Source organism: Rhodococcus sp. OAS809 (assembly GCF_040546695.1).
Lineage (GTDB): Bacteria > Actinomycetota > Actinomycetes > Mycobacteriales > Mycobacteriaceae > Rhodococcus_F > Rhodococcus_F qingshengii.
Genome location: NZ_JBEPOI010000002.1, coordinates 5,190,146 through 5,247,816 on the forward strand (window position 1 = coordinate 5,190,146; position 57,671 = coordinate 5,247,816).

Below are 57,671 nucleotides of genomic sequence, written 5' to 3' on the forward strand. Positions count from 1 at the left end.
CTCGCCGGAGTGGGCGCAGCAGGCGGCGCCGCGCTACCTGAACTACCGGAAGGTTTCCATCTACAGCGGATCAAGTGAGGTGCAGCGCTCCATCATTGCCTCCTCGATTCTCGGATTGTGAGCATCTGACATGAATTTCGAACTCGACGACGAGCAGACGATGCTTCGCGACACGACGCGTGAATTGCTCAACCGCAGCTACGACGCGGAGAAGCGTAACGCCACCTCGGCCACTGACGAGGGATGGAATGCCTCGGTGTGGAAGCAGTTCGCCGAGCTCGGGCTGCTCGGCCTGCCATTCGCGGAGGCCGACGGCGGGATGGGCGCTGGGCCGGTCGAGACCATGGTCGTGATGACCGAACTGGGCCGCGCGCTTGCACCCGAGCCGTATCTGGGTGGTGTTCTGATCCCCGGCGGTTTGATCGCGGCTGTCGGTTCGGCAGATCAGCGGGCGCGGCTCCTGCCGGCGCTCAGCGACGGGACCACTCTGTCGGCCTTCGCGCATACGGAACCCGGCACGCGCTGGCCGGTCGCCACTGTCACGACCACTGCATCGCAGGAGGGATCGGGGTGGACGATCACCGGCGTCAAGAACCCGGTTCTGCAGGGCGACAGCGCGCACGTCGTGATCGTCAGCGCCACACTTCCAGGCGGCGGCACCGGGCTCTTCCTGGTGGATGCGGAGGGCTCAGGTGTCACACGGAGCACGTACGCCACCCACGACGGCCGTCGCGGTGCGCAGTTCACGTTCACCGATGCCGCGGCCGAACAGCTTGGTGAGGGCGGCGATGTCACGGAGGCGATCGTCGAAGCAGAGGTTCGGGCGCAGGCAGCTCTGTGCGCCGAGGCGATCGGGATCATGACCGAAGCTCTGCGACTGACGACGGAATACCTGAAGCAGCGCAAGCAGTTCGGTGTTCCGCTCGCGAAGTTCCAGACGCTGACTCATCGTGCGGCCGACATGTACGTGGCGCTCGAACTGGCGAGCAGCATGAGTCTGTACGCCACCATGGCCATCGCCGACGGAGTGATCGATCCGACCATCGCGTCGCGAGCGAAGCTGTCTGTCGGTCGCGCCGCGCATCAGATCGGTCAGGAAGCAATTCAGATGCACGGTGGTATCGGTATGACAGCCGAGTATCCGGTCGGGCACTACGTCTCGCGGCTGGTGGCCATCGAACACACTTTGGGCGCATCTGACGATCACCTCAGGGTGCTGGCCGCCGGCGTCTCGAACTATTCGATGGTGAACGTCACCGAGTAGATCGGTGGTGAAGATAACGGGAGGTCACGCGCAGGTCGCGTGGCCTCCCTTGTCTGTGCGGGGGCCGACCCGCGGTATTCGCGGTCAAGTAAAATTCCTGTGATCAGTCCGAGAAGAGAAAGGGATCGAAGTGACCGCGCATACCGAGCAGCTCGAGTTCCAAGCAGAAACACGTCAGCTGCTGGATCTGATGGTTCATTCAATCTATACGAACAAGGACAGCTTCCTTCGTGAGTTGATCTCCAACGCTTCGGACGCGCTGGACAAGCTCCGCCTCGAGTCTTACCAGGACAAAGACCTCAACGTCGACGTCTCCGATCTGCATATCGAGATCGACATCGACAAGGCAGCACGCACCCTGACCATCCGCGACAACGGCATCGGCATGTCGCGTGACGAGGTCGTCGACCTGATCGGCACGCTCGCCAAGTCCGGCACCGCCGAGGTCCGTCGCAAGCTCAAGGAAGCCAAGGATGCAGCGGCATCCGAAGAACTGATCGGTCAGTTCGGCATCGGCTTCTACTCCACGTTCATGGTCGCGGACAAGGTCACGCTGCTGACCCGCCGCGCCGGTGAAGATCACGCGACGCGCTGGGAATCGACCGGCGAAGGCACGTACACGCTCGAGCATGTGAACGAGGCACCGCAGGGTAGCTGCGTGACCCTGCACCTGATGCCCGAGGATTCCGAGAACGGCCTGCACGACTACACGTCGGAATGGAAGATCAAGGAACTGGTCAAGAAGTACTCCGACTTCATCGCGTGGCCCATCCGCATGGATGTCGCTCGTACGTCGACGCCGGCCGAGGGCGAGGAGCCCGAGGTCACCATCGAGACCGAGACGATCAACTCGATGAAGGCGCTGTGGACTCGCGCCAAGGACGAGGTGTCCGAGGACGAGTACAAGGAGTTCTACAAGCACGTCAGCCACGCCTGGGACGAGCCTCTCGAGGTCATCCCGATGAAGGCCGAAGGTACTTTCGAATACCAAGCGCTGCTGTTCATTCCGTCGACGGCGCCGTTCGATCTGTTCATGCGTGAGCGCAAGGCCGGGATCCACCTCTACGTCAAGCGCGTCTTCATCATGGACGACTGCGAAGAGTTGGTGCCCGATTACCTGCGCTTCGTCAAGGGCGTGGTCGACGCACAAGACCTCTCGCTCAACGTCTCTCGTGAAATTCTGCAGCAGGACCGGCAGATCGCTGCCATCCGTCGTCGTCTGACCAAGAAGGTCCTCTCGACCATCAAGGACATGAAGGCGAACGAGCCGGAGAAGTACTCGACTTTCTGGACCGAGTTCGGACGCGCGCTCAAGGAAGGCCTGATGGCCGATGCCGACAACCGCAAGACGCTGCTCGACATCTCGTCCTTCGCCTCGACCAACAGTGAAGAGGGCGTGACCACTCTCGCCGAGTACGTGGAGCGCATGAAGGACGGTCAGGAACAGATCTACTTCATGACCGGCGAATCTCGTCACCTCATCGAAAGCTCGCCGCACATGGAGGCTTTCAAGGCCAAGGGCCTCGAGGTTCTGGTACTTACCGATCCCGTGGACGAGATGTGGGTCGACGCAGTCTCGGACTTCGACGGCAAGACCTTCCAGTCGATCGCCAAGGGCGAGGTCGACCTCGACACCGAGGACGAGAAGAAGGCGGCCGAGGCCGAGCGCGAAGAGAAGGAAAAGGAATTCGGCGCGCTACTGACGTGGCTGACCGAAACCCTGTCCGAAGACATCAAGGAAACGCGTCTCTCGACGCGACTGACCACGTCGGCTGCCTGCATCGTCGGCGACGCGTTCAGCATGTCTCCGACGCTCGAGAAGATGTACAAGGCTTCGGGTCAGCCTGTTCCACACAGCAAGCGCATTCTCGAGCTCAACCCGGAGCATCCGCTTGTCTCGGGTCTGCGGGAGGCGCAGGCCGCCAATGACAATGCAGAGAACCTGACGGAGACGGCTCAGTTGCTCTACGGCATGGCGTTGCTTGCCGAGGGCGGTGAACTGAGCGATCCGGCGCACTTCACGCGCCTGCTGGCCGATCGTTTGGCTCGCACAGTCTGATCTCGTCTAGCTCGCTCGAACTCCCGGCACTCACCTTCATCGGTGGGTGCCGGGAGTTTTTTCTTGATCGTTTTCTAATGAGGACCGTTTCTGTCCGCAATAACTTCTAACGTAGTTCTCACAGGGCACGAACCCACGAGCGAAGGAAAACATCATGAACGCACCGATCACCACCGTCACCGGCGAGCGCGCGGATCTCCTCCAGAGCCTGCGTCGGCATCGTGAATTCCTTCTCTTCACCGTCAAGGACCTCACCGACGAGCAGGCCGCTTCGAGGCCGACCGTGAGTGAACTGTGCCTCGGCGGATTGATCAAGCATGTGGGTCAGGCGGAAAAGGGATGGGTCGACTTCATTCTGGAAGGGCCGGCCGGACTTGGTGGGGACTTCGACCCGACCCAGTGGTCGGAAGAGATGCAACAGGAACGGGCGAACGAATTCGCGATGGTCGAGGGTGAAACCTTGGCAGGCATCGTTTCCGAGTACGAGGGGATCGCGGCCAGGACCGACGAGTTGGTGGCCTCGCTGGACAGCCTCGACATCTCGCATCCACTGCCGTCGGCGCCGTGGTTCGAAGCGGGAGCTCGCTGGTCAGCGCGGCGCGCATTGCTGCACATCATCGCCGAGACGGCCCAGCATGCGGGCCACGCGGACATGCTTCGCGAAGCCATCGACGGTTCCAAGACGATGGGTTGATGGATGGATTGATCCACCGGGATGTTTACACATCACACAAATATGTAACACTAGTGTCTATGAGCACCGAAAAGTCTGCCTTGCAACCGCCGATGCAGTGGGACGCCTGGGGCGATCCGGCCAAGAAGCGTGAACTGTCGGACGCAGTCACATCATTGTTGACCGGATTTCTCGGTGTCTCCGCACCGACTCGATCGCGTCTCGCCATCGAAGACGTCCAGGTGGCTCCGTCCGCTATGACCCAGTCGCATGTCGAAGCGCTGGCTGGGCTGGTCGGGGCCGAGTACGTCAGTACCAAGGATTCCGATCGAATCCTTCGGGCCGGTGGCAAGAGCACCCCGGATCTGCTTCGCCGCCGTAGCGTCGAGCCGCAGGACGCACCGGACGCAGTCGTCACTCCAGGGACAGACGCAGAGGTCGAGCAGGTTCTCCGATACTGCTCTGCCAACCGGATCGCAGTGGTCCCGTTCGGTGGTGGCACCAGCGTCGTCGGCGGGCTCGATCCCATTCGTGACGGGTTCGACGCAGTTCTATCTCTCGATCTGCGCAGGTTCGATCAGCTTGTCGGGTTGGACGAGGAATCGGGCATTGCGACGTTCGGCGGCGGAACTACCGGCCCACGGGCCGAGGAGCTTCTGCGTGAGCACGGTTTCTCGGTCGGGCACTTCCCGCAGAGCTTCCTGTTCGCCACTCTGGGCGGGTTTGCCGCCACCCGGTCTTCGGGGCAGGCGTCGGCTGGATACGGGCGCTTCGAGGACATGGTTCAGGGCCTCACCGTTGTCACCCCGAGTGGAGTGATCGAGACCGGGCGTGCGCCGGCATCCGCTGCAGGCCCCGATCTGGGTGAGCTTTTTGTCGGCTCCGAGGGCACCTTCGGCGTCATCACGCACGTGCGTGTGCGGGTTCACCGTCTGCCCGAGACCACCGTGCGCGAAGGGTGGAGCTTCCCCGACTTCGCCACCGGCGCAGCTGCATTGCGTGAGCTGGTCCAGGAAGGATCGGCTCCGACCGTGCTGCGGTTGTCCGACGAGGCCGAGAGTGGCGTGAATTTGGCGACCACCGACAAGATCGGCGAGAACGCCTTCACCGGTGGTTGCCTCGGCATCACTACCTACGAGGGCACCGCTTCGCACACCGCTGAACGGATGGCGGAGGCCCGAGCAATTCTCACCGCTCACGGCGGCACATCGCTCGGCGAGGAGCCCGGAAACAGCTGGGAACACGGGCGATTCGATGCACCGTATCTGCGTGACGCTCTCCTCGATGTCGGTGCGCTGTGTGAAACCCTCGAGACGGCAACCACCTGGGGTAACCTCGCGAACCTGCGCTCCTCGGTCACCGAGGCGCTGACCAAGGCTCTCGTCGAGCAGGGGACTCAGCCGCTCGTGATGTGCCACATTTCGCACACCTACAAGACCGGTGCTTCGCTGTACTTCACCGTGGTCAGCGCGCAGACCGAGGATCCGATCGCTCAGTGGCACAAGGCGAAAACTGCCGCTGGCGATGCGATCATCGCCGCCGGTGGCACGATCACCCATCACCACGCTGTCGGCGCCGATCACCGCCCATGGATGAAGGACGAGATCGGTGAACTGGGCGCGAACATCCTTCGCGCAGTGAAGAATGCAGTGGACCCTGCCGGCATCCTCAATCCTGGAAAGCTGATTCCGTGACCGAAACCCGCAGTCAGATCGAGAAGGTTACCGTCCTGATCAATCCGATGGCGGGACATGGTCACGCGCCTGCGGCAGGACGCAAAGGTGTTGCGCGACTGCGCGCTCGGGGAGTTGCCGTCACCGAGATCATCGGAACCGACGCCGACGACGCCAAGAAGTTGGCGCGTCGTGCGATCGAGGACGGTACCGACGCACTCGTGGTTGTCGGCGGCGACGGTGCCATCAGTATCGGACTGCAGGCCGCCGCGTTGACCGAGACGCCCATCGGGCTCATTCCGGCAGGCACCGGCAACGATCACGCCCGTGAGTTCGGTATTCCCACAGGCGATCCCGAAGCAGCAGCCGATGTCATCGCAGACGGTGTCGTGCAGCAGTCCGACCTGGCGAAGATCACGCTGGCCGACGGTTCCGTCGTCTGGTCGGGAACGATCATCGCGAGCGGATTCGATTCGCTGGTCAGTGAACGGGCCAATCGGATGTCGTGGCCCAAGGGACCGATGCGCTACAACTTGGCGATGCTCGCCGAGTTGGCGAAGATGAAGCCGCTGCCGTACCGGATCGAACTCGACGACGAGGTCATCACGGTGGACGCGACGCTGGTCGCTGTTGGCAACGGGCGCTCGTACGGTGGCGGCATGCTCATCACGCCAGGAGCGTCGAAGTCTGATGGGTTGCTGGATCTGACCGTCGTCGGGCACGGTTCGAGGTTGCGTCTGGTGCGCCTGTTTCCGCGGGTGTACAAGGGAACTCACGTCTCCTTGGATGCGGTGCAGACGTACCGATCGAAGAAGGTTCGGTTGGTCTCCGAGGGCATCATCGCTTACGCGGACGGCGATCGGGTGGGGCCGTTGCCCATCACGATCGAGGCAGTTCCCATGGCGCTCAACATCTTGACGCACACTCGGATCTGAGTCGGTTCTGCCGGGCACTAGGTAGCGGTGGTGTCAGACTTCTCGGATGAACGAATCGACGAAGTCGGCGCACCGCCGCGCTGCGTGGACCTTGGAGAAATGGCAGCTAGCCATCGACATCCCGTTGACCGCTGCGGCCTGCCTGTTCTTGGTGGCGTACGCGTACCAAGTGCTGGCGCAACCGACGGGCCTTCCACATCGTCTGACCGAATGGACGATGTGGGCTGCGTGGGTCGTTTTTGCCGTCGACTACGCAGTTCGCCTGTGGTTGGCACCTGCCCGCGGTCGCTGGTTCGTCAGGCATCTCTTGGACTTGGCGATGGTGGTGTTGCCCATGCTGCGTCCGCTTCGCCTACTTCGGTTGGTCACACTGCTTGCGATAGTTCACCGCTCGAGCGGGCAAAGCTTGCGTGGACGGGTGGTTATTTACGCCACTGGTGCCACGGCCTTGCTGATCGGTGTCGCGGCGCTGGCCATGCTCGATGCCGAGCGTCACGCGCAGGGCGCTGCCATCACGTCGTACGGAACGGCATTGTGGTGGGCGATGGAGACGGTCACGACCGTCGGTTACGGAGACATGGCGCCCGTTACCACGACCGGGCGCATGATCGCCGGAGCATTGATGATCGGCGGAATTGCGTTGCTGGGCATCGTGACTGCCACACTCGCTTCCTGGTTGGTCGAGCGCGTGGCGGAAACAGGACGAGGCATCCCAGGCCGCGACGCGTAAGCAGGTGGCGGACCTGTCCGAGGAAGTCCGAGCCTTGGCCACCCGCACGCACCGAGTCGATCTCGCGTCCGTCGATACCGATTCGCTGCGTCGCGAACTGGCGTCGAGGGGAGTCGTGGCGCAGCATGCACCTTCGGACAATTGACCCGCAGTACAGCAAACAATAGAACGATGGTCTGATAATCTTGCGTGATGGTGGCGACCCACGGATTTCAGCGCGCGCGCAGGCCTGAGCAGATCGAAGCGCGTCGGTGCGCGATTCTCGATGCGGCCCGCGCGATGCTCGGGTCCAGGCCCGTCGCCGACATCAGCCTGCGTGAGCTCAGTGAGAGCGTCGGACTGGCGAAGTCCAACGTGCTTCGCTACTTCGACAGTCGCGAGGCCATCTTTCTCGAAGTGCTCGACGAGAACTGGGTAGCGTGGCTGGACGGGTTGTCCGAGTCGTTGACTCCGACCAGTGACGACTCACCGTTTGCCGCTGAAATTCATGTGGCATCCGCGGTTGCGGAATCGCTTGTCTCACAGCGGTTGCTGTGCGAGTTGATGAGCGTCATGGCTGGTGTCCTCGAAAGAAACATCTCCGTCGACTTCGCCCGTGACTTCAAGAAGCGGGCAACGGTCAACTCGGGAAGGTTTGCGTCGCTGATTCATTCGCAATTGCCTCACCTCTCGGAGGGCGACGCGGCTCAATTCGCCAAGGTAACCCTGGTGATTGTTGCAGGCTTGTGGCCGACTGCCGAGCCTGCCGAATCCATGGTCGTCGTACTGAACGAGATGCAGGCGCCCCCTGCTGCCGACATGTTCGCAACCGGCCTACGTGAAGGTCTGATCAATCAGCTCGTCGGGCTGTCGGCGCGAGCGGCAACCCGAACGAGCTGAGCCCGTTCAGGCGCTGTGCAGCGTCAGGACGGTGATCTCGCTCGGTGCGAACACGCGGAATGGTGGACCCCAGAACCCGGTTCCGCGGCTTGTGTACAACTGCGTGCGGTCGCCGTGACGGGTGAGCCCGTGCACCGACGGTTGATCGAGTTTGACCAGAAGGTTGAACGGCCAGATCTGTCCGCCGTGGGTATGACCGGCGAGCTGCAGATCCACTCCCGCGGAAGCGGACTGAGTTACCTGCTTCGGTTGATGGGCGAGCATCAGGATCGGCAAATCGGGGTCGGTGCCGGCAAGGGCCATATCGAAGTTCGCGCCGTGACCGTCGAGCTTTGATCCCAGAGCGGTGGCGTCGTCGACTCCGGCGATGACCAGGTTGTCGCCGCCCTTGGTGACGACGAGGTGCCGGTTGTGCAGGGCATCCCAGCCGATCGAGGTCATGTAGTCGAGCCACTCCTGAGCCTCGTGGAAGTACTCGTGATTCCCGGTGACGTAGACACGAGCGAGTCTGGCTTCCACCGACGCGAGTGGGGTGGCTTGGCCGAGGCGCTGCTCCACTGTTCCGTCGGCAATGTCGCCGACGTGGGCCACGATGTCGGCGTCGAGTTCGTTGACTGCCGCGATCACGCGCTCGGACCACTTCTCGCGATTGATCGGGCCGAAATGGGTGTCGGTAATTGCGACTACCCGAAGCTTGTCCATTCCCGCTCCGAGGCGAGGGATGGTGACGTCGACGTGCTTGATCCGTGGCAGTCTCATGGCTTCCCGATAGCCCCAGATCAGCAGAACGGCCGAGGTGATCAGTGCCGCAACGGCGACGATTCTCGATCGAAGCGGGTCATCCACGCCGCCGACGAGCAATCCGAGCCTCAGGACTTCACCGAGCAGGGTCCACACGAACACGACCCAGATGATTCCGAGGAGGGCGTCGCCGACCAGGCGAACTGGATCGCGGTCAGTGTGTCCGTGGCTGAGCATCATGGTGGCAGGCAGGGTGATCAGGAGGGCGGCAAATAGAACGGTGCCGAAAACTGCCACCGCTGTCGGCCAGTCCGGCCGGACGAACAAGCTCCACCACGGGTACACGAACAACAGAGCCAAGATCGACGCGACAATCGAGGATATGGCAACGATCCGCAACGGTCTGCGGCGCGGAACTCGAGCGACGTCGGTCGCCTGGGGTGTAGTCACCCCGTCCAGAGTAAAGGTCCACTGGTCTATTAACAAGGGGACGGTGGTCCGCTATCGGAATGTCGGTGTTCTCGGATAGGTTTCCGAACGTTGAAACTCGGCCAGTGATCAGGTGGGTGGCGCATGGAGAAGTACGACGTCAAGAAGGCATACAAGGATCTCTATTCCCCCGGGCGCCGCGATTTTGCCCTCGTGACCGTCCCGCGCTTCGGCTACTTCGCCGTCGACGGTCACGGTGATCCCAACACTGCCACCGAGTACTCCGAGGCGCTCGAAGCGCTGTATTCGGTGTCCTACGCGACCAAATTCGCGAGCAAGAAGGAACTGGATCGCGACTTCGTCGTGGGCCCGCTGGAAGGGTTGTGGCGGGCAGATGACCCCGAGGTGTTCGTGACGCGGGACAAGTCGTCGTGGGATTGGACGATGATGATCTCGCAACCGGAGTGGATCACGGAGACGGAACTGTCTGCGTCGATTGACGCAGTCCGGGCCAAGGCAGTGCGGGCCAAGAAGGAGATTGCCGCTCTCGACAAGGTCAGGTTTCTCGAGTTGGAGGAAGGTCTGTCCGTCCAGATTCTTCACGTCGGCTCGTACGACGACGAAGCTCCCACCCTGGACCGGCTGCACAACACGTTCATCCCGTCGAACGGCCTGAGCTTCAACGGCGATCATCACGAGATCTACCTCAGCGACGCTCGCCGGACGCCGCCCGAGAAACTGAAGACGGTTCTGCGTCAGCCTGTTTCGAGGTAGCGATTACGGCTCGAGGCCGCGCAACTTCTCGAGGTCGCGTCGCTCGCGTTTGGTCGGTCTGCCGGCGCCACGATCACGTCGCGGAATGGACGCGATCAGTTCGGGAGGCGGTGGGGGTGGTGAATTATCCTGCAGGCAATCGGCGGCCAGTACGGCGCTGACTCGTTTCGTGATCGGCTTGACCACGACGACAATGCGTTCGATGCCGGATACACGCACCCGCACCTCGTCGCCGGCTTTCACCTGCTGAGCCGCCTTTGCCGACGTTCCGTTGACCCGAACGTGTCCCGATCGGCAGGCTGTCGCCGCCTGCGAGCGTGTTTTGAACAGCCGAACCGCCCACGTCCAGCTGTCCACGCGGACACTGATCGCGTCGGAGGGGAGTTGGGCTGGCACGCACTCCAGCCTACCGACGAGTGCTCACAGACCCTGCGCGCGGATGCCCGAGTAGGCGCGCGGTGCATACCGCAGTCGTAACGGCAGCAGATGCCAGAACCGATCTGTCAATGTCAGGAAGCGGGCGAACCAGAAGTACATTCGTTCGTCGCGCGGCGTCCATTCCCATCCGAGAGTTTCGCGCGCCTTCTCCGGCATCAGTGCCTTGCCGATCCAGTTCGCCACGGCCATCGTGGGGCGTGAGGTCAGACGCCACAGCCACGTCGGAACCTTCGGAGCCGGTGCGATGTCGTGCTCGGCGATGCGCGTCGACCATTTTGTGGTGTGGGTGTTGATCAGGTGGTTGTCGAGCATGTCTTCCCAGTACGTGCGGAAGCTGGCGTAGTCGTCGAAAGCCGGTCGGTCGGTGAGTCCGTAACAGCGCCACCAGGTTACGGCCTCACGGACAAGCTGGTCCTTCTGCTCCGCCGTGAACTTCTTGTACGCGAATCGCTCGTTGAAATCGAGTATCACCTCGAAGAACGTGACGTGTGTCCACCAGAAAGTGTCAGGAGCGAGGGCGTGGTAACGCCCGCCGGTTTCGTCGATTCCTTTGAGATCGGTGTGGAAGTTGCGAACGAGCGTGCCTGTGCCCTCTTCGGTCCGGTCGTACACGACGCCGTAGATGGGCGGCAGTGAGCGGAACAGGCGGTCGAGCGGGTTGTCGAAAAAATTCGAATGATCCTGCAGCGCTCCACTTACCGCGGGATGCATGTTCTGCAGCGTGCCTGCGCGTCCGAGATACAGCAGACCGCGAACGTCGCCGAAGTGTGTCCACGTCAGGGAACCGGGGCCGATCGGATCGGCTCGTAGTTCCCGGGGCTCTGGTCGCGCCTGGGGCTTAGGTCGACGAGTATCGGTGTCCGGATCGCTGCTCATCTGGTTGACCCTCCGCCTGCGCTCATGTGACAACGGTTGTTGTCAAATGATGACTTTTGCTGCGCCGCGCGAATTTGTCAATGGATTCGGCTAGATCTGCCCGAAAACAACTCCGGCCCCTCACCTGCAACAGGTGAGGGGCCGGAAGAGTGAAGCGGTCGGACTCAGGCGTATTCGTAGAACCCGCGACCGGTCTTCTTGCCGAGACGACCGGCGTCGACCATGCGGCGAAGCAGCGCCGGCGGAGCGTAGTGCGGTTCTGCGAATTCCGCGTACAGGGACTCTGCCGCTGCGAGGGCAATGTCGAGACCGACGGTGTCGAGCAGCGTCAGCGGACCCATCGGGTAGCCGCAGCCGCCCTTCATGGCCTCGTCGATGTCTTCTGCTGTGGCGTAGCCGGATTCGAGCATCCGAACTGCCTGGCACAGGTAAGGGATGAGCAGAGCGTTGACGATGAAGCCCGAGCGGTCGCCCGCGCGAACCGTCTTCTTACGCAAGGTGTTCTTGGCGTAGTCGGTGACGGCGAGAACGGTCTCTTCGGACGTCGTCAGGCTGACCACGATCTCCACGAGCGGCATGACCGGCACGGGGTTGAAGAAGTGAACGCCGACAACCTGGCCGGGGCGCGAGGTGGCCTTGGCGATCTTGATGACGGGGATCGACGACGTGTTGGTCGCCAGAATGCCTGCAGGCTTGACGATCTTGTCGAGCTTGCCGAAGATCTCGTACTTGAGAGCTTCGATCTCGGGAGCAGCTTCGATCACCAGATCGCGATCGGCGAACTCTTCCATGTCCAAGGTGACGCGGACGCGTGCGATCGCGGCGTCGGCTTCTTCCTGGGTGATCTTGCCCTTGGCGACGCCGCGGTTGATCGACTTGGCGATCCGTTCGCGGGCAGCGGCGGCAAATTCTTCTTTGGTTTCGAGCACCAATACCGAGCTACCGGCTTTTGCACATACCTCGGCGATGCCGGCACCCATGGTGCCGCCGCCGATTACGCCTACAAGTTCCACGATTCTCCTCAAAAATTAGGGGCAAGCCCCTGTGCGCCGTTCCGGTAGTCAGAACTACCAGAAAGGCGCACAGGGGCGCGAAGTGCCTTACTTCAACAGCGCACGCGACATCACGACGCGCTGAATCTGGTTTGTGCCTTCGTAGATCTGCGTGATCTTGGCGTCGCGCATCATGCGCTCGACCGGGAAGTCGGTGGTGTAGCCGGCGCCACCGAACAGCTGCACGGCGTCGGTGGTGACCTCCATGGCAACGTCCGAAGCGAAGCACTTCGCCGCAGCGGAGATGAAACCGAGGTTCTTCTCGCCGCGCTCGGCGCGAGCAGCGGAGGTGTAGACCATCAGACGTGCGGCTTCGACCTTCATCGCCATGTCCGCGAGCATGAACTGAACAGCCTGGAAGTCGCTGATGGACTTGCCGAACTGCTTGCGGTCCTTGGTGTACGCCAGCGCCGCGTCGAGTGCGCCCTGGGCCAGGCCGACAGCCTGAGCACCGATGGTGGGACGCGTGTGGTCGAGGGTCTCGAGTGCCGTCTTGAAGCCGGTGCCCGGTTCGCCGATGATGCGGTCGCCGGGGATGCGGCAGTTCTCGAAGTACAGCTCAGCGGTGGGGGAGCCCTTGATGCCGAGCTTCTTTTCCTTCGGTCCGACGACAAAGCCCTCGTCGTCCTTGTGGACCATGAAGGAGGAGATGCCGTTTGCGCCCTTGTCGGGATCGGTGACAGCCATGACGGTGTACCAGGTGGACTTGCCGCCGTTGGTGATCCAGCACTTGGAGCCGTTGAGGATCCAGTCGTCGCCGTCAGCCTTTGCGCGGGTACGCATCGAAGCGGCGTCGGATCCGGCTTCACGCTCGGACAGTGCGTACGACGCCATTCCGCCGTTGACGAGGTCCGGGAGCACCTTGGACTTGAGCTCTTCGGAACCCTTGAGGATCAGGCCCATGGTGCCGAGCTTGTTCACAGCGGGGATCAGCGAGGAGGAGCCACAGACGCGGGCGACTTCCTCGATGACGATGCAGGTGGCGACGGAATCGGCGCCCTGGCCGTCGTAAGCCTCGGGAACGTGGATGGCGTTGAAGCCCGACGCGTTGAGAGCAGTGAGCGCTTCCTCGGGGAAACGTGCGTTCTCGTCGACGTCCTTGGCGTACGGCGCGATTTCCTTCTCGGAGAGTCCGCGGATAGCAGCCCGCAGTTCGTCGTGCTCTTCGTTCAGTGCGAAGAGATTGAAATCCGGGTTTCCTGCCATGGGAACGCTCCTTGGTGAAGGTGGCTTGAAGGCGGTCGGTGCGGCTCCGGCGTTACCAGCGAGATTCGCGGACAGACCGGTGCCCATGACCCCAGTCAAACACGGCACTGAGTGCCAGGTCAAGGGATGGGTGTGTGAAGTTTCGGTGCACGAGCAGTGTCAGCCGAGTTGTTCGTGGATTTTTCTGCTGATCTCATCAGCGGACGTGCCCGGGGGAAAGGCTACTACCAGCACGGACTTCGATTCTGGCGTGCTGGTCTTGGACCCGGGTGCCACGCCGTACGTCCGCCGAACGTCGAGCAATGCCTGACTTAGTGCATCAGCTGTGGCGTCCTCGTCGCCTTTGATCATGCTTCGCAAGAGGTAGTTGTGGCACGCGGTGACAGCTGCGGCAAAACCGACAACCTCGAGGACAGGTTCGCGGGGCACAGCGCTGCGCAGGTAGTCGACGAAGAGGCGCTCGTAGCGGAATCCGGTGACGAGTTCGCGGTCGCGAAGAGCCGGAACATGCTGTACGACGCGGTATCGCCGCATCGACAGGTCTCGGTTCCTGCGGAAGAAATCGAACACCAGTCCCGCGGCCTCGCACACGGACGCCCAGGGGTCGGCGGAATCGGACGCGAGGAACTCTGCGACGTGTTCGAGGAGGGACTCGTGATCGGCGAAGATCACGTCTTCCTTGGAGCGGAACTGCCGGAAGAACGTCCGACGCGACACACCGGCGGCAGCGGCGATCTGCTCGACGGTGGTGGCTTCGTACCCGTTCTCCGAGAACAACCGGATCGCTTGAGACGCGACGTGTACCCGAAACTGTGCGGGGTCAGTTCCGGGTACATCGGAGCGCTCGGTCATGGATGCAAGTATCCAGGTTTCGTCGGCGTCAGTTGTCGGCGCGTAGCTGGAACTTGAGAACTTTGCCGGTGGGGGTGCGAGGAAGGTCGAGCGGGAAGACGATGTCGCGGGGAACCTTGTACCCGGCCAGCAAAGTGCGGGTGTGCTCGACGATGTCTTCGGCGGATGCCTGTAATCCCTTGCCCAGCACCACGAATGCCTTCGGGCGCTCGCCCCACTTCTCGTCCGGAACGCCGACGACTGCCACGTCGATCACCGCGGGGTGACTCATGATCGCCTGCTCGACCTCGACGGTGGAGATGTTCTCGCCGCCTGAGATGATGATGTCCTTCGCGCGGTCCTTGAGCTGGATGTATCCGTCGGGATGCATGACGCCGAGGTCGCCGGAATGGAACCAACCACCGGCAAATGCTTCGGCTGTCGCGGCCTCGTCGCGGTAGTACCCGAGCATCACGTTGTTGCCGCGGAGCACGATCTCACCCATGGTCTGGCCGTCGGCGGGGACGTCGTTCATCTCGGCATCGACAACGCGAGCATTTTCGGCCTGCACCATGCCGACTCCCTGACGAGAGAGAAGTGCGGCGCGCTCGGACTGCGGCTTGTCGTCCCAGGCTTCCTGGTATTCGCAGATCGTGTAGGGGCCGTATACCTCGGTGAGGCCGTAGACGTGAACGACGGTGACACCGATGTCTTCGAGTTTTCCGATGATCGTCGGTGACGGGGGAGCGCCGGCGGTGGTGATGCGCAAGGCGTCGACCTTGTGGGCCTGGTCTGCGTCGGCGATGGTGGAGCAGACGGTAGGAGCGCCGCACAGATGTGTCACGCCCAGATTGTCGATGGCGTCCCAGATCGCATCGGCGCGGACCGCGCGCAGGCAGATGTGTGTGCCCGCGGCCTGAGTGACGGCCCACGGCGTGCACCACCCGTTGCAGTGGAACATCGGCAGTGTCCACAGATACTTCGTCGCTCCGTCGAAGCCGTTGTGGAATGTCTCGCCGAGCGAGTTCAGGTACGCCCCGCGGTGGGAGTACATGACGCCCTTGGGTTTTCCGGTGGTACCCGAGGTGTAGTTGATGGCGATGCACTGCTGCTCGTCGTCGACGCCCCAGTGCAGTGGCTGATCGGAGAGAGCTTCGCCTTCGGCAATCAGATCGGCGTACTGCCCGGTGACGATTCCGGTGGGAACGTCCGGATAGGGGACGGTGGAGTCCGGGATCTCGACGATCTCACGCAGGCTCCCCACGTTTGCCTTGGACGAGGTGACCGAACCGACGAATTCGGAGTCCACGAACAGGATCGTGGTTCCCGAGTGATCGAGAATGTATTCGAGTTCGGGACCGGCGAGGCGTGAGTTCAGGGCGATCAGGACCCCGCCGGCGAGGGGGACGGCAAAATGCGCGAACAGCATCTCGGGTACGTTCGGCGCCAGGTATGCAACGCGGTCACCGGGCTGAATGCGTTCACGCAGGACGCGGGCCAGAGCCGCGACCTCGTCACCGAACTCTCGGTACGAGTAGGTCCGGTCGCCGTGAACGACGGCGGTGCGCTCGGGGAACACCGCGGCGCTGCGCTCGAGAAAGCGCAGCGGACTGAGCGGGGTGTTGTTGGCTGCGACAGCTGTCGGGACAGACACGGTTCCTCCGAAGGCGACGTGGCACGGTTGGTGTCACGATAAGTGTGATCGGCACTACAAATGGCCTGGATGCACGCTATTGCCCAGCCAAAGGTGCCGCTACCCTCTGAATTGGGTACGTGGAGGTGAGAGTGAGCAGGGTACTGAGACCGAGCGACGACGACGCGTTGCGCGCCGAACTGCGTCGGCTGCACCCCAAAACCGAGTTGCCGGTTCTGTTCGGCGGCTGCGTCAGCGACCGGTCGCTGACCATCACCGGTCACGTCGGCACGCGCAGCAACATCCTGCGAAACCTGCGGATCGACGCCGAATGCGGACTCGGCGGTCGGGCGATCGCAGAACAACGACCGGGCGCGGTCCAGGACTACGCGAACTCGTCGCACATCACTCACGACTACGACTACGAAGTGGGCACCGAAGCGATCGAATCCTTGATGGCAGTCCCGATCGTCGTTCGCGGGGTTACTCGCGGAGCGATCTACGGAGGACTGCGTGCCAACCTGCCGATCGGCGACGTGATCGCAGAGACGATGATGCGATCGTCGTACGCGTTGGCCCGAGAATTCGAGATTCGCGACGAAGTGGATCGTCGGGTGGCGATGCTCGATACCGCTGCGGTGGAACATGGTTCGAACCGCGATGCCCAGATATCCGAAGGGTTGACCGAGAGCGTCCTGGCGCTCGGCGAGATCGCGGCGAACCTCGAGGACATGGCTCTCAGCGCGCAGGTCCTCGCGGTCGAGGCAAAGTTGCGGTCGTTGGCGTCGCCGAAACCTTCCGCGAACACTCCAGTCGCGAACACCGTTGTCCTGTCGCCACGCGAGCGGGAGGTGATGGGGTACGTCGCTCTCGGACTGCGCAATGCCGAGATCGCCGAGAGGTTGTCCCTGAGCGTCGAAACGATCAAGACGTACATGAGGAATCTGATGGGAAAACTCGACGTCCGCAGTCGTCACGAAGCGGTCGTGGAAGCGCGGCGGCAAGGTTTGATTCTGTGAGGGCTTGATTCTCTGATCGGTCCCGCCAAGCGGAATTTCGGAACTGCGTCGCCACTCCGGTTGATATGACGGACCTCACTATCGGCAGAGTTCGACACGAGTGATGAGGGCATCGATGCAGGATTTGTTCGACAACAACGACATGACCGGCCTGGCCGAAGCGATCAAGAGCGGCGACGTCTCCGCCAAGGAAGTCCTCGAGTTCAGTCTGGACAGGCTCGACGAGCGCAACCCGGCAGTCAACGCGGTGATCAGTGAGCGCCGAGAGGAAGCGCGCAACGAGGTATCAGGCGGCCTGCCGGATGGTCCACTGCAGGGCGTCCCGTTCGTGATCAAAGACCTCGGCATGGACGTCGCAGGATTGCCGAGCACCAATGGATCTCGATTGTTCGCCGACGCTGTGGCAGAAAAAGATTCGACGCTCGTCGAGCGCTACCGCCAGGCTGGTCTGGTTGTCATCGGCAAGACGAACACCCCGGAGTTCGGCAAGAACGCGAGTACCGAACCTGCGCTGTTCGGACCCACCCGTAACCCTTACGCCCTTGATCGTTCGCCCGGCGGATCTTCGGGTGGCACGGCTGTAGCTGTTGCCGTCGGGATCGTGCCAGGCGGGCATGCCAGCGACGGTGGTGGATCGATCCGTATTCCCGCATCGGCCTGCGGCCTGGTAGGCCTCAAGCCGAGCCGAGGACGTACTCCGACGGCACCGGCGCGCACGCTCTTCTCGTCGCCGATGAGTGTTCATCACGCGCTCACCCGAAGTGTCCGCGACACTGCGCTGCTTCTCGATCTGTCCGCCGGGCCGACAGTGGGCGATCCTTACGTGATCCTGGCGCCGAAGCGGCCGTACATCGAGGAAGTGGGTGCCGATCCCGGACGGTTGCGGATCGGTCTGAGTAACGCTCTTCCTGACGGCACACCGGTGGACCCGGAGTGCTCGGCCGTCGCGACCGGTGTTGCCGGCCTGCTCGAAGAACTCGGTCACGATGTCACCGAGAGTGCCCCGAACTTTCCGCTCGATGCGCTCACTGCCGGGCTGTCGGTGTTGATGGGCATTCCGATGACGATCGAGGTCGACGAACGACTCGACGCCCTGAACCGCGCGATCCGCGACGACGACCTCGAGCCGATGGCGCGGATGATCTACGACCGCGCGAAGTCCGAAAGTGCGACGAACGTCGTCAAGGCGCTGCAGGAACTCGAGCGGGCCGCCCAGGTGATCGGTGCGTTCTTTGTCGATCACGACCTGTTGCTGACTCCGACGATGGCTCGGCCGGCAGCTCCGCTCGGTCTGCTCGATACGGCGAATCCTATGTCGATCTGGGAGCATTCGGCCGGGTACAGCGGCTTGACCAGTCCGTTCAACAGTTCAGGTCAGCCGGCGATTTCCTTGCCGATGGGTCATGACTCGGCCGGCGTTCCGATCGGCGTGCAGTTGGTCGGCGCGTTCGGCCGTGAAGATCTGCTGATTCAGGTTGCGTCGCAGCTCGAAACAGCCCGTCCGTGGTCCATTGCGCCGGTGTGGCCGCCGGTCCCGGCGTAGCGCGCGGTCGTCCGAGCCGGGGAGGACGTCAGGCGATGATGCGAATCGGCCACTGGCCGTTCACATCTGCCACGTCCCTCCCTTGGCTGAGAAGGTACTCGGCGAAATCGCGTTGCCGCTCTGCGTGCCAATCGGCTTGATCGACCATGAGATCGAGCCCCAGGATGTCGGGGAACCGCACGGCCAACTCGCGGGCCAACGCTGCCGCAGCTTTGGCATCGGCCTCGGCTTCGTGCGCCGACTCCAATGAAATTCCGTAGTGCTCGCACACGGCCGCAAGCGTTCGCTTGCCCTTGCGGAACGTATCCATCGCCCGATCGATCACGTACGGATCGATCACCAACCCCGGAACGAATGCAGGCTTGCCGATGCGCAGACCCTCGGCATGCATGACCGTCAGATCATAGGAGGCATTGAACGCCACGACGGCGTGATCGCGCGCCCAGGAATTGTGCAGAGCCTCGCGAATCTCTTCGTAGCCCTCGGAATAATCCTGGCCGTGTTGCGCCGCGAACTCGGTGCTGATGCCGTGAACAGCCGAGGCGCCGGCGGGGATGTCGACGCCGGGATCGAGTAGCCACGTGCGTGTTTCGACACTCGAACCGTCGATCACCGCGACGCAGGCACTGACGATACGAGCGGTCGACGGATCCCGCCCCGTGGTCTCGAGGTCGAACGCGCAGATCGGGCGATCGGACCAGCTACTCATCGGGGGCCTTTCGGTGCAGAACGTCATGTCCGAATCACTATGCACCTCCCTACCGACACAAACGACGAACAGCCACCTCCGGGGTGACGGTGGAGGTGGCTGCTGCGTGACTGTGTGACGGACCTACAGAATCTCGGTTCCGACCGTGAAGCGATCCATGACGTCTTCGCGCGGAGTCACACCGAAGCCCGGTCCCTGCGGCACGGCGATGTGGCCGTCCTCGATGACAAAAGGTTCGGTGATGTCTTCCTTGTAGAAGCGATCGGACGCCGAGATGTCGCCGGGCAGCGTGAATCCGTCCAGCGCCGCGAGGGCTGCGTTGGCGGCGCGGCCGATTCCGGTCTCGAGCATTCCGCCGCACCACACCGCAATACCGTGTGCCGAGGCGAGATCGTGGATGCGCTTGGCTTCCAGATATCCACCGACACGGCTCGGCTTGATGTTGATGACCGAAGCGGCGCCCAGCGTGATGGCATCCGCCGCATCCTTGGCCGACTCGACCGACTCGTCGAGGCAGATCGGAGTCGAAAGGGACTGGGCAAGTTTGGCGTGCTGCACCAAATCGTCCTCGGCCAGCGGCTGTTCGATGAGGAGCAGTGCGAATTCGTCCAGGCGGCGCAGCAACTGCGCGTCGACGAGGGTGTACGCGGCGTTCGCGTCGACCTGCAGAGGAACGTCGTAGCCGAACTCCTTGCGCACCGCAGCGACGGGAGCGATGTCCCAGCCCGGCTTGATCTTCAGTTTGATTCGCACGTAACCCTGCGACAGATAATTACCGACGGTTTCGAGTAGCTGCGGAATGCTGTCCTGGATGCCGACGGACACTCCCGAGGGCACCCGAGTGCGAGTGGCACCGAGGTACCGAGCGAAAGACTGTCCACGAGCCCGCAATTCAGCATCGAGGATTGCCATTTCGATAGCCGACTTCGACATCTGGTGACCCACGACGTGGTGAAGTACGCTGCCGACCGTCTCGGCCGAGAGCGGCTGATCCGACTGCGACTTACGCAGCGTCGGAACAAGATACTCGCGAAGCATCGCCCGCGCACCAGCGGTGTATTCGGAGTTGTAGTACGGATCGCTGAGCGAGCCGCACTCACCCCAGCCGACGGTCTCCACCGGACCGTTGGGGCCGTCGGTGGTGCCGCTCACTTTCAGGACGAGGGTGTTGCGCTCGAGCTGGGTGCTGAATGACGTGGTGAAGGGGGAGACGAGAGGGATGCGCAGTTCGCGCAATTCGACGGACTCAATGTGCATGGACTTGCTCTTCTCCGGTTGTCTCGCAGATTTTCGTGAACATGTAATAGCCGCTGGGGTCGAAGCCGGTCGATTGCCATTCCTTCGAGGCGATCAGTGGTTCGAGGTACTCGCGAAGCGCGTGTCGCCAGGCAAAGGCAGAGGCGCGGTCGACTGTTCTCAGATGCTCGATGTCTCTGGGTATTCCGACTGCGATATCGACGCAGTCGGGTGGGATCGGGAGCATTCGAGGCGTACCGTCTTCGGTGGGTTGAAGCACTTTGAATGTATCATTCACGGCTACAGTAGAACTCGGAGATCCATCGACGTCGAGGTCCCAACTGACTAGCATACGATCGCTGGCGTCGCCTGCGTTGATTCCGTCTGCCATCGACCCGTAGAAATCCGGGTTGTATTCGGCCGGTTCGGCTCCGAGACGCTGAATGTTGAAATAGGCATTTCGTGCGACCAGTGGATCGAAGGTCCACCGGATCGTCCTGACGCCGCGCTCGATGCACCAGTCTCGCTGATGATGCTTGAGGGCGCGGCCGATTCCCTTGCCTGCGTGTCCCGGTAGTACTCCGGCGATGTGTGAGTGCAGAACCTCGCCGAGAGGCTCGACGAAGAATCCGACGCAACCACCGATCATTTCGCCTTCGGAAAAGGCTCCCACCACGTAGTGACCACCGTGGTGAAGCGCAACCAACATCGCCGTGCCGAAATGAGCCGGTCCGGGACTGGTAGCCCAGATCTCGTCGAAAACGGCGGATAGATCGGCTATTTCGCGGGTATCGACCAGTTCTCGAAACTCAACCGCTTTGCTTTTCGACACGAGGGCCCCCTTCAGACGTGATCGAACGAATAAGGCCCGCAACCAACGCCGTCCTCGGAGCGATTGCGGACACGAGCGCATGCTCGGTCTCGGCGTGTGCACCGCCGCCGACGCCACCGAGGCCGTCGAGGGTGGGGATACCGATACCGGCAGTGAAGTTTCCGTCCGAGGCTCCGCCTACGGCGAGGCCGACGAGCGGAGTCAGATCATGCTCGAGCGCAACGCGTTCCGCCAACGCCAGCAACGGTGCGGACATCGTCGCTTCGAGAGGGGGACGGTTGACGCCACCCGAGACCGTGACTACGGCTGCGGGGTGGATTGCCTGCAGGGCTCGGATATTCGCATCGACGCGCTCCTGCTCGGCAGCGCTGGTCGCGCGCACGTCCACGTCGACGAAGGCTTCTGCCGGAACGGTGTTGGTTGTGGTTCCGGCTGAAATGACAGTCGGGGTGACGGTGGTTGCCTGCGCCGGCGAGGACAAGTCGTTGATCGCGATCACGAGACGAGCCAGTTCTACTGCAGCGTTGATGCCTTTTTCCGGCTCCAGCCCGGCGTGGGCGGCGCGACCGGCAACATGGATCCGATACAGCGACACTCCCTTGCGGACAGTCTTCAGTTCGCCACCGTCACCGCCGGCCTCGAGAACCAGTACCGCGCCTGCCGCAAGTTCCTCGATGAGGGACCGCGACGTGGGTGAACCGATTTCTTCGTCACCGGTCACGAGGAGTGTGATTCCGTCGAGTGCATCGTCGCCGTGCAGCTCCCGGACGATAGCGAGGGCGTGGATTGCCTGAACGACACCAAGTTTCATGTCGAGTCCGCCCGGACCTCGGAGCGCTCCGTCGGTGACGGCTGCGGGCAGGCGTGTCAGGGTGCCGATCGGCCACACGGTGTCATGATGACCGAGCAGCATCAGCCGCGTCGGTGAGCTGCCGAAACGGGTCACCAGATGGGTACGGCCTTCCGTCACTATCGACTCCGGTGTCACGCTGAGTCGTTCGTGGACAAGGTCTGACGTCCACTTCGCGCTGCGGGCAACAGCTTCGAGATCGTGTGACGGCGACTCGACTTCGATGAGTGCGATGGCGTCCTCGAGGATCTGAGGAAGTTGGCGCTCGGCCAGATCGCGGAGAATGGTCATCGGTTGTTCACTCGCGGATACGCGCGGCTTCCGACGTGTAGCAATTGTGTACTCCCGTTGTCGGAGAAAGTGATCCGGATCCAACCTGCTGATTGAGGGAGTCGGGTCCCGAACACTCCAGGGTGAACTTCGATCAGGCTGAGAGAGACGGACTCTGCGCTTTCGGCGGTGACCGAAGGGTCGATGTGATCGGTGCGGCGGGCGGTCAGGGAACCGCCGGTCCTTTCCAAGACGAAATCGGCTGCGGCATCGCGGTACAGGCCGCACAGCGCATCGAGTTCTTCAGGTGAGGACGTGACGCGGGTGTGGGGGTCACCAGGCGAGAATGCCGGTGTCACACTGACGCCGCCTATGGAACCGATTACTTCAGCCAGAAGATCGCCGGAGAGAGCGTCCATTGCTCCACCGTTGGCCATCAGGACCACGGCTAGACCGCACGACGGCACCACTCGCAAGAACGACTGCTGGCCGAGAGTTCCGCCATTGTGGCCATGAGCCAGTACCCCGCCCCAATTATGCAGCAGCCACGTGGTTCCCATGATGTCCGCTGACGACACGTCACCGATCTGGCGGCGCTCCTCGAGCATCGCCAGATGGGTGGACCGCTGAAGCAGAATCGGATCCTCGCGCATCGAATCCTGCGCGAACAGAAGAAGGTCCTCGGCGGTGCTGTTGATGAGACCGGCGGGGCCCATCGAGCGAGGGATGAGGAATTGTGGTGTCTGCTCGAGGTCGTCGGCAGCGCCGACGTGCCCGACTGCAGCGCGGTGCAGTGCCGTCTCCTCAGGCAGGGTCGTGGTTTTGGTCAGGCCGAGCGGTTCGATGATCCGCTCGCGCAGAACCGCGTCCCAACTCTTACCTCGGAGAACCTCGATGATTCGTCCGGCGATCACGAAGCCGGTGTTGCAGTACGACCAATCGGTGCCGGGGGCGAAGAGCTGCACCGTTGATTTCAGTGATGCGACGTATCGCTCGACGCAGTCGTCGCCGCGCCCGCCGTCGATGAAAACGTCACCGTCGATGCCACTGGTGTGAGTCAACAGGTGGCGAGTCGTGACCGTTTCGGTGGCTACCGCGTCGGCAACTGCGAAGTCCGGCAGGATGTTCCGGACAGGTGAGTCGAGATCCAGCAATCCTTCTTCGACGAGCTGCATGATCAGGGTGGCCGTCCAGACCTTGCTGATCGAACCCATCTGGAACAGCGTGTCGGGCGTAGCCGCGACGCCGGTGCGGGTACTGACGACACCAGACGTGACCACGGTGCGGGAGAATCCGCTGCGGGTTGTGGTCAGAATTCCCAGTGAGGCGCCGGGCACCCCGTACTTCGCACTCAGGGTGTCGAGTCGGTACTGCCAGTAGTCGGGATCGACCGTGGTCAGTGCGGGCTTGGGGGAGAGGTGCCGTTCGATCCAGTCGACGAGACGAGTGCTGTACTCCAGTCGGTGGGACGGCCGACCCGTCAACACGAAGGCATGTGACGCGTCCGGGAAAACCACCAACTCGGTCGGGGTGCCGGCCAAACGCAGTCCACCGAACCACTGTTCGGCCTGGTTGACCGGGCAACGGACGTCGCTGCCGCCGTGAAGGATCAGCGTCGGTGTCGTCACCTGGGAGACTCGCCCCAGCGGCGAAAGTTCCTGTACCCGAGATGACTGCGGGTCGAATTCGACCGTCTGCAGCAAGATGCCCTCGTCTGAGGGGCCGGCCGTGTTCGCGATGTCGCAAACGAGACCACCGGCGACTGCGACGGCAAACCGATCGGTGACGGACGTCAGGGCGCACGTCATGAATCCGCCGTAGCTGTAGCCCGTGAGCACCAGTTGCTCCGGATCGGCCATCCCCTCGGTGACAAGGGTTTCGAGCGGTTCGAGCAGGTCGGCACGATCCGCCTCACCCCAGCCGTCCCGCACACCGTCGAAGAAGTCGTTTCCGTAGCCGTCACTTCCGCGCGGATTGATCATCAAGACCGTGAATCCCAGCGCGACCAGTTCCGCGTGGTATGCGTGCATCACGGTGGGCGTTCCGGTCCAGGCATTGTGTGGTCCGCCGTGGACGTCCAGAACCAGCGGGCCGGCGCCCGTGACGTTCGGGTCGCGCAGGATCCAACCCTGAACACGGGTGCCGTCGCTGATGTCGAACCAACGCTCGGAGGCGACTGGAAACGCGACGGAAGTTGTCAGTTCCGTGTTCAATTCGGTGACGGTTTCGACTGCACGAGTCTCGAGGTCGATGACGGCGACCTCGCCGAAGGATGTCGCCGTTGCCAGCGCGACGACGGCTCGCCCGGACGTCAGGGCAAGGCCTGAGACCACTGTCTGCTCGCCGGTGAGAAGTGGTGAGACGGAGCCTGATCCGAAATCGACCTTGTGCAGTTCGGTGGAGCCGTGGTTGCGGATGCAGAAGACGATGTCGCCGTCGGCGGTGAAACTCGGTGCGCCACCGGGATAACCGGTCCCGCCCGGCATGACGTTTCGGTCGAGTCCGGACGTCAGGCTGCGGTCTTCCACTCGCTGGTCGCGGTGCAGGACAAGAAGTTCGTTGTTGTGAATGATCGGTGTGTGCCAACCGACGGCTACGACCGCGTCGCCGGCAGGTGTCCATGCAAGTGGTCCTGCGAGGCCGCGTGCGTGCCCCAACATCCGCGGAGCGGAGGCGAGATCAGTCAGCGATACGGTCCAGGCGGAACTCGCCCGCGTCAGATCGGCGTCGCCGTCCATCGCCGCGGTGAAAGCCAGTTCGGTGCCGTCGGGACTGTACGCGGGATGCGAAGCGTCCCAATCGCCGTCCGTCAGCTGCCGTAGTGAGCCGGCGGCCAGATCGAACTCGAACAAGTGCGCCCGAACGCTGCCCCGGACACCGGATCCGTCGACCTTGTAGTTGAGGCGCTTCGCCACCAAGAGGCATGACGATCCGGCGGCAGTGCGGTCGACGGGGGCGCTGAAGGCGATCCGAGCGCCGTCGGGAGAGAACACCGGTGCCCCCGCGCCGAGCGGGAGCTGCGCCGTGGTGGTCAGCTGTGTTGCCGGGCCCCCGGTGGCGTCGACCTTCCACAGTTGTGGTGTGCCCGAGGAATCCGGCCGAACGAAGACCAACAGCGTCGAAACGGGATGCCAAGCCGGCGAGGTGTCGGCAGGTCCCGCGGTGAGCTGTAGTTGCGGGGAAGCCAACCAGATCGAGTGCTCGTTGGTATCCGCAGCCGGATTCGCTTCGGTACGTACGTATGCAATGCGTCCCGACGCCGATACGGCGATGCTGGTCGGTGTAACCACGGACGCGTAATCCTGGATTCTCGCCGAACGACGTTCTTCGGCACGGGCTACGGCAGCGGGGGAGTCGAGAGTGGTCGGCGTTGTCATTGGAACATCGGCTCCCCGAATGTCGGGATCGCGGACAACAGCTTTGCCGTGTACGGCTCCTTCGGCGAATCGATCACGTCGAGAACCGGCCCGTGCTCGACGATCTCGCCGCCGAGCATGACTGCGACGTGGTCACAGACGTAGCGGATCACCGCCAGGTTGTGACTGACGAACAGAACCGTCAGACCCAGCTGCTTCTGCAGATCCACCAACAGATTCAGAACCGCGCCCTGCACGGACACGTCCAGAGCGGAGGTGATTTCGTCGGCAAGCAGAACTGCCGGTGCGGCTGCCAAAGCCCGCGCGAGGGCAACGCGTTGGCGCTGACCACCCGACAACGACGATGGGTATTCGTGCGCCTTCTCCACCGGCAGTTGGACGGTGGTGAGGAGTCGAGCGACCTCGGCGGCGCGGTCGCCGCGGCTGCGCCGAGCTTTGTCACGACGCTCGGTGGACCGCAGCGCCTCGGCGAGTGACTGGCCGATGGTCATTCGCGGGTCGAGGCACGAGTACGGATCTTGGAAGACCATCTGGATCCGGTGGCGCAGACGAGCCGTCGCGCCGCGGGCGTGAGCGACGTCCACACCGTCGAGAAGGATCTGGCCGGAACTGGGCTCGGCCAGGCCGACAGTTGCTCGCGCCAGTGTCGACTTTCCGGAACCCGATTCACCGACGAGACCGACCACCGATCCGGAGGGGATGTCGAGATTGATGTTCTTGACGGCGTGAAATTTTTTCGAACCGCTACCGAGGTGGACGTTGACGTCACGGAATTCGAGTCTGCTCATCGGATCTCCTCTGCAACAGCCAACAGTTCTTCCAACTCGATGTCGGCGGTGCTCTCCTCGGCGTCGAGGCTCTCCACCTGCCAGGCTTCGTCGACGGTGGCAAGCGGCTTGTCGCGATCGGTGCTCATGGTGGGGACCGCGGCGATCAGCGCGCGGGTGTACGGATGCTTTGCACGGCCGGCAATCAGATCGTCGACTGCGATGTCTTCGACGATTTCGCCGGCAAACATGACGAGGACACGGGTGCACATGCCGGTGATGACGGCCATGTCGTGCGAGATGAGAAGGATTGCGGCGCCGGTTTCTTCGCGAACCTCGTGGAGCAGCCCGAGGACCTCACGCTGAACGGTCACGTCGAGCGCAGTGGTGGGTTCGTCCGCGATGATCAGAGCGGGCTTACCCATCAGACCCATGGCGATCATCGCGCGCTGACGCATACCGCCGGAGAACTCGTGGGGGTACTGCTTCGCACGCCTGGGCGCGTCGGGGATCTTGACGGCGTTCAGTCGCTCGACTGCCGCCTTCTTCGCGTCGGCCTTGCTCATACCTTCGTGGAGCCAACCGATCTCGGCGACCTGATATCCGACCTTGAGAGACGGATTCATGGACGACATCGGATCCTGGAACACCATCGCCATACGTGTGCCGAGTTGGCGGGCAACCTTGCGCGAAGCCGCGTCGTCCGGCCGCTTGCCGTCCTTCATCAGCACGGTGCCGTCGAACTCGATGAGCCCGGCGTCGACCACGGTGGGGTGGTCGGTCAGCTGCGCGATTGCCATGCAACTCAGTGACTTTCCGGATCCGGATTCACCGACGATGCCCACGGTTTCGCCGCGGTGAACTGTAAAACTGATGTTGTCGACGGGGCGACGCCAGTCGTCACCCGCGGGGACTGCGACGGACATGTTGCGGACGGTCAGTACCGCGTCTTCGTCGGTGGGCGCCGAATCGGCCTGGGCAGTTTTCCGGTTGATCGGCTTCCACTTCGGCAGGCGACTGCTGATCGGGCTGCGAACTCCCGCGCCGCGAGCAATGGCCTCGCCGAGCAGCGTGAAGGTCAAGCCGGCGAGCACGACGGCGATGCCGGGGGCGAGTGCGGTGGCCGGGTTGACGAAGATCTTCGACAGACCTTCGTTGAGCATCCGGCCCCAGTCGAATGCAGGCGGCTGAATGCCCAAGCCGAGGAACGAGAGTCCGGCGAAGACCACGAGGCCGCTGCCGACAGCGATGCTGGCATTGACGATGAGTGGTTCACGGATATTGGGGAGAATGTGGCGGAACAGCAGCCCCGGCTTGGTAACCCCGAGGATGCGTGCTGCGTCGATGAAGTCGCGTCCGTTGACCGACGAAGCCAGTGCGTACGTCAACCTCGCGAACGGCGAGGCCAGGGCGAGACCGATGGCGATCACCGCGCTGCCAGCACCCTGTCCGAGAACGACCAACAGGAAGATCGCGAGGAGCAGTCCGGGGAATGCGATGGCGAAGTTGAGGAATGCCACGACCATTCGTCCGACCCAGCGGGGAGCGAGCGTCGGGAGCGTACCGAGTATCAGGCCAATTGTGACACCGAGTGCGACGGCTCCGAGAGCCATGAGCACCGACAGTCTCGCGGCGGTCATCGTGCGGGCGAAGACGTCACGCCCGCCGGCGTCGGTGCCGAAGATGTGCTCGGAACTCGGTCCCTGAGACAGTGCCTTCGGGTTGGCCGCGACAGCGGCGTCACCCCAGATCATCGGTCCGAAGATGACGAGGGCGATCAGAGCGGTCAGGAAGGTGAGGGCCAGGATTCCCAATGGGGTGCGGAACGTTCCGACGATCCAGTGTCGTCGCGGGGGCGTCTTGGGGGCCGCAGTGGGGGCCGTAGGTGAGGTGCTCAACTCAGTTCTCCCGAATTGTGGATCGTGGGTCGATGAGAGCGAGCACCACGTCGACGATGAAATTGATGAGAAGGACGATGGCGCCGTAGATCACGACCAGTGTCTGGGCGAGCGGGTAGTCCTTCTCGGTGATGGACTTGACCAGCGCCATGCCCATGCCGGGCCAGGCGAAGATGCTCTCGATGAGCACGGTGCCGGCAATCAGACCACCCAGGAGGAGTCCGGCGAGCGTCAGCGTCGACGTCATGAGGTTGGGCATTGCATGACGGAAGTAGATTCGTGCCACGGGCATTCGCTTGGCGCGCGCCGTACGGATGTAGTCCATGTCCAACACGCCGAGCGCCTCTGCACGGACGATGCGCGACATCGAGGCGATGGCACCGATCGACATGGCCGCGACCGGGAGGATGTAGCTTTCCGGTCCACCTCGGCCGGCGACGGGCAGAACAGGGAACGTGACGGCAAAGAGGTAGACCAGCGCCGTACCGAACATGAACTCGGGGATCACGGCGATGGTGCCCGACGTTGCGGTGTAACCGATCTCGACTCCGCGTCGTCGACCGTTGCGGGTCAGTGCAGCGAAGATGAGGCCGATCGGAATGCCCACTAGCAGCACCGTGACGACTGTGAGTACAGCCAGTTCGAGTGTTGCCGGTAGGCGGGACGCGATCACCTCGAAGACCGGAGTCCTCAAGGTGATCGAGTCACCGGGATTCCCGCTCAGCAACCCGCCGACGAATCGGAAGTACTGCTGCCACAAGGGAAGGTCGTAACCGAGCTGAGACCTCGTTGTCTCGACCAGTTCGACCGGTGCGTTCATTCCCAGTGCCAACCGAACCGGGTCTCCCGGAATCAGTTGGAGCATCAGGAACGCCGCAGTCACCAGCGCCCAGAGTGAAATCACGAAGGTGCCGAAACGACGCAGAAGATATGTGGGCCAGCTGTCGGACTCGAGCCACTTTGCTCGAGCCTGAGGCGCCGCTTCTGGTTTCGCGGCTTCAATAGTTTGACTCATGGGCTGTCTTTCCGGAGGGCGGGATGCTGGGGCGGGAAGATATTTCAGAGTGGGCGGACGGCCTACTGGTAGAGACGCAGCGCAGAACCGTTGAGCGACTTGCCGAATGAGAGTCCGGCCTTGTTGAAGTACACGTTCATGACGGAGTCTGCGAAGGGCACGGCCGCGATCGTCTTGGTGAGCTCCGACTCGGCGTCGGCCCAGGCGTCACAAGCGTCGCTACCGGTCAGACCGGAAGCCTTGGTGGCTGCTGCTTCGTAGGCGGGGTTGCTGACCGATCCGAAGTTCTTGCCTGCTGCGGGAACCGGCCCGGCAAAGTACGCAGTGAAGGTGCTGGGCAGCGAGGAGTTGACCTGGACCCAGGCGATGTCCCAGGCAGAGTTGTCCTTGCCGCTCAGAATGACGTCGATGATCTTGTTCGAGTCGCCCCCGGTCACCTCGACGTTTGCGCCGAGTTCGGACCACGCCGACTGAGCAAGTTCGGCCGCCGCGTTGCGCGGATCGTCGGTGCCGTCGTACACGAGACGGAGATTGAGCGGCTTGCCATCCTTGCTTCGCTTGCCGTCAGCGCCGGCGGTCCAACCAGCGCCGTCCAGTGTTGCCTTGGCGGCAGTGAGGTCGAAGTCCGGAATGTTGCCTGCGACAGAGTCGTAAACGCAGGCGCGCGGTTCGACGGCGACGAGGCTGGTTGCCCGGACCCCGTGTCCGGCGGTGATGACCTGAGTGAGGTCGTCGAGATCGACCGCTTGGATCAGGGCCTTGCGCACTGCGGGATCGCTGGTGGGATTACTCGCGATCTGGTTGAAGTACATCTGGCCTGCCGGCAGTGGCCGACCGACGGAGTCCAGATTGGCTGCCGCGACGCGGTCCTTGTCCGGACCGGCGATCGGAGCTGCGTTGAGTTCACCCGAGAGCAGCTGATTTGCGGCGGTGCTCACGTTCGGCGACATGGCGGCGACGACCGTCTTGGGGACGCCCGGGGTGTCGGAGGTCGTGCCGTCGGGGCCCCAGTTGTAGCCCTCGCGACGCTGGAACGTGTAGTGGTCGTTGGCGGCAACTTCGGTGACTTCGAACATGCCGGTGCCGAGCGACTTCTTGTTCGACGCTGTCGGATCTTTCAATCCGGCCTCGCACAGGATCGGCAGGCGACCGACGTTGAGAAGAAGGAACGGGCTCGGCGCCGGAGTGGTCACCGTGACAGTGCGCGTTGCAGGATCGGCAGTCGCAGTGGCGCCGGTCGGCACGGAGGACCCGCGCAACTGTGAACCGTTGTCCGGGTTGGCCACGAAGTTGATGTTGTCCGCGACGGTCTGCGGTGTCAGCGTCGATCCGTCGGTACAGGTCACCCCGTCACGGATGGTGAAGGACGCCGAGGTCGGGGTCTCCTCCCACTTCTCCGCCAACCACGGTCCGACTTCACTGGTATCGGGATCCTGGTAGATCAGGTAGTCGTACGCCAAACGCGACAACTCGGCGGTCGCCGAGGCGGCCGACATGATCGGGTTGAGAGCACCCGGATCGGCCTGCAGGGCGAAACGGAAGGTCCCGTCGGTGGCCGGTTCACCGCCACTGGCGCCCGAGGACGTGCCTCCCGAGCCACAAGCAGACAAACACAAGCGTGAGCCCTGCGGCTGCCGCAAGTGTTGGATAGAAGCGGTGTTTCATGGTGCCTCCGTGATGGAGCAGGGGCCCGAGCGAAAAACGTGAGGGCGCGGTTGAGTGTTGACTGCTAAATCTTGGCGCATGACGTGACGCGCATCTCTGTCGATCCTCACGAAAATCGGGTCGATTTTCGTCCGCTCCCACGAAAACCGTCAGGATCAGTGAATACCTGTCCGTATACCGACAGCGACCGGCGAAACACGACGATTTCCCCGGTCGCTACCGGCGGTCTACTGGTACAGGCGCAGGGCCGAACCGATGAAATTGCGGCCGAATGCAAGACCCGCATTGTTGAAGTAGAGAGTCGTGATCTTGTCGGCAAAAGGTACCGCCGAGTTTGCTTTGATGATCTCGGACTCAGCGTCTGCCCAAGCGGCACAAGCGTCCTCGCCCGTCAGCCCGGAAGCCTTGGTGACGGCTGCGTCGTAGGCCGGGTTGGAGATCGACGCAAAGTTCATTCCCGCAGCGGGCACCGGACCGGAGAGGAAGGGGACCAGCATGCTGGGCAGCGCGACGTTGATCGGCTCCCACGCGACATCCCACGCCGTGTTGTCCTTGCCGCTGAGTGCGACATCGAGAATCTTGTTCGAGTCTCCACTGGTGAGTTCAACGGTGGCGCCCAGGTCGTTCCACGCGTTGACTGCGACGTCGGCGGCAGCATCGGTCGCGTCGCCGAACGTCTCGTAGACCATCCGAATTCGGAGCGGTGTGCCGTCCTTGCTGCGTTTACCGTCCGCGCCGACCTTCCAGCCCGCAGACTCGAGAGTTGCTGCGGCCGCACTGGTATCGAAGTCCGGTAGGTTTCCGGCGACAGAGTCGTAGATGCAGGCCCGCGGTTCGATGGACACCATCGTGGTCGATCGGGTTCCGCGGCCGGCGGTGAAGATCTCGGCGAGGTCGTCGAGATTGAGAGCCTGGACCAGCGCCTTGCGTACGGCAGGATCGCTCGTCGGATTGCCGGGACTGTGGTTGAAGAACATCTCGCCCGCTGGAGCAGGCTGCTTGACGGTATCCAAGTTCGCGGCGTTCATGCGGTCCTGATCGGGGCCGGAGACGGCAGCGGCATTCAGATCACCGGACAACACCTGGTTGGCCGCTGTGCTGTTGTTCGTGATGATGGATGCGACGACATTCTTGGGTACACCGGCAGTGTCGGAGGTAGTGCCGTCCGGTCCCCAGTTGTATCCGTCGCGCCGAACGTAGGAGTAATGATCGTTGGCGACTGCCTCGGTCATCTGGAACATGCCCGACCCGAAGGTCGTCTTGTTTGCCGCCGTCGGATCCTTCAACCCGGCCTCGCACATGATCGGTATTCGCGCCAGGTTGAGAAGCAGGAACGGAGAGGGTTCCGGAGTTGTGACCGTTACGGTCCGGGTCGCCGGGTCGGCGGTGGCAGTTGCAGTTGCCGGTGCGTACACCCCGCGGAGAGCGGATTTGTTTGCTGCGTTGGTGATGAAATTGACGTTGTCGGCGACGGTCTGGGCAGTCAGAGCGGATCCGTCGTTACAGGTGACGCCGTCGCGAATGGTGAAGGACGCGGAAGTGGTTGTCTCTTCCCATTTCTCGGCGAGCCACGGCTTGGTTACGCCGGTATCGGGATCCGGATGGAGCAGATAGTCGTAGCTCAGACGCGCCAGTTGGTGCGCCGGCGAAGCGGCGGTCATCAGCGGATTCAGAGCGCCGGGGTCGGCCACGAGAGCCAATTTGAAGGTGCCGTCCGTGACGGGTTCACCCCCACCCGAACCCGATGAGCCACCCGTTGAGCACGCGGTCAGGGCAAGAACGGTGCCAGTTGCCGCAGCCAGTAGTGCGTAGGACCGTTGTTTCATGGTGCCTCCGGAAGGTGTGGTCCCGCCCGAGTGACGCGAGGTCTGTCGGGTCAGGAGCAAAAGACGATTGCTTGAATCTTCACCCAACAAAAGAACGAGAACATCGTCCGGATTTACGAATGTTTCGTGAGACTTGGTAGATCGCTACAACATTGTCGGATGGAAGAGACGAAGCTGGAGCATCAGGCTGAATCGAGTTTCCGGATCATCGAGATCGATGCCGGCAATCCCGGCAAGCTTCTTGAGGCGGTACCGGAACGTGTTGACGTGGATGTGAACCAAGGACGCAGCAGCCGGAATGTCGCCGAACGTGTCGAGCCAGGCGCGGAGCGTGTCGACAAGGTTGATGTCGTGACTGCGGTCGTACTCACGCAGTACCGCGAGCGGACCCGATGCGGTCTCGTTCTCGTCCGCCAGGGCGTCGGAGAGGCGCAGAAGTAGGGAATTGATCTGCACGTCGTCGGCGCGCGCGACGGTCCGGCCCGAAGAATTCCACGTCGACCTCAGAACGCGAAGCGCTCGGTCGGCTTCGTCGCGTGACTTCTCCAGCGTCATCACGTCGGCCACTGTCGCACCGATTCCGATGACCACCGACTTTTCCGAACGGGAACGGTCTGCAAACTCCGACGCGATCCGACGCACGTAGTCGTCGTCGGTCTGGTGCCGGGTGTGTGGGATTACGGCGTAGACGGTGCCGCCGATCGCTGCCGCCACCGACAGCGGAAATACTTGGTCGAGATAGGTATTGAGTGTCAGGGCCAGTTGATCGACGTCGGCTTCGGCCTCCAACGATGCACCGGCGCCGCTACGGAAGCCGGCCGCAAGCACGTTTGCTTTCGAACGGCCGTAGCCCAGTCGCTCGGCCGCTTCCTTCGCTGAAGTGCCGCCACTCAGTAACGTGATCACCTCGCCCAACCTCAGTCGTCGTGCCGAATCCGCGGCCAGTTTGGCGCGAAGCAAACTCATGGCGGCCACGCCCGCAGCCTCGACGAGCGTTTTGACCTGTAATTCGTTCGGCTCCTCGTCCAAGATCACCCAGATCGAACCGAGGATCTGCGATGCCGCATGTATTCGCATGCCGACGCGGGGCCTGATGCCCGGCCCGATACCCGGTAGAAATACCGGCAGGGTAGAGCCGTAGATCTTGTTGAAATACCCCATTGACCTGAGCCGATCGGAATAGTGCTGCGGCACTTGATGTCCGAGGACACTCTGCTTACGTGCCTCGTCGCCGAAGGCTTGATCCGCCGAGAACGCGAGGATCCGGCTCGACTGATTCTCGATGGTGACCGGGCCGTTCAATACCTGAGCGATCGAGTTGGCAAGATCGAACAGGTCGGCGTCGGCGGCCGACGTGCGGTCCCCGTTGTTGCCGGATTCGAGGATCTCGTTGATCAACGACGCGCTTTGCAGCCAGCTTGCATCCTTGACCATTCCGAGGAGTGCGACGTCGGTGTCGGCCACCGCTTTCTCGACGAGGCCGTCGAAGTCCAGGGGCTCTTTGACGATCAGCGCTACCGCACCTGCCGAGCCGTATTCTCTTACCGCCGTTGCGATATCGGCCGAACCTGCGAGACCTGCGCCGAGTACGACGGCGCCCGCACTGTCCTGGGTAGCTTCGGACCCTTCGTGCAGGGTCACGCGGCTGACAGTGCGGGCGCCGTCGACGGTGTCGCCACCGCTGAGGAACGTCATTCCCAGTCTGTCGACGATGTCGACGATCGATACTCCCGTAGGTGTGGTCACCACCACACCTTAGGGGGAGCGGGGTCGATCAGTTGTCTGGTTGCCCTGCTCAGTTGCTGGGCTGCTCCGCCACGGCCTTCTCGACGAACCGGCGGGTCTGATCGAACGCCGCGGGCACCTGGACGGAATCGGTCATGTCACTGATCTCGGACCACCGTTCGGCGACGACCTCGGGCGAGAGTGCGCCTTCGGGGATGTAGACGCCCTGCGACTCTTCCATGCGAGCGATCGCGAAGACGCCGGCGCCGGCGCTGAGGATGGTCTTCGTCGGTGCGTCATCGGAGACCATGAACAGTGCGCCGGGTGAAATCGATTCGGGTGCAAGCAGAGCGAGAGTCTTCTCGTCGAGGAGGTCTTCGGTCATGCGGGTCGCGGCGGTCGGGGCCAGCGAGTTGACGCGGATGCCCTTGCGTTCGCCCTCGATGGCGAGAACGTTCATCAGGCCGACGACGCCGGACTTCGCGGCGCCGTAGTTCGCCTGGCCGAAGTTGCCGTAAATTCCCGATGCTGACGTAGTCATGAGGATGCGTCCGTAGTTCTGTTCGACCATGTGCGGCCAGACTGCCTTGGAACAGATGACGGAACCCATCAGATGCACGTCGATGACTTTGCGGAAGTCGTCGAGCTCGGCCTTGATGAACGACTTGTCGCGCAGGATTCCGGCGTTGTTGATCAGGATGTCCACGCGGCCCCACTTGTCCACGGCCGTCGCGACCATGGCGGCAACGGCGTCGACGTCGGTGATGTCGCAGTGGTCCGCGATGGCCTCGCCGCCCAGCTCGACGATTTCCGCCACTACCTTGGCTGCTGCGGTATCAGCGCCGCCACTGCCGTTGACCGAGCCACCCATGTCGTTGACGACGACGCGTGCGCCGCGTGCGGCGAGGGCCAATGCGTGTGAACGGCCGAGTCCGCCGCCTGCGCCCGTGATGATCGCTACCTTGCCGGAAAAATCCAACGACATTGGAAAACCTCTCTGATCTGGGATACTACTCAGTATTACTATGCGATGGCGTGGAAACAGTCAAGGGCCGGCAGGCAGTGTGAATGGGAGTGGAAGTCGAATGAGTAGTGATCTTCCGGACGTGCGATCCGCGATCATCACCAGCGCCGCCGACGCCTTTGCCGAAGACGGTTACGCAGCCACGACTGTAGATTTACTGGCCGATCGAATCGGCGCCACCAAAGGTCTTGTCTACTACCACTTTCGTTCCAAGTTCGACATCTACCTGGCAATCTACGAGCGCGGGATGAGCCTGCTCCGCGCTGAGGTCGAGTCTCGGATGGGCGGGGCAGAAAGCGGCCTCGCGCGTCTCGAAGCGATGTCGCACGCCCACCTGGTCAATCTCATGACGCATCTCGGGTACCACCACACGATCCACCAAGGTGTCCGGGGCCAGATGAACTCCGCGCTCAAGCCGAGGCAACAGCAAGTCCTCGTGGAGCTGAATTCGCTGCGACTCGACTACGAGAATCTGTTCGTCGACGTGATGACGGAAGGCGTCGCGGATGGTTCCATTCGCGTGGGCTCACCACGGATGGCGGCAAAAGTACTCCTCAGCAGTCTCAACGGCATCGACCTCTGGTACCGAAGACGTGAAGGGCAGACGTTGGCGGAGACGGAGTCGTTGGCGGACCAGATCGTCGAACTGTTGATCGGCGGATTGCGCGCTGCGAACTGACTGAAAGCTGCATTCGTCGAGCGGGTTTCCTCCGACCGGTTCGTGCTGTCCTGCGGCTTGTCGTTCGGTTTGTCGTGCTCTGACAGTCGGGGTAGCATGTTGGCGTCGTGCGCGGACTTGCGTAGGAATTCAGGGAAGAGGAGGTGTGGCTGTAATGCGTGGCCAACCTCCGAGTACCAACTGAAGCTGTAGCCGCCCGGGTTGATCCGGTATTTTGCTGCAGCTTCATCGTGTGTTCATCGGCTTCGGCTTTGCTGTGAAGCAAGCGTCGTCGTTCACTCTTCCCTCGAAAGCTGTTCAGCATGCGCGAATTTCGTCGTTCACGTTCGGTACTGCCACGTCGTTCCGCGGGGCTCGGTGACTCACATCCCGGACACTCGCGTGCCGCACGCACCGTCGTCAAGGCTGCCCCGCCCGAGGCGGTGGCGCCCGTCGAATCGACCGTCGTCAACAGCGGCGTGTACCGCGACGGCGAGCGGATAGCGTCGCCGTCCACGCTGGCGGAAGCGCTGTCATGCCTTCCGGATTCGCAGTCGATGGCGTGGATCGGCATGTACCGGCCCGACGACGCCCAGTTGTATGCCGCTGCACAACATTTCGACCTCCACGAACTGGCGGTCGAGGATGCGATCGTCGCGCACCAGCGCCCCAAGCTCGAGCGCTACGGCAAGACACTGTTCGTGGTGCTGCGTGCTGCGCGGTACCGCGACGAGACCGAGCGGGTCGAATTCGGCGAGTTGCACATCTTCTGTGGTCCGAACTTCATTCTGACCGTCCGTCACAGTGAATCGCCGGATCTGTCGGCGGTGCGGACTCGCATGGAGAACGATCCTGACCTGTTGCGGTTGGGTACCGAGGCCGTTCTCTATGCCATTCTCGACGCAGTCGTCGACGGGTACGCCCCGGTGGTGGCCGGACTGCAGAACGACATCGACGAGATCGAAACCGAAGTATTCAGTGGCGATCCCGGAGTTTCGCGTCGCATCTACGAACTGACCCGTGAGGTGATCGAATTCCAGCGGGCGACGCGTCCGCTGCTGGGAATGCTGCGTGGGTTGTCGGCAGGGTTCGACAAGTACCACACGGACGAGGAACTCCAGCGATACCTGCGCGACGTCACCGACCATGCGACGACTGTGGTGGAGCGGGCCGACGGCTTTCGTCAGTTGCTCGGAAACATCCTCACGGTGAACGCAACTCTGGTGTCGCAGAACCAGAACGAGGAGATGCGCAATCTGACGCAGGCAAGCTACGCGCAGAACGAGGAGATCAAGAAGGTCTCGGCGTGGGCGGCAATTCTCTTCGCGCCGACGCTCATCGGAACCGTGTACGGGATGAACTTCGACGACATGCCGGAACTGCACTGGCACTTGGGCTATCCGTTTGCGCTCTCGATGATGTTCCTGACCTGTGGAAGTCTCTACACGATCTTCAAGCGTCGGGGCTGGCTGTAGAAAGTGCCGGCTGTAGAAAGCGCTGTGCGCCTTGCCAACCGAGATCGGTTGGCAAGGCGCACAGGTGTTTTTCGGGAGGGCGCTCGAATCAGAGCGTTGCGACGCAGACCGTGAACTTACGTTCCGGGTGCTCGAATCCCGAGTCTGCCCCCGAACCGCATTCGTCGATCGACGTGGAGTTCTGCAGGATTTCGACGACCTCGACTACATTGGTGCCGCTGGTATCCGAGCATTCGATGCGGGCGGGCTCATCCATTCCGCTGCCGAGGTCCATGCATCCGCCGACTACCCAGTCGACGTCGAGACAGACAGCGCCCTGCTCGTCACCCGCGAGGGTCTCGTAGTAGTACGAGTCGACATCGGAGGCACACAGATCAGAGGTGGGAACCTTGGCGACCACCTTGTAGTTGGAATCCTTGCTACCGCAGTCCGCGTTGTCGATTTCTGCGGCCGTCGTGGTGCCTCCGAGCTTGACGCAATCACCGATCGACACGTCGATGTCGACGTCGCCGCCGTCGTCCGAGCCCTCCTGGCCGGTGATCTTCGAGGTGGTCGGGGCCGCGGAGGTAGTGGTCGAATCGGCAACCGAGGAAGATGATTCCGCAATGGCTTTCGGCTCGATGTCGGAACCGCAACCGACGGTGAAGGCGGCGATTGCAGAAGTTGCGATCACCGCAGTGCAAAGTCGCCGGACGATTCCGGACATAAGGACCCCTTTGTTGATTCTTGGATAATTCTGTTGGTTCGTGGATTGTTCGGGACCTATTCCAATACATCGGTAGTCGAATTGCCAACCGGACTGTCAGTATGGGTAGGTGGAGCTACCCCTGATGCCGCCGCTTGCCCCGATGCTCGCGAAGGCTGCGGCCACTGTGCCGCCTCAGCCCGAGTCCGGTGACCCGACGTGGTCGTACGAGCCGAAATGGGACGGATTTCGAGCAATCATCTTTCGTGACGGTGACGAAGTGGTGCTCGGATCGCGAGGAGGAAAGGACCTGGCGCGGTACTTTCCCGAAGCGGTGGAAGCTGTCAAGTCTGAATTGCCCGAAAAATGTGTCGTGGACGGAGAACTGGTGGTTCCCCGTGAGATCGACGGTGTGACGCGTCTGAGTTGGGAAGCGCTCTCCGAGCGGATTCATCCCGCCGCGAGCCGCGTCGCATTGTTGTCGGAACAGACGCCAGCGCAATTTGTCGGGTTCGATTTACTGGCGCTCGGCGATCGCGACGTCTCGATCGAGGACTTCGGGGTCCGACGTGCGCTGCTCCTCGATTGCATCGGTGGCGGGCCGAGTTGCCACGTCACGGCAGCGACGGCAGACAGCGCCGAAGCAATGGCCTGGTTCGAAACCTTCGAAGGCGCGGGTCTCGACGGGGTTGTCGCCAAGAAGCTGGCGGGACCGTACCTGCCGAACAAGCGCGAGATGATCAAGGTGAAACACGCCAGGACCGCGGATGTCGTACTGCTGGGCTACCGTCCCCACAAGAGTCAGCCAGGTATCGGGTCGATGCTTCTTGGTCTGTACGACGGTTCCGAATTGAAGATGGTCGGTGGCGCTTCTGCTTTCACCGCGGCGCGGCGGATCGAGTTGTTGGCCGAACTCGAACCTTTGCGCCTCGGGGACGACGTTGTAGCCGAGGGAGAGGCCAGCCGGTGGAGATCGGCCGCAGACCGCTCCTGGATTCCGCTTCGTCCTGAGCGGGTGCTCGAAGTGGCGTACGACCAGATGGAAGGGGAACGCTTTCGGCACGCTGCACGATTCCTGCGCTGGCGTCCGGACAGGGTGCCCGACGAATGCACATTCGATCAGTTGGAGGTTCCGGTGCGATACGACTTCGCGGATGTTCTTGCAGGCGGTAAGTGATGGCGAGCCCGGCAGAGGAACTGGACGTCGACGGGATCGCGGTCCGATTGTCGAGCCCGGACAAGATCTACTATCCGCAGTTGGGTGAGGACGGCGGAACCAAACGGCATCTTGTCGAGTACTACCGAACGGTGGCGCTGCAGGGTGCAGCGTTGCGGGCGCTCCAAGATCGGCCAACTCATCTTCAGCGATTCCCCGACGGCATCGAGGGCGAAGAGGTTTACCAGAAGCGGCTGCCGGCAAAGCGGCCCGAGCACGTCGAATCCTGCGAGGTCACGTTCCCGTCGGGTCGCAAGGCTGACGTCCTTCGAGTGCGAAGTGCTGCGAACATCGTGTGGGCCGCCAATCTCGGGACTGTCACGTTTCATCCCTGGGCCGTGCGGTGCCCGGACACCGACCACCCGGACGAACTGCGCATCGATCTCGATCCGCAACCGGGGACCGGGTTCGACGAGGCCGTTGCCATCGCGGACGAGGTCCTTCGCCCTCTGCTCGCCGAGTTGGGATTGGAAGGATTTCCCAAGACGTCCGGTGGCCGAGGCCTTCACGTCTACATCCCGCTCGAGGCGCGCTGGGATTTTGTCGAGGTCCGCCACGCGGGTATCGCCCTCGCCCGTGAAGTCGAACGTCGTAGTGCCGATCGCGCCACCACGGCGTGGTGGAAGGAAGAGCGGGGTGAACGGATCTTCATCGACTTCAATCAGAATGCCCGTGACCGGACGATCGCGGCGGCGTATTCCGCTCGTAAGACGCCGATCGCAACTGTGTCGACGCCGGTGACCTGGGACGAACTGCGCGACGTGCATCCAGACGACTGCACCATCGCCACGGTTCCCGGCTTGCTCGCCGATCGTGGTGATCCGATGGAAGCCATGCACGACAAGGCCTTTGCCCTCGATGTTCTGTTGGAGATGTGGGAGAAGGATCTGGCGGCAGGACTGGGCGATCTGCCGTACCCGCCGAACTATCCCAAAATGCCCGGTGAACCCAAACGTGTTCAACCGAGCAAGGACCGCGATCGGAAGAACAAAGACGGGTAGCGTCAGAGGCGGACATATCGGGTAATTCGATCAGACGTCGAATGTACGGTCACGTCGAATGCACTGTGGGGGTTGGATATGGATCGCCGGAAAATGCGAGCAGCAAGCTTAGCGGCGGGTGGCGTGATTCTTGCCGCCTTCGGATTGTCACTCGGTAGCGGAACAGCGTCGGCCGCGACGTTGGATTGTTCGGCGCGCGGCCAAGATCAGACGATCGTCGACGGGTCATCCGCATGCCGAGCGGTGGCAGATCCCTCCAGTTACGCGATTTCACACGTGGAGGGCGATGGCGTCGGCGTCGCCGATTCGCGAGACGGTGGCCGGTCGGCGGGCGTCGGACTCTTCGGCGGCGTTGCTGCAGCGGAGTCGCGCGGTGGGCTGCTTGCCGCCGTCGCGTACGGCCCGGGTTCGCTCGCACTCGGTCGCACCGACTCCTCACCATTTGCCGTCGTGCTCAGTGGGCCTGGTGGCAGAGCGGCAGTGGGTGACGCGGACGTCGGGGCGATCTGCTCAGGTGGTCCCACCCTTGTTTTCAATATCGCCACAGGTCAGGGATGTTTCAGCGACGGCACTTCGACGTGGGTCACCCCGTGAGGGCACCCCGGCCCTGAGCCTCTTGCGTGACAGTGGTCACAATGGTGTCAAGCTCCTGCCACCGATCGGGTGACCGGGCAACTTGATCAGCGGGGATCGGAGGACGCGATGACTCCCAGTGCACGACGGGGTTCGCTCGCCCGGGTGGAGGTGCCTTCGCGCACCGAGCTGTACGTGGACCGGCGATTCCTTCCCTTGGCCGACCGCTTTTTCGCGATGTATCGCCAACCGCAACAAGGCGGCGGCGCGCTGGTCGTGTACCTGGGCGGTGAGAAAGTGCTCGACATCTGGGCCGGCAATGCCGATCGTGATCGGCGCTGGGACCACGACACGGTGTCGCTGTCGTTCTCGACCGGCAAAGGCGTCGCCAGCACCGTCGTTCACCGACTCGCCGAACGTGGGTTGATCGACTACGACGCCCCGGTTGCTCGGTACTGGCCTGAATTCGCGGCGGCCGGCAAGGACAAGATCTCCGTCCGCGAACTGATGTCACATCGCGCGGGCCTTCACCGAGTTCGCGGCTTGATGCCGCATCCTCTCGACCTGATGGACTACGACGCGGTCGTTGCCGCCCTGGCTGCCGAGAAACCGGATCCGCGTCGGCTTCGAGGCCCCGGCTATCACGCTGTGACCTACGGCTGGTTGGTAGCCGAACTTGTGGCCAGGGTGTCCGGTCAGCCGTTCATCGACGTCGTACAAGCGGAGATAGCGAAGCCCCTCGGAGTCGACGAATTCTGGTACCCCGCGTACCCGAAACCGGGCGTCCACGGATCGCGAAGCTGTTCCCACATATCAACCCTGCCGGCTTGAACTGGGCCTTCGCGTCGACCGTGCTCTCACACGTCGGTCCGACTCGCGGACTCGCGGAGGCCGCGATGCCGGACGGTTTCGACGTCATGGTGCGCAACCCGGCTGTCCACGACGCCGTCATGCCGGGCTGGAACGGAGTGTTCAGCGCGCGTGCTCTCGCGAAGATGTACGGCGCCATCGCGAACGGCGGCGTGATCGACGGGAAGCGGTTCCTGAAGGAATCGACCATCGACCAGATGTCGACCATCCAGACTCGCGATCGGGATTACGTGCTGGCGGTGCGGCCTAACTGGACTCTCGGTTACCACCCGCCGATCATTGCCGCGCGGCGGCAGCCGCGGAATGCGATAGGCCACTACGGAGTCGGCGGTTCAGGCGCGTATGCGGACCTGTCCAGCGGACTCTCGCTCGGTTTCACCACCAACAGGTTGGGTAGTGCTGTGACAGCTCTCGGTGATCTTCGCCTTGCGAGGCTCGGCGCCGAGGCGCAGGAGTTGGTTCGTCGAATCTGACACGAAGGGAATGCCATGAGCAGCAACGTGTACCGGGTGACCGAGATCGTCGGCTCGTCCACCGAGAGCAGTGACGCGGCAATTCGCACCGCCATCGCCCGGGCGAACGAGACGGTGCGCAACCTCGAATGGTTCGAGGTGGTGGAAACTCGCGGTCACATCGAGAACGGCGCCGTGGCGCATTTCCAGGTCACGTTGAAGGTCGGCTTCCGGCTCGACGGCGACGAATCTTGAGTCGTCGTTCATGAGTGTTGATCTCAGGGCGGCCGTCGGGTTCATGGCGGGACATGCCAGAACTCTCGATCGGCATCGACTGAATTTGATTCTCGGACAGGGTGACCGGACCGCGGCATTGGCGGCTGTGGACAGTTATCGCAACCCGGACGGTGGGTACGGCTGGGGACTCGAACCGGATCTTCGCTCGGCATCGAGCCAACCTGGCGGCGCGCTGCACGCCTTCGAAGCCTTTGCCGACATCGGAACGCCGACGCCCAGAGCCGTCGAACTGTGCGACTGGTTGCAGACCAATTCGCTGGCAGACGGCGGTTTGCCGTTCGCCTTCCCGATCGCCGACCCGGCCGGTTGTGCGCCCTTCTGGGTGGATGCGGATCCGTTGGCGCCGTCGTTGCAGATCACCAGCATCGTGTGTGCTGCAGCGGCTCGCGTCGCCGAATTCGACGAGGCCGTCGCCGAACATCCGTGGTTCGCCTCTGCCGTTCGATATTGCCTCGACGCGATCGACGGGGCGGATTCTCTGCATGCCCTCGAGCTGGCCTTTGCCTTGCAGTTTCTCGACGCGGTTCACCGGAACAGTCCCGAAGCGTCGTCGTTGGTGAGCACTCTTGGTTCGCGTATCCCGGCTGACGGCTTGGTTCACGTGGACGGGGGAGCCGAGGGCGAATTCATGCGGCCCCTCGATTTCTCACCGCTTCCCGGCGGCCCGACCCGCGCGTTGTTCGACGCATCAGTGATCGAGTCCGAACTGTCTGCGCTCGCTGCGCGACAACATGGCGACGGCGGTTGGGCGGTGGATTTCGACAGCTATTCGCCCGTCGCGGCGTTGGAATGGCGAGGTCACGCCACCGTGCAGGCGGTGTGGCTGCTGAAGCGCAATGGGGTGATCTGAAAACGATTCTCGCGCCAAATTGGAACACGTTATAGTCTGGGAACCAGTTCGAGCTTCGTGTTTCAGGGATAGGGGAATGTCATGGCGTATGTGATCACGCAGCCGTGCTGCAACGACGCCTCGTGTGTTGACGTGTGTCCGGTCAATTGCATTCACCCGACACCGGACGAAGCCCCGTTCGCGACCACCGAAATGCTCTACATCGATCCCGACACCTGCATCGATTGTGGTGCGTGTGTGGACGAATGCCCGGTCGAGGCGATCTTCCCGGACAACGAACTCGACGAGGACGACGCGCCGTACCTGCAGATGAACGCGTCGTACTTCGAGAAGCATCCGATGGGCCCGGATTGGCCCGAGCCGATCACGATGGCCAAGATCGATCCCGAACTGGGAACGCTGAAAGTAGCGATCGTCGGCTCCGGCCCGGCCGCCTGCTACGCGGCGATGGAACTGACCGGCAAGCCTCGCGTCGAGGTCGACATGTTCGATCGACTTCCCACTCCCTACGGTTTGGTGCGCGCCGGCGTGGCGCCAGACCATCCCGGAACCAAGGGGGTCACCGATCAGTTCCGCGCCGTCGTCGCGAAGAAGACTGTGCGCTGCCACTTCAACGTCGAGGTGGGCACCCACATCTCGCATTCGGAACTCTTGGACCATCACCACGCAGTGATCTACGCGGTGGGCGCTGCCGGGGATCGCAAGCTCGAGATCCCGGGCGAGGATCTGCCGGGAAGTCACGCCGCCACCGAGTTCGTCGCCTGGTACAACGGCCACCCGGGATATGCCGATCGGACTTTCGATCTGTCCGGCGAGCGAGCGGTGATCGTCGGAAACGGCAACGTCGCACTCGACGTCGCACGCATCCTGGTGACCGACCCTGACCAGCTTGCGAAGACGGACCTCGCCGAGCACGCATTGGAAGCGCTGCGGAACAGCAAGATTCGTGAGGTGGTCATTCTCGGGCGTCGTGGGCCGGCGCAGGCCGCGTACACCAATCCCGAACTGTTGGCGCTCGGACAGATGGCGAACGTGGACGTAGTCGTCGACCCGATCGAAGCCGAACTCGACGAGGCCAGTCAGGCGTTCGTGGAAAGCGATGCCGCCGAGCCGTCCGTCCTGCTCAAGGTCAAGCAGGCGCAGGAATTTGCTTCGCGTACCGCAGATCCTTCTCGCAAGCGGATCGTTCTCCGGTTCCTCACCTCTCCCGTCGAGGTCCTCGGCGACGGTGCAGTCTCACAGGTGAGGATCGTGAAAAACGAATTGGTGGCAACGCCGACCGGTCAGCTCTCCGCCCGGCCTACCGAGACCGAGGAGACGATCGACACTTCACTGGTGCTTCGGTCGGTCGGATACCGCGGCACACCGATGGCCGACTTGCCCTTCGACGACGCTCGCGGCGTGATCCCCAACGAGAACGGCAGAGTAATCGACACCGAGACCGGCACGCCGATCCCGGGTGTCTACGTCGCGGGTTGGATCAAGCGCGGACCGACTGGCGTGATCGGCACCAACAAGTACTGCTCCGCCGAGACCGTGTCGATGATCTTCGACGACTTCGCTGGTGGGCGCCTCGCCACCCCGACCGAGGATGCCGACAAGTTGCAGGTTTTGTTGGCAGACCGGTCGCCGGATCAGGTGGACTATCAAGGTTGGCAGCGTATCGACAAGGCAGAACGCGCATCCGGTGCCGCAACCGGACGACCGCGAACCAAACTCATCTCCATCGAATCCATGTTGGCGGCTGCCCGCAGCGACGGATAGCAACGTTTGGGCGAACATCCGAATTGCTCGATTGCCGCTTTTGTGTGTTAATGACTATGGAAATGTGCGGTTTGCTCTCTTCGGCGTGCTCGGGTGTGTAGGTGTGCTCCGAGCGGGTGCGTGCGAATGGTGCATCGGCATCGGTACCAGGCGGGTATCGATGCCGGCCGCGCACGATCCACGTGAGTACGTGGTCAGTCGAGCGAAGGTAGTGACATGGGCAGCAAAAAGGGTCGTCGGACGTCACGGGTTGCCGTGGCAATCGTCGGAGCAGTGGCCGCCGGCCTCGCTCTGGCCGGACCCTCCGCGGCTGTTCCGCTCTTTCCCGGTGGACCCGACATTCCGTTGCCCGTCATTCCCGGCGTTCCGTACCTCGATCCGGCAATTCCGGTTCCGGGCATCCCGGGTACGCCGATCCAGGCGCCCATCGGCGTCCCCAACTTCTCCGCGCCGTCGCTCAACCCGTCCGCGGGTGAGACCGTCGGTATCGCTCAGCCGATCATCATTCGTTTCAACGAGGCAGTCGGCGACCGTGCCACGGCCGAGCGCGCGATTCGCGTGACCACCGATCCTCCGGTCGAGGGCAGCTTCTACTGGATCAACGACAGTCAGGTCCGTTGGAAGCCGGCACAGTTTTGGCCGGCGAACATCTCCGTGACCGTCGACGCCGGTGATTCGCACTCCACGTTCAACATCGGTGACGCACTCGTCACCGTCGCGGACGACAACACCAAGCAGGTCACGGTCACCCGCAACGGCGAGGTCGTGCGCACCATGCCGACGTCGTTCGGCAAGCCGGGCCACGAAACACCGAACGGCACGTACATCGTCGGCGAGCAGCTGCGCGACATGTACATGGATTCGTCCACGTACGGCGTTCCGATCGATTCTCCCGAGGGGTACCGCACCTACGTCGAGTACGCGACGCGAATTTCCTACAGTGGCATCTTCGTCCATGCAGCTCCGTGGTCGGTTGCGCAACAGGGTTTCACCAACGTCAGCCACGGCTGCCTCAATGTCAGCACCGAGGATGCCAAGTGGTTCTTCGAGAACGCTGGCAAGGGCGACCCGGTGATCGTGCAGAACACCGCAGGTGGAGTCCTCAGCGGCGCCGACGGATTGGGTGACTGGAACCGCTAGACATCGACGAGGAAGGCCCTGCGCGAGAAGTATTCGCGCAGGGCCTTTTTCGTGTCGCGTTCAGCTCGAGTGTCTTGTACGTTCACCATTCATTCGTTGCGGGCGGTCAGACTGCCTCAGTGAGATCGAGTCCGGAAAGAACGCTGCCCACTTCAGGCAAGCCAGGTCTGTGGGGCAGACCATGGCGTGATTACGCGCTGTTCGCGCTCTTGGTAGGTCCCAATCTCGCGTTGCTGATCTTGTTCACCTATCGCCCGCTGGTGGACAACATCCGACTTTCGTTCTTCGACTGGAACATTGCGGACCCGAAGGCGACGTTCATCGGGCTGAGCAATTACCGCGAGTGGTTCGGACGAAGCGACACCTGGCAGATCGTCACCAACACAGTGGTATTCACATTGGTCACAGTGGTGGGTTCGATGGTCATCGGTTTGGCGTTGGCCATGCTGCTCGATCGCAAGCTCGTCGGGCGAAACCTGGTCCGGTCGGCCATCTTCGCTCCGTTCGTCATCTCCGGTGCAGCGATCGGTGTCGCGTTTCAGTTCGTCTTCGACCCCAACTTCGGTCTGATCCAGGATCTCCTGCACCGCGTCGGACTCCAATCGCCCGACTTCTATCAGGACCCCCACTGGGCGCTGTTCATGGTGACGGTGACATACATGTGGAAGAACCTCGGCTACACGTTTGTCATCTATCTCGCTGCGCTGCAAGGAGTTCGGCAAGAGTTGAACGAAGCCGCCGAAATCGACGGTGCCAAGCCGTGGACCAAGTTCCGCCGGGTTCTCCTACCTCAGTTGCGCCCGACGACGTTCTTCCTCTCCATCACCGTCATGCTCAACTCGCTCCAGGTCTTCGACATCATCAACGTCATGACCCGTGGTGGCCCGCTGGGTACGGGGACGACGACGATGGTCTACCAGGTGTACAACGAGACGTTCCGAAACTTCCGGGCGGGCTACGGTGCGACGGTTGCCACCATCATGTTCCTGATCCTGCTGATCATCACCGTCTACCAGGTTCGTGCCATGGATCGGGGAGAAGAGAAATGACAGCGGTAGAGGAAAAGAAAAGCGCTGCTCCGACTTCCGTCGTTAGGCCGGGGCCGGACCGCAAGAACGTGGACCGGCGTGAGGTCGGTGTGAAGATCCTCGGCTATGCGGCAATGGTGATCGCGTTGGTCATCATCGTCCTGCCGCTCTACTGGATCGTGATGACCTCGTTCAAGGAGCGCCCGGAGATCTACACGCAGCCGGCAACGTGGTGGCCGTCGTCGCTGCATCCCGAAAACTATTCGGAAGCAACCACATCGGTCCCGTTCTGGATGTTCTTGCGGAACTCGATAGTGATCACGACGATTCTGTCGGCGGCGAAGTTCGTTCTGGGGACTCTCAGCGCCTATGGGCTTGTTTTCCTGCGCTTCCCGGGGAAGAACTTCGTCTTTCTCGGAATCATCGCCGCATTGATGGTTCCGAACCAGATCACCGTGATCTCGAATTACGCGCTCGTGGCAGAGTGGGGCTGGCGTAACACGTTCCAGGGCATCATAGTTCCGCTCGCGGGTGTAGCCTTCGGTACGTTCCTCATGCGCAACCACTTCCTCTCGATCCCTTCGGAGATCGTCGAGGCGGCGCGGATGGACGGAGCCGGCCACTGGCGGTTGCTCTGGCGCGTGGTGCTCCCCGTTTCCGGACCCACGATGGTGGCGTTCGGCATCATCACGGTGGTCAACGAATGGAACGAGTACCTGTGGCCGTTCCTCATGTCCGACGATTCCTCGGTAGCACCGCTGCCGATCGGATTGACCCAACTGCAGAACAACGACGGACTTACCAACTGGGGTCCGGTCATGGCAGGAACGGTGCTGACGATGCTACCGATCCTGGTGATTTTCCTTCTGCTGCAAAGACACATGATCAAGGGCCTCACCTCCGGTGCGGTCAAGGGCTGACAGCTTTCCCGTCACATTTCTTTCTCGAGGAGCAGTAATGGCAAACATGAACAGGCGCGGATTCTTGAGCCTCGGCGGTGCAATCGCCGCCGGCGCCGCACTGACCGCGTGCGCGGGATCCGGCGGGTCGAGCGCTGATGCTGCGGGAACATCCGGTGCGTCGGGTGATTCCAACACCATCACCTTCTGGTCGAACCATCCGGGTAAGTCCACCGACGTGGAGAAGGAACTGATCAACCGCTTCCAGACCAAGTACCCGGACCTGAAGGTCAACTTGGTGGACGGCGGCAAGAACTACGAAGAGGTGGCACAGAAGTTCAACGCTGCCCTCTCCGGTGGAGATGTGCCCGATGTGGTTGTGCTGTCGGATGTCTGGTGGTTCAACTATGCACTGGCCGGGGCAATCGAGCCGCTCGACGGACTCTTCTCCGAGGTGGGGGTCGACTCGGCCGACTACGTCGATTCACTGCTCACCGACTACCTGTTCCAGGGCAAGCACTATGCGCTTCCCTACGCGCGGTCGACGCCGTTGTTCTACTACAACAAGGCGGTCTGGTCGCAGGCAGGTCTTCCCGACCGTGGGCCGGCGACATGGCAGGAGTTCGACGAGTGGGGACCCGAGCTGCAGAAGGTCGTGGGCAACGGCAAGTTGGCACACGGGTGGGGCAACGCGAAGGATTACCTCGGCTGGACCTACGAAGGCCCAATCTGGACGTTCGGCGGCTCGTACTCCGACCAGTGGAATCTGCAGCTCGACAACGAGAAGACCATTGCCGCAGGGCAGTTCCTCTCCAGCATGATTCACGATAAGAAGTACGCCGCGGTCTCCACTGACATCGCGAACGAATTCGGTACCGGCATTCTGGCGTCGACCATCGCGTCGACGGGCGATCTGTCCGGCATCAAGAAGACTGCCAACTTCGACTTCGGCACCGCTTTCCTCCCGGCAGTGGACGGAACTCCCGGTTGCCCCACCGGCGGTGCCGGGCTTGCCATCCCGTCCAAGATCTCCGATCAGCGTAAGAAGAACGCGCTCAAGTTCATCGACTTCATCACCAATGGTGAGAACACGGCGTACTTCTCGCAGAACGTCGGCTACATGCCGGTCCGCAAGTCGGCAACCTCGGAGCCGAGCATGAAGGCGTTCCTCGACGCGAACCCCAACTCCCGTACCGCTGTGGATCAGCTCTCGCGTACGCGCTCGCAGGACTACGCACGCGTGTTCGTCCCGGGTGGGGATCAGATCATCGGCACCGGACTCGAGCAGATCGCTCTCCAGAAGGCCGACGTCGCATCGACATTCGCCGGCGTTGCCACGCAGTTGCAGCAGATCATCGACCGGCAGATCACCCCCAAGCTGCCGAAGTAGTAGGAGAGAACACTCATGGCCAACGTGCAATTCGCGGGAGTCACGCACCGCTACGAAGGAACCGATCGACCGGCAGTCGACCGTCTCGACCTCGACATCGCCGACGGTGAGTTCCTGGTACTCGTAGGACCTTCCGGTTGCGGTAAGTCCACCAGCCTGCGAATGCTCGCCGGTCTCGAGTCCGCGTCGGACGGCCGGATCGAGATCGGCGGCACGGACGTCACGCACCTCGCTCCGCGAGCACGTGACGTCGCCATGGTGTTTCAGAGTTACGCGCTGTACCCGAACATGACCGTCGAGCAGAACATGGGCTTCGCGCTGCAGAATGCCGGAGTAGGAAAGGCCGAGCGACGGGAGCGGGTACTCGAGGCAGCGCGGATGCTCGAGCTCGAACCGCTGCTCGGACGTAAACCGGCCAAGCTGTCCGGTGGGCAACGCCAGCGAGTCGCCATGGGTAGAGCCATCGTTCGCCATCCCAAGGTGTTCTGCATGGATGAGCCGCTCAGCAATCTGGATGCCAAACTACGCGTCAGCACACGGTCGCAGATCGCCGCCTTACAGCGTCGACTCGGCACCACGACGGTCTACGTCACCCACGATCAGGTCGAGGCGATGACGATGGGGGACCGAGTGGCGGTGATGCTGGACGGTCGCTTGCAGCAGGTGGCGAAGCCGCGCGAACTCTACGACAACCCCGTCAACACCTTTGTGGCCGCCTTCATCGGATCGCCCGGCATGAACCTGATCGAAGCGCCGGTCGAGGGAACCGTCGCAGTGCTCGGTGATCTGCGGATTCCGCTGCCCACCGGGGCGTCCGAGCGGGAGCGGGTCGTCGTGGGAGTGCGCCCGGAATCGTGGGATCTGGTGGGAGCGTGGCGAAAGGGCTCGCTGGCCGTGGATGCCGATCTGCTCGAAGAGTTGGGAGCCGAATCGTTCGTCTATGCAAAGGGTGCCCCGGATTCGCAGTGGCAGAGCCGATCCGGTCGAATCGTCATTCGCGTCGACCGGAAGATGTCGGTGGCACCGGGGGAGTCGCTTCATCTGCTGCCCAAGGCCGGCGAGGTGTACTTCTTTTCCGCGGAGACCGGAGTACGTCTGTAGCGATACTGTGTGCGGCATGACCGTCGCACGTTCGCTGTTGCTGTTCGTACTCGCCGCGCTGCTCGAAATCGGGGGCGCGTGGTTGGTGTGGCAGGGAATTCGCGAGCACAAGGGATGGATCTGGGTGGGGCTCGGCGTCATCTCGCTCGGCCTCTACGGTCTGGTCGCCACCATGCAACCCGATGCGAACTTCGGGCGCATCCTCGCCGCGTACGGCGGGATCTTCGTCGCAGGTTCACTGCTGTGGGCGGTGGTGATGGACGGATTCCGCCCGGATCGTTTCGACATCGCCGGTGCGCTGATCTGTCTGGTCGGCGTCGGGGTGATCATGTACGCCCGGTAGGCCTTCGGCCCCGTGCGCGCTCAGGGAGTCCAGGGGGTCCCTAAGCGCGCACAGGGGCTTGCCCCTGCTACCAGATCTTCACACGCTTCTCCGGCTCCAAATACAGTGCGTCACCGGGCTTGACGTCGAACTCCTCGTGGAACGTGTCGAGGTTGCGGACGACGCCGTTGCACCGGAACTCCGGCGGCGAGTGCGGGTCGACGGCCAGACGGCGAAGCGCTTCGGCCTCACGGGCCTTCGTGCGCCATACCTGCGCCCACCCGAAGAACACGCGCTGCAAGCCGGTGAGTCCGTCGATGACCGGAGGTTCGGTACCTTCGGTCGCGATCTTGTACGCCGCGATCGCGATCGACAGCCCGCCGAGGTCGCCGATGTTCTCGCCGATCGTGAACTCGCCGTTGACGTGGTGGCCCGGAAGTTCCTTGGGCTCGAACTCGTTGTACTGCTCGATGAGAGCCTTTGTGCGCTTGCCGAATTCGCTGCGGTCCTCGTCGGTCCACCAGTCGACCATGTTGCCGTCGCCGTCGTACTTGGCGCCCTGATCGTCGAACCCGTGACCGATCTCGTGGCCGATGACGGCGCCGATGCCGCCGTAGTTGGCAGCGTCGTCGGCTGCCGCGTCGAAGAACGGCGGCTGGAGAATGGCTGCGGGGAAGACGATTTCGTTCATGCCCGGGTTGTAGTAGGCGTTGACGGTCTGCGGCGTCATGAACCACTCGTCACGGTCGACGGGGCCGCCCAGCTTGGCCAGGTCACGGTCGTACTCGGCGGCGTATCCGCGACGGTAGTTGCCCACCAGGTCGGTTGCCGAGATCTCGAGTCCGGCGTAGTCGCGCCACTTGTCGGGGTAACCGATCTTCGGGGTGAACTTCTCGAGCTTGGCCAATGCAGCCTCACGAGTCTGCGGGCTCATCCACTCGAGGTCGGAGATGTTGCGGCGGTACGCCTCCTGCAGGTTTGCGACCAGTTCCAGCATGCGGGTCTTCGCCTCTGCGGGGAAGTGTCGATCGACGTAGAGCTTGCCGACGGCCTCGCCGAGCAGATCCTGGACCAGGCTTACCCCGCGCTTCCAGCGCTCACGGTTCTCTTCGGTCCCGGACAGTGTGGTGCCGTAGAAAGCGAAGGTCTCGTCGACCAGGGCCGAATGCAGGTAAGGGGAGCGGGCATGAAGCACCTTCCACGCCGCCCATGCCTTCCAGTCGTCCAGTGACTCCGACGCCCAGAGTGCGGTGAAGGTGTGCAGGAATTCGGGCTGGCGGACCACGATCTCGGCGAACTTCTCCGAATCGGCGCCGAGACCGGACAGCCATGCCGCCCAGTCCAAACCGGGGTTCTGCTCGGTCAGTTCCTCGAAGCCCACCAGGTTGTAACTCAGATCTGCGTCACGACGCTTGACGACGTCCCAATGCCCGGCCGCGATCTTCTTCTCGAGCTCGAACACACGCTGGGCGTCGTAGCCGACGCCGGCGAGGGTGAACATCTTGTCGATGTGCGCGACGTACTTCTCGCGGATCTCCGCGTAGTTGTCCTCGCGGTAGTACGACTCGTCGGGGAGGCTGATTCCCGACTGGCTGAAGTGGATCAGGTACCGCTCGGAGTTCTTGGCATCGGTGTCGACGTAATGCGAGATGGCACCGCCGACGCCGACGCGCTGGTGGCGTCCGATCACGGTGGCCAGCGACGACCGGTCCGGCGCATCGGCGACGGCGTCGAGCTCGTCGTCGATGGGGCCGAGGCCTGCGGCCTCCACGGCGTCGGCGTCCATGAAACTCGAGTACAGGTCGCCGATGCGCTGTGCATCGGTACCGGCGGCCGAGTTGGACTCCGCGGCTTCGGTGATGATGGTCTGTACGTCTTCTTCGGCCTTGTCGTAGAGCGTCCGGAAGGCCCCGTCGACTGCGCGGTCTGCCGGAATCTCGTATTCGGCGAGCCATTTTCCGTTGACGTGGACGAACAGATCGTCCTGCGCCCGTGTGTCGCCGTCGAGGTGGGTGAGGTCGATGCCTGAGCGATGAGCCGTGGTCATTTCTCCATCCTTACACGATCATGACGAACTGCTCGGTGTGTGCGCGATCGCTCCACGCCGAGTTCATCTCTTGTGCTGGGCAACGTCGGTATGGCATGGCACGATCGAATACGTGACCAGCAGACCTGCCGCAGATCCGCACCTGCAGGACCTCGCGCGACTACGACGTGTGCGAGACCGTATCGACCGGGAGTACGCGCGGCCTCTGGACGTGGAGGCGCTCGCGCGGGGAGTGAACATGTCTGCGGGGCATCTCAGTCGCCAATTCCGTCAGGCATACGGAGAACCGCCGTACGCCTACCTGATGACCAGGCGAATCGAGCGAGCGATGGCGTTACTGCGGCGCGGAGACCTCAGTGTCACGGACGTCTGCTTCGAGGTCGGTTGCAGCTCTCTCGGCACTTTCAGCAGCAAGTTCACCGAATTGGTGGGGGTTCCGCCCAGTGTCTATCGGCGCGAGGCCGAGCAGTCGACGGCAGGAATGCCGTCCTGCGTGTCCAAACAAGTCACCAGACCGATCAGGAATCGAGAAGCGCAGACCGCGCAGCCGCAATTAACGTGATCGCCATGGACATCACCATTCACTCGAGTTTCCTTCCGCAGGACGACCCTGAAGCCGCCCTGAACTTCTATCGCGACACGCTCGGCTTCGAGGTTCGCAACGACGTCGGCTACGACGGGATGCGTTGGATCACGGTGGGGCCGCCCGGCCAGCCCGGCACCTCCATCGTGCTGCATCCGCCGGCCGTCGATCCCGGAATCACCGACGAGGAGCGCCGCACCATCATCGAGATGATGGCCAAGGGCACCTACGGCGGACTTCTCCTGGCCACCAAAGATCTGGACGACACGTTCGAGCGGCTTCAGGCCGGCGACATCGACGTCGTCCAGGAACCGACCGAGCAGCCGTACGGCGTTCGCGATTGCGCCGTCCGGGACCCAGCGGGAAACCTGATCCGTATTCAAGAACTGCGCTGAGCCCGTCAACTGCGCTGAGACCGTCGGCGATCGACTGACAGATGGAGACACGATGACTGCCTTGCACACCGCAGACAGCCACGATTTGATCCGCGTGCAAGGCGCGCGGGTGAACAACCTCGAAGACATCAGTGTCGAGATCCCGAAGCGGAGGCTGACGGTATTCACCGGCGTCTCCGGTTCGGGGAAGAGTTCGCTGGTGTTCAGTACGATCGCCGCGGAATCGCAGCGGATGATCAACGAGACCTACAGCGCTTTCGTTCAAGGATTCATGCCGACGCTCGCGCGGCCGGACGTCGATGTTCTCGACGGCCTGACCACCGCGATCATCGTCGATCAGCAGCGGATGGGAGTCGACCCGCGCTCGACCGTCGGAACCGCCACCGACGCCAACGCGATGCTCCGCATCCTGTTCAGCCGTCTCGGAAAGCCTCACATCGGTTCGCCTCAGGCGTTTTCGTTCAACGTGGCCTCGATCTCCGGAGCAGGCGCGGTCACGATGGAACGCGGCGGACGTCAGACGAAAGAGCGTCGCAGCTTCAAGATCACCGGCGGCATGTGTCCGCGGTGTGAGGGACGAGGGGCGGTCAACGATTTCGATCTGACCGCGTTGTACGACGACACCAAGTCGCTCAACGAGAGTGCGATCACGGTCCCCGGCTACAGCATGGAGGGTTGGTACGGCCGGATCTACCGCGGCTGCGGTTTCTTCGATCCCGACAAGCCGATCAAGAAGTACACCAAGAAGGAACTGAACGATCTGCTCTACAAAGAGCCGACCAAGATCAAGGTCGAAGGCATCAACCTGACGTACACGGGTCTGATTCCGCAGATTCAGAAGTCGTTCCTGGCCAAGGACGTCGACGCGATGCAGCCCCACATCCGGGCGTTCGTCGAGCGGGCGATCACGTTCACCACCTGCCCCGAATGCGACGGGACGCGACTGAGCGAGGGGGCGCGGTCGTCGAAGATCAAGGGCGTCAACATCGCCGACGCCTGCTCGATGCAGATCAGCGATCTCGCGGAATGGGTCAGCGGACTGAAGGAGCCTTCGGTCGCGCCGTTGCTCACGACGCTCGGTGAAACGCTCGACTCGTTCGTGGAGATCGGACTCGGCTACCTCAGTCTCGATCGGCCGTCGGGAACCCTCTCCGGCGGTGAAGCTCAGCGCACCAAGATGATTCGTCACCTGGGTTCCTCGCTCACCGACATCACGTATGTTTTCGACGAGCCCACCACCGGCCTGCATCCGCACGACATCGCGAGGATGAACGACCTACTGCTGCGCCTGCGGGACAAGGGCAACACCGTGCTCGTGGTCGAGCACAAGCCGGAGACGATCGTGATCGCCGACCACATCGTCGACCTCGGTCCGGGTGCGGGTAGCGCCGGCGGAAACGTCTGCTTCGAGGGCACCGTCGACGGTTTGCGTGCCAGCGACACCGTAACCGGCCGTCACTTCGACGACCGGGCCGCAATCAAAGAGACCGTGCGGGAGTCCACCGGAGCAATCGAGATTCGTGGAGCGAACTCACACAACCTGCAGGACGTCGACGTCGACGTACCGCTCGGCGTCCTGGTCGTGGTCACCGGTGTCGCCGGGTCGGGCAAGAGTTCGCTGATCCACGGCTCGCTCGCGAAACGCGAAGACGTGGTGTCGGTCGATCAGAGCGCGATCCGCGGCTCGCGTCGGAGCAACCCGGCGACGTACACGGGGCTGCTCGACCCGATTCGCAAGGCATTCGCCAAGGCCAACGGCGTGAAGCCGGCGCTCTTCAGTGCCAACTCCGAGGGCGCCTGCCCGACGTGCAACGGCAACGGCGTCATCTACAGCGACCTGGCGATGATGGCCGGCGTTGCCACTCTCTGCGAGGAGTGCGAGGGCAAGCGCTTCCAAGCCGAGGTACTCGAATACAAATTCGGTGGCAAGGACATCAACGAGGTTCTCACGATGTCGGTGGCCGAGGCCGAGGAGTTCTTCGGCGACGGTGAGGCCAAGACCCTCGCTGCGCACAAGATCCTCGTCCGACTGGTCGACGTGGGGCTCGGATACCTCACGATCGGCCAGCCGTTGACGACGCTGTCGGGCGGTGAGCGTCAGCGCATCAAGCTGGCAACCCACCTGGGTGAGAAGGGCGGCGTGTACGTCCTCGACGAGCCGACCACCGGACTGCACCTGGCCGACGTCGAGCAGTTGCTCGGCCTGCTCGATCGACTGGTCGATTCCGGCAAGTCAGTCATCGTGATCGAGCACCACCAAGCGGTGATGGCACACGCAGACTGGATCATCGACCTCGGCCCTGGTGCGGGTCACGACGGCGGTCGGATCGTCTTCGAGGGCACTCCCGAGGAGCTCGTCGCCGACGGCTCCACCCTCACCGGAAAGCACCTCGCGGCATACGTCGGCAGCTGACCGGGCTCCTACCTCAGGCGTCGATACCCAGGTTGATGACGGCGAGGTAGGACCCGTCCGACTGCTTTTCGACGGTCATGAGGCCGGTGTCGTCGTAGATGCCGTCACTGGCGTTGTTCGTGTTGTTCTCACGACCGGTGTGCTCGCTGTACGGGGACTGCGAGTACACCTCGTCGAGAAGGGTCTCGTCGAAGAAGGTCTGCGACGTGAGGACCGTCTTCTTGTCGATGTGAACCTTGACGTGGATGTGGGTGGTGCGGCCCATGTACCAGCCGGGGAAGATCGTGGTGAACTGTGCGATGCCGTTTGCATCGGTGGTCTGCGCCCCGCGCAGATAGGTACCGTCGTCGGTGGTGGTGGCTTCGGTGTCGCCGACGCTGTACGAACCGTCGGAGGTCTCACCGGACCCTCCCATGCCGCCGCCCATTCCGCCGGGGGCGCCTGACGGTGGTTCGCCCATTCCGCCTCCGGGTGCACCTGACGGAGGTTCACCCATCCCCCCGGCCGGGGGAGTTCCGCCACCGCCGCCGCCGTTGGCGCTCAGCGAACCGGATTCGAAGCCG

49 protein-coding genes and 2 pseudogenes (2 of these 51 running past the window's edge) are annotated in these 57,671 nt (G+C 62.6%); 29 read left to right on the forward strand and 22 right to left on the reverse strand.

The window, feature by feature from the left end:
* From ABIE52_RS27295 to ABIE52_RS27335, 8 genes and pseudogenes are all read left to right on the forward strand, one after another.
* Window positions 1-121 carry the 3' portion of an acyl-CoA dehydrogenase family protein gene (locus ABIE52_RS27295; RefSeq protein ID WP_003940489.1) on the forward strand. The gene continues 1,052 nt to the left of window position 1, outside the view, so only the last 121 of its 1,173 coding nucleotides appear in the window; its start codon lies beyond the left edge, outside the window; the stop codon is at window positions 119-121.
* A gap of 9 nt (window positions 122-130) precedes the next feature.
* Window positions 131-1,264, forward strand: coding sequence for an acyl-CoA dehydrogenase family protein (locus tag ABIE52_RS27300; RefSeq protein WP_064114158.1), 1,134 nt, complete (start codon window positions 131-133; stop codon window positions 1,262-1,264).
* Between the two features lie 130 nt (window positions 1,265-1,394).
* Window positions 1,395-3,323, forward strand: coding sequence for a molecular chaperone HtpG (htpG, locus tag ABIE52_RS27305; protein WP_192712220.1), 1,929 nt, complete (start codon window positions 1,395-1,397; stop codon window positions 3,321-3,323).
* A gap of 154 nt (window positions 3,324-3,477) precedes the next feature.
* Window positions 3,478-4,017 carry a DinB family protein gene (locus tag ABIE52_RS27310; RefSeq protein WP_030535159.1) on the forward strand — a complete coding sequence of 180 codons (540 nt, stop codon included), beginning with the start codon at window positions 3,478-3,480 and terminating at the stop codon, window positions 4,015-4,017.
* 92 nt (window positions 4,018-4,109) lie between these two features.
* On the forward strand, window positions 4,110-5,690 hold the full coding sequence (locus tag ABIE52_RS27315) for an FAD-binding oxidoreductase (protein ID WP_161120304.1): 1,581 nt from the start codon (window positions 4,110-4,112) through the stop codon (window positions 5,688-5,690).
* Window positions 5,687-6,604, forward strand: a complete 918-nt coding sequence (locus ABIE52_RS27320) for a diacylglycerol kinase (RefSeq protein WP_192712221.1) — start codon at window positions 5,687-5,689, stop codon at window positions 6,602-6,604. The genes ABIE52_RS27315 and ABIE52_RS27320 overlap by 4 nt, the downstream gene beginning before the upstream one ends.
* 46 nt (window positions 6,605-6,650) lie before the next feature.
* Window positions 6,651-7,479: pseudogene (locus ABIE52_RS27325) on the forward strand (potassium channel family protein).
* A gap of 47 nt (window positions 7,480-7,526) precedes the next feature.
* Window positions 7,527-8,213 carry a TetR/AcrR family transcriptional regulator gene (locus ABIE52_RS27335; RefSeq protein ID WP_161120063.1) on the forward strand — a complete coding sequence of 229 codons (687 nt, stop codon included), beginning with the start codon at window positions 7,527-7,529 and terminating at the stop codon, window positions 8,211-8,213.
* A gap of 6 nt (window positions 8,214-8,219) precedes the next feature.
* On the opposite strand, the gene ABIE52_RS27340 is transcribed toward ABIE52_RS27335, so the two are convergent.
* Window positions 8,220-9,404 carry a metallophosphoesterase gene (locus ABIE52_RS27340; RefSeq protein WP_064114163.1) on the reverse strand — a complete coding sequence of 395 codons (1,185 nt, stop codon included), beginning with the start codon at window positions 9,402-9,404 and terminating at the stop codon, window positions 8,220-8,222.
* 123 nt (window positions 9,405-9,527) lie between these two features.
* Here ABIE52_RS27340 and ABIE52_RS27345 point away from each other — a divergent pair, with 123 nt between their 5' ends.
* Window positions 9,528-10,157, forward strand: a complete 630-nt coding sequence (locus tag ABIE52_RS27345) for a GyrI-like domain-containing protein (RefSeq protein ID WP_007731353.1) — start codon at window positions 9,528-9,530, stop codon at window positions 10,155-10,157.
* A gap of 3 nt (window positions 10,158-10,160) precedes the next feature.
* Here the strand turns inward: ABIE52_RS27345 and ABIE52_RS27350 are convergent, their stop codons facing one another.
* The 6 genes from ABIE52_RS27350 to ABIE52_RS27375 form a co-directional block, all read right to left on the reverse strand.
* A complete protein-coding gene (locus ABIE52_RS27350) occupies window positions 10,161-10,553 on the reverse strand; it encodes an RNA-binding S4 domain-containing protein (RefSeq protein ID WP_029256216.1) in 393 nt (130 codons plus the stop codon).
* Window positions 10,554-10,577: 24 nt separating this feature from the next.
* The gene (locus tag ABIE52_RS27355) at window positions 10,578-11,471 is read right to left on the reverse strand and encodes an oxygenase MpaB family protein (RefSeq protein WP_064114164.1); all 894 of its coding nucleotides are present in this window, start codon (window positions 11,469-11,471) and stop codon (window positions 10,578-10,580) included.
* A 164-nt stretch (window positions 11,472-11,635) separates the two neighbouring features.
* Complete coding sequence (locus ABIE52_RS27360; protein WP_003940434.1) at window positions 11,636-12,484, reverse strand: 3-hydroxybutyryl-CoA dehydrogenase; 849 nt, start codon at window positions 12,482-12,484, stop codon at window positions 11,636-11,638.
* An 87-nt stretch (window positions 12,485-12,571) separates the two neighbouring features.
* Window positions 12,572-13,729: an acyl-CoA dehydrogenase gene (locus ABIE52_RS27365; protein ID WP_003939784.1), complete on the reverse strand. Its 1,158-nt coding sequence runs from the start codon at window positions 13,727-13,729 to the stop codon at window positions 12,572-12,574.
* Between the two features lie 159 nt (window positions 13,730-13,888).
* Window positions 13,889-14,581 (reverse strand): TetR family transcriptional regulator, encoded by a 693-nt coding sequence (locus ABIE52_RS27370; protein ID WP_003939674.1) that lies wholly within the window; start codon window positions 14,579-14,581, stop codon window positions 13,889-13,891.
* 28 nt (window positions 14,582-14,609) lie between these two features.
* Complete coding sequence (locus ABIE52_RS27375; protein WP_030535166.1) at window positions 14,610-16,214, reverse strand: acyl--CoA ligase family protein; 1,605 nt, start codon at window positions 16,212-16,214, stop codon at window positions 14,610-14,612.
* Between the two features lie 131 nt (window positions 16,215-16,345).
* Here ABIE52_RS27375 and ABIE52_RS27380 point away from each other — a divergent pair, with 131 nt between their 5' ends.
* Together ABIE52_RS27380 and ABIE52_RS27385 are read left to right on the forward strand one after the other, a co-directional pair.
* Complete coding sequence (locus ABIE52_RS27380; protein WP_042452756.1) at window positions 16,346-17,212, forward strand: helix-turn-helix transcriptional regulator; 867 nt, start codon at window positions 16,346-16,348, stop codon at window positions 17,210-17,212.
* Between the two features lie 115 nt (window positions 17,213-17,327).
* Window positions 17,328-18,755: an amidase gene (locus ABIE52_RS27385; protein ID WP_003940167.1), complete on the forward strand. Its 1,428-nt coding sequence runs from the start codon at window positions 17,328-17,330 to the stop codon at window positions 18,753-18,755.
* A 28-nt stretch (window positions 18,756-18,783) separates the two neighbouring features.
* Here ABIE52_RS27385 and ABIE52_RS27390 read toward each other — a convergent pair whose 3' ends face one another.
* The 12 genes from ABIE52_RS27390 to ABIE52_RS27445 all read right to left on the reverse strand — a co-directional run bounded on the left by ABIE52_RS27390 (window position 18,784) and on the right by ABIE52_RS27445 (window position 35,910).
* On the reverse strand, window positions 18,784-19,464 hold the full coding sequence (locus tag ABIE52_RS27390) for a 3'-5' exonuclease (protein ID WP_003940028.1): 681 nt from the start codon (window positions 19,462-19,464) through the stop codon (window positions 18,784-18,786).
* 123 nt (window positions 19,465-19,587) lie between these two features.
* A complete protein-coding gene (menC, locus tag ABIE52_RS27395; RefSeq protein ID WP_030535169.1) occupies window positions 19,588-20,721 on the reverse strand; it encodes an o-succinylbenzoate synthase in 1,134 nt (377 codons plus the stop codon).
* Window positions 20,711-21,532, reverse strand: a complete 822-nt coding sequence (locus ABIE52_RS27400; RefSeq protein ID WP_007731362.1) for a GNAT family N-acetyltransferase — start codon at window positions 21,530-21,532, stop codon at window positions 20,711-20,713. Before ABIE52_RS27400 ends, menC begins: the two co-directional genes overlap by 11 nt.
* A complete protein-coding gene (locus ABIE52_RS27405) occupies window positions 21,510-22,673 on the reverse strand; it encodes a M20/M25/M40 family metallo-hydrolase (RefSeq protein WP_064443746.1) in 1,164 nt (387 codons plus the stop codon). Before ABIE52_RS27405 ends, ABIE52_RS27400 begins: the two co-directional genes overlap by 23 nt.
* Window positions 22,670-26,029, reverse strand: coding sequence for a serine hydrolase (locus ABIE52_RS27410; protein WP_192712222.1), 3,360 nt, complete (start codon window positions 26,027-26,029; stop codon window positions 22,670-22,672). The genes ABIE52_RS27405 and ABIE52_RS27410 overlap by 4 nt, the downstream gene beginning before the upstream one ends.
* Window positions 26,026-26,817, reverse strand: coding sequence for an ABC transporter ATP-binding protein (locus ABIE52_RS27415; RefSeq protein WP_003940215.1), 792 nt, complete (start codon window positions 26,815-26,817; stop codon window positions 26,026-26,028). Before ABIE52_RS27415 ends, ABIE52_RS27410 begins: the two co-directional genes overlap by 4 nt.
* Window positions 26,814-28,694: a dipeptide/oligopeptide/nickel ABC transporter permease/ATP-binding protein gene (locus tag ABIE52_RS27420; protein WP_225320135.1), complete on the reverse strand. Its 1,881-nt coding sequence runs from the start codon at window positions 28,692-28,694 to the stop codon at window positions 26,814-26,816. Before ABIE52_RS27420 ends, ABIE52_RS27415 begins: the two co-directional genes overlap by 4 nt.
* A gap of 1 nt (window position 28,695) precedes the next feature.
* Window positions 28,696-29,709 carry an ABC transporter permease gene (locus ABIE52_RS27425; protein ID WP_064443748.1) on the reverse strand — a complete coding sequence of 338 codons (1,014 nt, stop codon included), beginning with the start codon at window positions 29,707-29,709 and terminating at the stop codon, window positions 28,696-28,698.
* Window positions 29,710-29,771: 62 nt separating this feature from the next.
* Complete coding sequence (locus ABIE52_RS27430) at window positions 29,772-31,325, reverse strand: ABC transporter substrate-binding protein (protein ID WP_354541561.1); 1,554 nt, start codon at window positions 31,323-31,325, stop codon at window positions 29,772-29,774.
* 276 nt (window positions 31,326-31,601) lie between these two features.
* Window positions 31,602-33,200, reverse strand: coding sequence for an ABC transporter substrate-binding protein (locus ABIE52_RS27435; protein ID WP_007731371.1), 1,599 nt, complete (start codon window positions 33,198-33,200; stop codon window positions 31,602-31,604).
* Window positions 33,201-33,344: 144 nt separating this feature from the next.
* The gene (locus tag ABIE52_RS27440; protein ID WP_007731373.1) at window positions 33,345-34,946 is read right to left on the reverse strand and encodes a PucR family transcriptional regulator; all 1,602 of its coding nucleotides are present in this window, start codon (window positions 34,944-34,946) and stop codon (window positions 33,345-33,347) included.
* A 49-nt stretch (window positions 34,947-34,995) separates the two neighbouring features.
* Complete coding sequence (locus ABIE52_RS27445; protein WP_007731375.1) at window positions 34,996-35,910, reverse strand: SDR family NAD(P)-dependent oxidoreductase; 915 nt, start codon at window positions 35,908-35,910, stop codon at window positions 34,996-34,998.
* Between the two features lie 100 nt (window positions 35,911-36,010).
* Between ABIE52_RS27445 and ABIE52_RS27450 the strand changes: the two genes are divergently transcribed.
* Together ABIE52_RS27450 and ABIE52_RS27455 are read left to right on the forward strand one after the other, a co-directional pair.
* Window positions 36,011-36,628, forward strand: a complete 618-nt coding sequence (locus ABIE52_RS27450) for a TetR/AcrR family transcriptional regulator (protein ID WP_003940047.1) — start codon at window positions 36,011-36,013, stop codon at window positions 36,626-36,628.
* A 302-nt stretch (window positions 36,629-36,930) separates the two neighbouring features.
* Window positions 36,931-38,082 carry a magnesium and cobalt transport protein CorA gene (locus tag ABIE52_RS27455; protein WP_007731382.1) on the forward strand — a complete coding sequence of 384 codons (1,152 nt, stop codon included), beginning with the start codon at window positions 36,931-36,933 and terminating at the stop codon, window positions 38,080-38,082.
* 88 nt (window positions 38,083-38,170) lie between these two features.
* On the opposite strand, the gene lppU is transcribed toward ABIE52_RS27455, so the two are convergent.
* Window positions 38,171-38,788, reverse strand: a complete 618-nt coding sequence (gene lppU, locus ABIE52_RS27460; protein WP_007731384.1) for an LppU family putative lipoprotein — start codon at window positions 38,786-38,788, stop codon at window positions 38,171-38,173.
* A 109-nt stretch (window positions 38,789-38,897) separates the two neighbouring features.
* On the opposite strand from lppU, the gene ABIE52_RS27465 reads away from it, so the two are divergent.
* The 13 genes and pseudogenes from ABIE52_RS27465 (at window position 38,898) to ABIE52_RS27525 (ending at window position 51,691) form a co-directional block, all read left to right on the forward strand.
* Window positions 38,898-39,944, forward strand: a complete 1,047-nt coding sequence (locus ABIE52_RS27465; RefSeq protein ID WP_003940354.1) for an ATP-dependent DNA ligase — start codon at window positions 38,898-38,900, stop codon at window positions 39,942-39,944.
* On the forward strand, window positions 39,944-40,984 hold the full coding sequence (ligD, locus tag ABIE52_RS27470) for a non-homologous end-joining DNA ligase (RefSeq protein ID WP_003940248.1): 1,041 nt from the start codon (window positions 39,944-39,946) through the stop codon (window positions 40,982-40,984). The genes ABIE52_RS27465 and ligD overlap by 1 nt, the downstream gene beginning before the upstream one ends.
* 78 nt (window positions 40,985-41,062) lie before the next feature.
* Complete coding sequence (locus ABIE52_RS27475) at window positions 41,063-41,578, forward strand: DUF6764 family protein (protein WP_037128623.1); 516 nt, start codon at window positions 41,063-41,065, stop codon at window positions 41,576-41,578.
* A gap of 108 nt (window positions 41,579-41,686) precedes the next feature.
* A pseudogene (locus ABIE52_RS27480) lies at window positions 41,687-42,900 on the forward strand (serine hydrolase domain-containing protein).
* A gap of 15 nt (window positions 42,901-42,915) precedes the next feature.
* Complete coding sequence (locus ABIE52_RS27485; RefSeq protein ID WP_003939815.1) at window positions 42,916-43,134, forward strand: dodecin; 219 nt, start codon at window positions 42,916-42,918, stop codon at window positions 43,132-43,134.
* 10 nt (window positions 43,135-43,144) lie between these two features.
* A complete protein-coding gene (locus tag ABIE52_RS27490) occupies window positions 43,145-44,026 on the forward strand; it encodes a hypothetical protein (RefSeq protein WP_050654826.1) in 882 nt (293 codons plus the stop codon).
* An 81-nt stretch (window positions 44,027-44,107) separates the two neighbouring features.
* Complete coding sequence (locus ABIE52_RS27495; RefSeq protein WP_064687687.1) at window positions 44,108-45,790, forward strand: FAD-dependent oxidoreductase; 1,683 nt, start codon at window positions 44,108-44,110, stop codon at window positions 45,788-45,790.
* A 216-nt stretch (window positions 45,791-46,006) separates the two neighbouring features.
* Complete coding sequence (locus tag ABIE52_RS27500) at window positions 46,007-46,930, forward strand: L,D-transpeptidase (protein ID WP_064687686.1); 924 nt, start codon at window positions 46,007-46,009, stop codon at window positions 46,928-46,930.
* A 74-nt stretch (window positions 46,931-47,004) separates the two neighbouring features.
* On the forward strand, window positions 47,005-47,979 hold the full coding sequence (locus ABIE52_RS27505; protein WP_003940557.1) for a carbohydrate ABC transporter permease: 975 nt from the start codon (window positions 47,005-47,007) through the stop codon (window positions 47,977-47,979).
* Window positions 47,976-48,878 (forward strand): carbohydrate ABC transporter permease, encoded by a 903-nt coding sequence (locus ABIE52_RS27510; protein ID WP_003939837.1) that lies wholly within the window; start codon window positions 47,976-47,978, stop codon window positions 48,876-48,878. The genes ABIE52_RS27505 and ABIE52_RS27510 overlap by 4 nt, the downstream gene beginning before the upstream one ends.
* Before the next feature lie 37 nt (window positions 48,879-48,915).
* A complete protein-coding gene (locus ABIE52_RS27515) occupies window positions 48,916-50,247 on the forward strand; it encodes an ABC transporter substrate-binding protein (protein WP_192712223.1) in 1,332 nt (443 codons plus the stop codon).
* Between the two features lie 15 nt (window positions 50,248-50,262).
* Window positions 50,263-51,348, forward strand: a complete 1,086-nt coding sequence (locus tag ABIE52_RS27520; protein WP_054187729.1) for an ABC transporter ATP-binding protein — start codon at window positions 50,263-50,265, stop codon at window positions 51,346-51,348.
* A 16-nt stretch (window positions 51,349-51,364) separates the two neighbouring features.
* On the forward strand, window positions 51,365-51,691 hold the full coding sequence (locus ABIE52_RS27525) for a YnfA family protein (protein WP_003940244.1): 327 nt from the start codon (window positions 51,365-51,367) through the stop codon (window positions 51,689-51,691).
* A gap of 67 nt (window positions 51,692-51,758) precedes the next feature.
* Here the strand turns inward: ABIE52_RS27525 and ABIE52_RS27530 are convergent, their stop codons facing one another.
* Window positions 51,759-53,717 (reverse strand): M13 family metallopeptidase, encoded by a 1,959-nt coding sequence (locus ABIE52_RS27530; protein ID WP_007731407.1) that lies wholly within the window; start codon window positions 53,715-53,717, stop codon window positions 51,759-51,761.
* A gap of 112 nt (window positions 53,718-53,829) precedes the next feature.
* Here ABIE52_RS27530 and ABIE52_RS27535 point away from each other — a divergent pair, with 112 nt between their 5' ends.
* The 3 genes from ABIE52_RS27535 to ABIE52_RS27545 are packed head-to-tail and all read left to right on the forward strand — an operon-like array spanning window position 53,830 to window position 57,108.
* The gene (locus ABIE52_RS27535) at window positions 53,830-54,279 is read left to right on the forward strand and encodes a helix-turn-helix transcriptional regulator (RefSeq protein WP_030535180.1); all 450 of its coding nucleotides are present in this window, start codon (window positions 53,830-53,832) and stop codon (window positions 54,277-54,279) included.
* A gap of 5 nt (window positions 54,280-54,284) precedes the next feature.
* Window positions 54,285-54,695 carry a VOC family protein gene (locus tag ABIE52_RS27540; protein WP_003940539.1) on the forward strand — a complete coding sequence of 137 codons (411 nt, stop codon included), beginning with the start codon at window positions 54,285-54,287 and terminating at the stop codon, window positions 54,693-54,695.
* Window positions 54,696-54,747: 52 nt separating this feature from the next.
* Window positions 54,748-57,108 carry an ATP-binding cassette domain-containing protein gene (locus ABIE52_RS27545; protein ID WP_007731409.1) on the forward strand — a complete coding sequence of 787 codons (2,361 nt, stop codon included), beginning with the start codon at window positions 54,748-54,750 and terminating at the stop codon, window positions 57,106-57,108.
* A gap of 13 nt (window positions 57,109-57,121) precedes the next feature.
* Here ABIE52_RS27545 and ABIE52_RS27550 read toward each other — a convergent pair whose 3' ends face one another.
* Window positions 57,122-57,671 carry the 3' portion of an intradiol ring-cleavage dioxygenase gene (locus tag ABIE52_RS27550; protein ID WP_042926419.1) on the reverse strand. Its footprint extends 434 nt past the window's final position, so the window shows 550 of its 984 coding nt (coding positions 435-984); its start codon lies beyond the right edge, outside the window — the gene reads right to left on this strand; its stop codon occupies window positions 57,122-57,124.

What these genes read in the sequence shown, in the direction of transcription:
- ABIE52_RS27300 (WP_064114158.1), top strand. Translation starts at nt 131, where the DNA reads ATGAATTTCGAACTCGACGACGAGCAGACGATGCTTCGCGACACGACG.
- ABIE52_RS27310 (WP_030535159.1), top strand. Translation starts at nt 3,478, where the DNA reads ATGAACGCACCGATCACCACCGTCACCGGCGAGCGCGCGGATCTCCTC.
- ABIE52_RS27315 (WP_161120304.1), top strand. Translation starts at nt 4,110, where the DNA reads ATGCAGTGGGACGCCTGGGGCGATCCGGCCAAGAAGCGTGAACTGTCG.
- ABIE52_RS27335 (WP_161120063.1), top strand. Translation starts at nt 7,527, where the DNA reads ATGGTGGCGACCCACGGATTTCAGCGCGCGCGCAGGCCTGAGCAGATC.
- ABIE52_RS27345 (WP_007731353.1), top strand. Translation starts at nt 9,528, where the DNA reads ATGGAGAAGTACGACGTCAAGAAGGCATACAAGGATCTCTATTCCCCC.
- ABIE52_RS27355 (WP_064114164.1), bottom strand. Translation starts at nt 11,471, where the DNA reads ATGAGCAGCGATCCGGACACCGATACTCGTCGACCTAAGCCCCAGGCG.
- ABIE52_RS27365 (WP_003939784.1), bottom strand. Translation starts at nt 13,729, where the DNA reads ATGGCAGGAAACCCGGATTTCAATCTCTTCGCACTGAACGAAGAGCAC.
- ABIE52_RS27370 (WP_003939674.1), bottom strand. Translation starts at nt 14,581, where the DNA reads ATGACCGAGCGCTCCGATGTACCCGGAACTGACCCCGCACAGTTTCGG.
- ABIE52_RS27385 (WP_003940167.1), top strand. Translation starts at nt 17,328, where the DNA reads ATGCAGGATTTGTTCGACAACAACGACATGACCGGCCTGGCCGAAGCG.
- ABIE52_RS27390 (WP_003940028.1), bottom strand. Translation starts at nt 19,464, where the DNA reads ATGAGTAGCTGGTCCGATCGCCCGATCTGCGCGTTCGACCTCGAGACC.
- menC (WP_030535169.1), bottom strand. Translation starts at nt 20,721, where the DNA reads ATGCACATTGAGTCCGTCGAATTGCGCGAACTGCGCATCCCTCTCGTC.
- ABIE52_RS27405 (WP_064443746.1), bottom strand. Translation starts at nt 22,673, where the DNA reads ATGACCATTCTCCGCGATCTGGCCGAGCGCCAACTTCCTCAGATCCTC.
- ABIE52_RS27410 (WP_192712222.1), bottom strand. Translation starts at nt 26,029, where the DNA reads ATGACAACGCCGACCACTCTCGACTCCCCCGCTGCCGTAGCCCGTGCC.
- ABIE52_RS27415 (WP_003940215.1), bottom strand. Translation starts at nt 26,817, where the DNA reads ATGAGCAGACTCGAATTCCGTGACGTCAACGTCCACCTCGGTAGCGGT.
- ABIE52_RS27425 (WP_064443748.1), bottom strand. Translation starts at nt 29,709, where the DNA reads ATGAGTCAAACTATTGAAGCCGCGAAACCAGAAGCGGCGCCTCAGGCT.
- ABIE52_RS27435 (WP_007731371.1), bottom strand. Translation starts at nt 33,200, where the DNA reads ATGAAACAACGGTCCTACGCACTACTGGCTGCGGCAACTGGCACCGTT.
- ABIE52_RS27445 (WP_007731375.1), bottom strand. Translation starts at nt 35,910, where the DNA reads ATGTCGTTGGATTTTTCCGGCAAGGTAGCGATCATCACGGGCGCAGGC.
- ABIE52_RS27450 (WP_003940047.1), top strand. Translation starts at nt 36,011, where the DNA reads ATGAGTAGTGATCTTCCGGACGTGCGATCCGCGATCATCACCAGCGCC.
- ABIE52_RS27455 (WP_007731382.1), top strand. Translation starts at nt 36,931, where the DNA reads ATGCGCGAATTTCGTCGTTCACGTTCGGTACTGCCACGTCGTTCCGCG.
- lppU (WP_007731384.1), bottom strand. Translation starts at nt 38,788, where the DNA reads ATGTCCGGAATCGTCCGGCGACTTTGCACTGCGGTGATCGCAACTTCT.
- ligD (WP_003940248.1), top strand. Translation starts at nt 39,944, where the DNA reads ATGGCGAGCCCGGCAGAGGAACTGGACGTCGACGGGATCGCGGTCCGA.
- ABIE52_RS27475 (WP_037128623.1), top strand. Translation starts at nt 41,063, where the DNA reads ATGGATCGCCGGAAAATGCGAGCAGCAAGCTTAGCGGCGGGTGGCGTG.
- ABIE52_RS27485 (WP_003939815.1), top strand. Translation starts at nt 42,916, where the DNA reads ATGAGCAGCAACGTGTACCGGGTGACCGAGATCGTCGGCTCGTCCACC.
- ABIE52_RS27490 (WP_050654826.1), top strand. Translation starts at nt 43,145, where the DNA reads ATGAGTGTTGATCTCAGGGCGGCCGTCGGGTTCATGGCGGGACATGCC.
- ABIE52_RS27495 (WP_064687687.1), top strand. Translation starts at nt 44,108, where the DNA reads ATGGCGTATGTGATCACGCAGCCGTGCTGCAACGACGCCTCGTGTGTT.
- ABIE52_RS27500 (WP_064687686.1), top strand. Translation starts at nt 46,007, where the DNA reads ATGGGCAGCAAAAAGGGTCGTCGGACGTCACGGGTTGCCGTGGCAATC.
- ABIE52_RS27510 (WP_003939837.1), top strand. Translation starts at nt 47,976, where the DNA reads ATGACAGCGGTAGAGGAAAAGAAAAGCGCTGCTCCGACTTCCGTCGTT.
- ABIE52_RS27515 (WP_192712223.1), top strand. Translation starts at nt 48,916, where the DNA reads ATGGCAAACATGAACAGGCGCGGATTCTTGAGCCTCGGCGGTGCAATC.
- ABIE52_RS27520 (WP_054187729.1), top strand. Translation starts at nt 50,263, where the DNA reads ATGGCCAACGTGCAATTCGCGGGAGTCACGCACCGCTACGAAGGAACC.
- ABIE52_RS27525 (WP_003940244.1), top strand. Translation starts at nt 51,365, where the DNA reads ATGACCGTCGCACGTTCGCTGTTGCTGTTCGTACTCGCCGCGCTGCTC.
- ABIE52_RS27530 (WP_007731407.1), bottom strand. Translation starts at nt 53,717, where the DNA reads ATGACCACGGCTCATCGCTCAGGCATCGACCTCACCCACCTCGACGGC.
- ABIE52_RS27540 (WP_003940539.1), top strand. Translation starts at nt 54,285, where the DNA reads ATGGACATCACCATTCACTCGAGTTTCCTTCCGCAGGACGACCCTGAA.
- ABIE52_RS27545 (WP_007731409.1), top strand. Translation starts at nt 54,748, where the DNA reads ATGACTGCCTTGCACACCGCAGACAGCCACGATTTGATCCGCGTGCAA.